A 53,500-nucleotide genomic window follows, 5' to 3' on the forward strand; every position below is an offset into this window, starting at 1 on the left:
ATTGGCCGACCCTGAAGCAGACCGCTCTGTTCGAGAACCGCGACACCGCCCCGACGCTGGACATGCGCGGCCTGTTCAAGGGCGTGCTGGCCGACCACATGGGCGTCGACCGCACGATCCTGGAGAAGCAGGTGTTCCCGGACAGCGCGGGGGCGAAGGCGATGACGGGCTTGGTCTGACCGTCTGCCCCCTCCGGGGGCGGACGACCGCGCATCGCGCGGTCAGGTGGGGCCAGTGAGGAGAGTGATCTCATACTCGCCCCCTCCGGAGGGGAAGAAGTCTCTGGCCTATCGACGGATCTTGGCGCTGCGCCGGCCAAAGGGCTCGGCCTCCGCCTCGTCTTCCGAGAAGCCGAACTTGCGGAAGCCTTCCTTCATCTCGGGGCTCAGCGGGGCCTCGACGTGCAGCATGCCGGCCGAGGGGTGCGGCAGCAGGATCGAGCGGGCGTGCAGCTGCAGCTTAAGGCCTTCCGAGAGCGGCCCTGACTTGTCGTCACCGTACTTGGGATCGCCCAGGATCGGGTGGCCCATGGCCTTCATGTGGGCGCGCAGCTGGTGCGTGCGGCCGGTGTGCGGGCGCAGGGCCATCCAGGTGACGCGCGGACCGGCGCGGCTGATGGTGACGAATTCGGTCTCGGCCGGCTGGGCGTCCGGATCCTTGGGCTGGGCGGGCACGACGATTTCGCGATCGCCGACGCCGCGCTTGGCCAGGTGCAGCTCCATCACGCCCTCGGTCGGGTGCGGGTTGCCGACCACGATGGCCCAATAGGTCTTCTGCGCCTTGCGCTTGGCGAAGGATCCAGACAGGCGCGCGGCGGCGGCCGGGGTCTTGCCCAGCAGCAGCACGCCCGATGTGTCGCGGTCCAGGCGGTGGACCAGGCGCGGACGATTGACGCCCTCGCCCCAGGCGCTGAGCAGCTTGTCGACGTGCTTGGTGGTCTTGGTGCCGCCCTGCACGGCCAGGCCGGCGGGCTTGTTCAGGGCCAGGACTTCCTCGTCCTCGTACAGCACCAGCGACTTGGCGTAGGCGATGTCGCGCGCCGACAGCTTGGCCTTGTCGGTCGGATCGGGCGCGTCGGGCAAAGGCGGGACGCGGATCTGGCTGCCGGCCGCCAGCTTGGTGTCGGCCTTGGCGCGCGAACCGTCGACCCGGACCTGGCCCGAGCGGAACAGCTTGTTGAGCTGGATGTGGTTCAGGTGCGGCCAACGGCGCTTGAACCAGCGGTCCAGGCGCACCCCGTCCTCGCCGGCGTCGACGTACAGGGTGCGAACTTCCTTGGTGCTCATGCGAAAATCCTGCGGGCGACCAGAAGGCCCGCGAACAGGGCCGCCACGGACAGAAGCACGCTGGCGGCGGAATAGGAAAAGGCCTGGAGGTAGTCGCGCTTCTGGATCATCAGCGCGGTTTCCAGGGAGAACGACGAAAAGGTGGTGAAGCCGCCCAGCACGCCGACGCCCAGCAGCACCCGCCACTGGTCGCTGCCGGCCGCGCCGCGATGGGCCAGCCACGAGGCCAGGCAGCCCATCAGGAAGCCGCCCAGCAGGTTGACGGTGAAGGTGCCATAGGGCCAGCCCGGGCCCATGACCCGCATCGCCCCGACGCCGACCAGATAGCGCGCGACAGAGCCCACGGCCCCACCGGCCGCCACGAGGAGCAGCTTGTTCATCAACGCCTTATGCGCCGAGCGGGCGCAAACGCCAAGCACCCACCGGAGTTCCCTTGATTTCCCCGGTTTCTTTCACGGTAAACAACTTTGGAAACCCTATTTGGTGACTACGCGTTAAGCGCGCAGACGGCATTCTCGGCGTACATCAACAGCGCCCGAGCCATGTCCTTCTCAGCCCCCCCTCATGACGCGAATGAACGCGTGGCCCTCCCCGGCCCGGTGCTTCAGCGCCTGGCGGGGTCAGACCTGGTCGCGCGCGGCTCGGTCAATGTCATCAGCGTCAAGGCCATCAAGTCTTGGGCCGGCGAATGGTGGAGCGACAAGCGCAACGACGTCTGGACCTATGTCGAGCGGAAGCTGGCAGAGCACCTGGACCGCCAGGACATGCGCGCCCGCATCTCCGACAGCGAGTTCCTGATCGCCACGCACCACGACCAGGGCCTGGCCGCCCAGGCGACCAGCGTGAAGATCCTGGAAGACGTGCTCACCCACCTGCTGGGCGTCGCCGATCCCTCGGAAATGGGCATCCGCTCGGTCGTCGGGCTGGAAGGCGGCGAAGCCGTCTGCAAGCGCATCGACCCGGCCGTGATCCTGGCCGCCCGCGCCCGTCGCGACAGCGTGCGCTCGCCAGTCCGCTTCACCGTGGACCCGGCCGACGAGTCGCGCCGCACCCCCGTGGCCTTCACCACCGCCGCCGGCGCGGCCCTGCGTGTGGACTTCACGCTGGAGCACGTCGTCAGCCTGCGCCGCAACATCACCACCGCCGTTCGCATCGAGCCGATGGTCACCCATCTGGCCAGCGGCCGGCAGGCCAGCGCCCGCGCCCTGACCAAGCTGTCGGATCGCGATGTCGCCTTCATCGACGAGTCGACCCTGAAGTATGCGGCGGTGTTCGCCCGCTCGGCCCAGGGCCACACGACGCCCGAGCTGATCCTGCCGGCCTCGTTTCGCACCCTGGGCACCCAGCGCGGCCGCGACCTGCTGACCGGTACGGCGGGCCTTTCACTAGCCCTGCTGCGTGGCGGCGTGATGATCGAGCTGGTGGATGTCACCCGCGGCACCCCCGCCGGTCGCCTGCTGGAGGTCGTCGGCCTTCTGCGCGCCCTGACACGCGGCGTCATCGCCCGCGTGCCGCCGGACAAGGAAGCCCTGCGCGTGCTGCGCGACGCCCGCCTGGCTGGCCTGGCCCTGGACGCCAGCGACCTCTCGGGCGAAGCGGCCAAGATCGCCATGGACATGATGGCCTTCGGTCGCGACGCCCGCGGCCTGGCGCCGATGACCATCCTGCAGGGTCTGCCCCAGGACGGCTTCTTCGCCGCCGCCGAACAGGCCGGTCTCAGCCACGCCGCCTTGCGCGCCAATTACCCGCTGGGCAAGCAGGCGGCGGCTTAAACTATGTCCGCTGGCGGCCGTATCCCACGTTCTTGACCACGTCCCGCGCGTCATAGACGTCGCGGTCGCGCGGCGGCGCGCCCTTGCCGAACACGACCTCGATCGAGCGCGAGAACGCCGGACCCGGGCCGAGATTGAAGCTGGTGCCGACGCCCAAGCCAAAGCTCGAGTGACGGCCGAAGCTGGCCGAACCACCGCCGACCGACATGCGCGGCCCGCGATCGTAACCGCTGCCGGTCGTCGAGCGATCGGCGATGCGGAACCAGTCGTAGCCGTCCTGCAGGGCCAACTCGGCCGCGCGCAGCAGGGCGTAGTCGGCGATCTGGGCCTCCGATGCGCCCGGCCCGCCCTGGAAGGTGACGCGATAACGGCCCGCCTCCAGGCGATACTCGGAATAGCCGACGTCGTTGGGCGCGCCCGCTTGCGCGCGATAGACCGTGGGAGCGCTGGCGCACGCGGCCAGCAGCAGGCCCGACACAGCGGCGGCGATTACAGGTTTTGCGATCTTCATGGCGTTTTGCCTCTTCACGCCGGATCAACGGCTTCTGAAGCCCCCTGTTCCGGAACCGGCAGGTCCAGAGCCTTGAGCATGGCGGCGAAATCGTCAGGCAGCGGGGCCAGGATCTTGCGCTCGCCGCCCATCGGATGCGGGAAGGTCAGGCGCGCGGCATGCAGCATCAGGCGCGGCACGGCGACTCCGCCCAGCATCAGCGCCCCGCCATAGCGGCTGTCGCCGGCCAGTGGCCGGCCGATCGAGCCCATGTGAACCCGCAGCTGGTGCATGCGGCCAGTGTCGGGCGACAGCTCGACCAAGGCGGCGACGCCATTGCTGGCCAGGGTGCGATAGCGGCTGCGGGCGGTCTCGGCGTCCGGATGGTCGGGTTCGCAGACCCGCATATAGGCCTCGCGCCCGATCGACTCGCGCCGCAGCGGACTGTCGATCATGCCGCCCTTGGGCTCGGGCGCGCCCGGCGCGACGATGGCCAGGTAGCTCTTGCGGAAGCGCTTGGCCATCATGGCCTCGCCCAGGAACGCCGCGCCTGGCTTGGTCTTGGCCGTCAGGATCACGCCCGAGGTGTCGCGGTCCAGCCGGTGGATCAGCCGCGGCCGCGCCTTGCCCGGCTTGGCGAACGCCCACAGCAGGTCATCCAGCGTATGGGCCTTGATGCGGCCGCCCTGGCTGGACAGACCCGTGGGCTTGTCCAGCACGATGATCGCCTCGTCCTCGTACAGCACCCAAGACTGGGCCGCCGCGATCTCCTCAGGCGTGAGGGTGATCGGGCACTCGATGGCCTTGGGCTTGGCGACGCCGGGCGGACGGCGGAATTTTGGGCTGCTCATTTGCCGTCCTTACGCACCTTGCCCCACGCTTCCAAGCGTTCGCGCGCCTTGGCCTCGGCGCCGATGGGCTTGGGCTCGTAGAAGCGGCGACGCTCCATGCCGTCCGGGAAGTAGTTCTGGCCCGACACGCCGCCCTCGACATCGTGGTCGTAGGCATAGCCGTCGCCATAGCCCAGCGACTTCATCAGCTTGGTCGGGGCGTTGAGGATGTGAGCCGGCGGCATCAGGCTGCCGGTCTCCTTGGCGGCGCGGCGGGCGGCCTTGTAGGCGTTGTAGACGGCGTTGGACTTTGGCGCCGACGCCATGTGAACCACCGCCTGGGCCAGGGCTAGCTCCCCTTCGGGCGAGCCCAGGAAATCGTAGGCGTCCTTGGCCGCCGTGGTCAGCAACAGCGACAATGGATCGGCGGCGCCGATGTCTTCCGACGCCATGCGGACTAGGCGGCGGGCGATGAACAGCGGGTCCTCGCCGCCCTCCAGCATCCGCGCCAGCCAATACAGAGCCGCGTCCGGATCGCTGCCGCGCACCGACTTATGCAGGGCCGAGATGAGGTTGTAGTGCTCCTCGCGGTCCTTGTCGTAGGCCGGGCGGCGCTTCTGCAGGAACTGGCCCAGCTGGGTCGGGTTCAGCGGGCTGTCCGTACCGATCGAGAACAGGGTCTCGGCCAGGGTCAGCAGGTAGCGGCCATCGCCGTCGGCCATGGCCACCAGGGTCGAGCGCGCCTCAGCGTCGATCGGCAGCGAGCGGTTCTCGGCGACTTCGGCGCGCTGCAGCAACTGGTCCAGCGAGTCCTCGCCGAGGCGCTTGAGCACGAACACCTGGCAGCGCGACAGCAAAGCGCCGTTCAGTTCGAACGACGGGTTCTCGGTCGTCGCGCCAACCAGTGTGACGATCCCCTCCTCCACGAACGGCAGGAAACCGTCCTGCTGGGCGCGGTTGAAGCGGTGGATCTCGTCGACGAACAGCAAGGTCGACTGGCCCGCTGCGCGGCGGACCCGGGCCTGCTCGAAGGCCTTCTTCAGGTCGGCGACGCCGGAGAACACCGCCGAGATCTGGTGGAACTCGTAGCCGCCGGCCTTGGCCAGCAGGCGAGCGATGGTGGTCTTGCCGGTGCCGGGCGGCCCCCACAGGATCATCGAGGCCAAGCGATGGGCGGCGGCCATGCGGCCAATGGGCCCTTCCGGCCCCAGAAGATGCTGCTGGCCCACCACCTCGTCGAGGCTCTGGGGCCGCAGACGGTCGGCCAACGGCGAAGGCGCGTGAGGCGTCAGGCCGGCGGCCTGGAAGAGATCGGACATGAGTCCAGTTCTAGCAGGCCGCCGACGCCGACGTCAGGGGTTGAAGCGGGCCGCGATGCGTTGGCCGTTGCGCTCGATCACGACCTGCCAGGTGCGGCCAGCGCCGGCCTGGGCGGCCGAGACCAGGTCGCTGACAGCGTTGATCTGGCGGCCATTGACCTCGCGCACGAAGTCGCCGGGGCGAAGGCCCACGTTCATGGCCGCGCCCTGGCCGATCTTGGTGACCAGCACGCCGCGACCGGCGAACGGATCGACGCTCAGGTCCTGGGCCACGGCCGGCGACAGATTGACCACGGTGGCCCCGTCAAACGGATTGCGGCCGGTGATCACGCGCTCGTCGCGGGCTGGGGTCTCCGGCGCGGCGTCGGCGCGGACGGTCAGGGTCTGGTCGCGCTCGCCGCGGCGCACCACGACCGGCACGCGGTCGCCGACCTTGTGGGTGCCGATGGCGAAGGCGCCGCCGCCCTCGTCGTTCACCGCCTGGCCATCGATGGTCAGGATGACGTCGCCTTCCTTCAGCCCGCCGCGATCGGCCGACGAGCCGGGATAGACCTGGGCCACCAGCACGCCGCGCGGGGCGTTCATGCCCAGGCTGCGGGCGATCTCGCTGGTCACCGGCTGGCCCTTCACGCCCAGCCACGGCCGCACGACGCTGTGGCCGCCGCCCAGGGCGGTGTTGACCACCTGCTTGACTACCGAGGCGGGGATCGCGAAGCCGACGCCCGACGACGAGCCCGAGCGCGAGATGATGAAGGTGTTGATGCCGATCAGGTCGCCGTCCATGTCGACCAGCGGGCCGCCGGAATTGCCCGGATTGATCGAGGCGTCGGTCTGGATGTAGCTGCCGAAGTCGGCCGCACCGACGTCGGTGCGGGCCAGGGCCGAGATGATGCCGTTGGTCACGGTCTGGCCGACGCCGAACGGGTTGCCCATGGCCAGGACGAGGTCGCCGACCTCCAGTTGTTCCTGGTCGTCGATCGCCATCACCGGCAGGCGCTCGCCCTTGGTGTCGATCTTCAGCACGGCGAGGTCAGAGCGCGGATCGTCCAGCAGCACGGTGGCCTGGAATTCGCGACGGTCGGCCAGCTGAACGGTGATGTCGCCGTTACCCGCGACGACGCCCTCGATGTTGTGGTGGTTGGTGATGATCACCCCGTCGGCGCGGACGATCGCGCCCGAGCCCAGCGATCCCTGCACCTGCTCGCGCGGCGCGCCGCCGCCCGTGAAGAAGTCCCAGAACGGATCCGCGCGCTGGCGCACCACCCGGCGGCTGGCGACATTGACCACCGCCGGCGAGGCCTTCTTCACCACCGGCGAGAACGAGGCCTTCATCGAGGCCGGGTCGCTGGGGACCTTGCGGGTGGGCTGGGCCAGGTCGGGGATCTGTTGAGCGTTCGACTGCCCGTTCGGGTTCGAACAGGCGGCCAGCAGGACGACGACGGGCAGCAGGGCGCGGAGGGCGGTGTTCAAGGTCACTCCTAAAGGTTCGTCCGGAACTGAGCCGAGCTTTCGGGCGAGTCTAAGGCGACGTCGCGACGCTACGGTAAAGCTCTAGGCCGATGGCGGTTCCGATATGGGGGCCGGACGGGCCTTGGTCCAGGCCAGGGCGGTGGCGGCCAGCATCAACACGGCGGCGATCAGCACCGGCAGGCCCGGCATGTGCAGGGTCGCATCGTGTCGGACGGCAAAGGCGAACGGCAGCAGGAACAGCGGCGGCCCCAGGATCGAGGCAATGCCCATCATGGCCGAGTTGGCGCCCTGCAGCTGCCCCTGCTCGTTGGGCGCGACCCGGCGGGTCATCAGGCCCTGCAGGCCCGGCTGGATCAGGCCGCTCAGGGCGAACAGCGGCAGGCCGCACAGATACAGCCATCCCGTCGGGGCCAGGCCGTAGACCACGAAGCCCGCGAAACCGCAGAACAGGCCGATCAGCAGCGCGCCGCGCTCGCCCGCGACCTTGACCACCCGGCCGACGACCACGGCCTGAACCAGGATGCTGGAGATCCCGCTGGCCATCAGGGTCAGGCCGATGGTCGCCGGCGCCCAGCCGTAGCGGAAGCCCATGTACAGCACGAAGACGCTGGGCAGGACGTTGCTGGCCAGCTGGAACAGGAAGCCGACCCCGGCCAGCCCCAGCAGACCCGGATGGCGTCGCAGAAGGTTCAGAGCCCCGACCGGATTGGCTTTCCGCCAGTCGAAGCGCGGCTGACGGCGCTCGGGCGGCAAGGACTCGGGCAGGACGAAGAAGCCGTAAAGCCAGTTGCAAAGGGCCAGGGCCGCGCAGACCAGGAACGGCAGGCGATGGTCGAACTGCCACAGCCAGCCGCCCAGCGCCGGACCGAAGGTGAAGCCGACGCCGAACGCCGCGCCCATCAGGCCAAAGCCCTTGGCCCGGTTCTCCGGCGTGGTGACGTCGGCGACGTAGGCGCTGGCGGTCGAGAAGCTGGCCGCCGTCATGCCGTTGAAGATCCGCCCGACGAACAGCCACCACAGGCTGGGCGCGAAGGCCATGAACAGGAAGTCCACGCCCAGGCCGAAGATCGAGGTCAGGATCACCGGCCGCCGGCCGAACCGGTCGGACATCAGGCCCAGGACCGGCGAGCAGATGAACTGCATCACGCCCCAGGTCACCGCGAACAGCAGGTTCCAGTCAGCCGCCGTGGCCGCATCGCCGCCGCCGAACTGCAGCACCAGGCTGGGCAGCACGGGGATCATCACGCCCAGCGACAGCACGTCCAGCACCGCGGTGACGAAGATGAAGCCCAGCGCCGCGTGTCGACGACCGCCCGTAATCGGCTGGTTCATGATTGTTTCTCCCCCTCCCGCCTTTTTCAGCGGCTGTTGGCCTGTTCGGCAAGCCCCGCCAGCAGGCCGCGCCACCATTGCCCGTGCCTTTGCAGGAAGACCGCATCGGGGAAGCCGTGGCGGGCGACGCTGTCGGTGGGTACGCTGTCCCAACCGCAATGCTCGACGGTGACGCGGGTCCCCTCCTCCACCGGCTCGAAGCGGACCTCGACCTCGGTGTCCTGGTCGGCTGCGAAGCTGGCCTGGCGCCAGCCGAACACCAGCCGCGCACCGCGCTCCCAGACCCGCACCTGCCCGACCTCGAACACCTTGCCGGAGGCCAAACGCTCGACCAGGCGGCCATCCTCGAAGGCCATAACGCCGGGACTGCGCGGGGTGAACGAGAACAGCGGATTGGGCCGCCACCACAGGGCGATGTCATCGACGAACGCGTCGAACACCGCCTCCGGCGGCGCGGCGATGCGCAGGGCGACCAGGATCTTCGAGCTCATCGGGCCTTCTCGACATGGGCCTTCAACGCCGTGAGCTGATCGACCCACAGCTCCTCGGCCGCCTCCAGCCAGGCCTTGAGTTCGTCCATCGGCTCGGACCGCAGGCGGTAGACCCGCACCCGCGCGTCGAACTCCGGGTGGCTCTCCTCGACGAGACCCGACTGACGCAGGGCCTTCAGGTGACGGCTCATGGCTGGCGGCGACAGGCCCAAAGCCTCGGCCAGTTCGCCCGCCCGGTGGGGACGCGCGCGCAGCAGGTCCACGGCCCGCCGCCGGGTCGGTTCGGCCAGAGCCGCCAGGGTTCGGTCCAGCGCCTCGCTCAAGACGGCGTGCTGATCTTGTGGCCGCTGCGGGCCTCCATCTCGGCGATCGAGACCTCTTCGACCGGCGCGCCGACCGTCCAGATGTGGCCCTCGAGGTCGCGGCAGCGATAGGTGCGGTCGCCGTAGAACTGGGTCTCCGGTTCGGCGATGATCTGCGCCCCGGCTGCACGGGCGCGCGCACAGTGGGCGTCGACGTCGTCGGTCATGCGGATGTGGATGCTCTGGGTGTTCTTGCCGCCGATAGAGGCCGGGCTGGCGTGGTTTTCGCTCCACTCGCCGCCGACCATGATGGCGCTGGATCCGAAACTCAGCTCGGAATGGCCGACATTGCCGTCGGCGTCTTCGACCAGGAAGGTCAGCTCGAAGCCGAACGCCTTTTCCAGCCAGGCGATGGCGGCGCGGGGGTCACGGTAGCTGAGGGCCGAGACCAGGCTCTTACGCGTATCGGACATGTCGGCGCTCCTTGCGGCTTGCCGAAATATTTAACGCACAACGAAATTAAATGTGCAAGCGCCTCGCCCCCGAAGGGACGAGGCGCCGCATTTAGACAGAGACTAGAAGCGCTTGCGGACCTGGAAGCCCACAGTGCGCGGATTGATGCTGACGACCTGCTTGGGGTTGTTCAGCGCCGTGGTGACGCTCATCAGGCCGACTTCGTTGGTCGCGTTGTTGAGGAACACATAGGCGCCCCAGTCAGGACCTTCGACGCCGCCGCGCAGGTTGGCGTAGCCGTAGTCGCCCTGCTTTTCGTATTGCGAGAAGGTCGGGCGGAACTGCGAGGCGGACTCGCCGACATAGGCGTAGTCGGCGCGCAGGAAGCCGTTCAGATCACCCTGCAGCGGCCAAGTGTACTCGACCGCGGCCGAACCGCTGAAGTCGGCGACGTTCGGGAAGGCGTCGCCGCGCAGGCCGGTCGAGCCGCCGATCAGGACGGTCGAGTTGGCCTGATCCTGGGTCAGCTTGGCGTCGACAAAGGCGGCGGTGGCCGACAGCGTCAGGCCGGTGATCGGACGCGCGGTGGCCTCGATTTCCAGGCCCTGGATGCGCGCCGCGCCGGCGTTGGTCAGGAAGCCGAAGGCCCCGTTGGCGCTGGTCGCCGAGATCTGCATGTTCGACCAATCGATTTGATAGGCCGCCGCATTCAGGGTCAGGCGACGATCGAACCACTGGCTCTTGATGCCGCCTTCGTAGTTCCACAGGCTGTCGGGCGCATAGGCCAGCAGCGCGCTGGCCAGGCCCGGCACGTTGTTCGCGCCGCCGGGACGGAAGCCCTTGGCCGCCAGGCCGTAGACCATGATGTCCGAGGTGACCTGGTAGGAGACGTTGACCTTGCTGACCCAGCCCGAGGCGCTGGCGTCGACCTGAGCGGCCGGACCGACATACGACTGGGTGATGAAGTTGCTGATCAGCACCTGGCCAGAGACGGTCTTGTCGTAGTCGAAGCGGCGAAGGCCGCCCGTGATCGACAGCTTCTCGATCGGCTTGTAGGTCACTTCACCGAAGAAGGCGGTCTGCTTGGTCTCGGTGCCGACGTGGCGCCAGGCGGTCAGATCGGTCGCGTTGATCACGCCGGCGGCGCTGGCCTTGGCGACCTGGCTCTCGATGTAGTCGTCACGCTTTTCGAGGTAGGCGCCGGCGGTCCAGTCCAGCTTGTCTTCGAACAGCGAGCCGCTGGCGCGCAGCTCGTGGTTCCACGACGTCAGGCCCATCGGCTGGTAGAGCGCGCCGGGCGTGCGGCTGTCGGCATAGGCGGTGTACTGCGCCATCTGGGCGGTCGAACAGGCCGGATTGGTGGTCCCGGTCGCGGCCGGGCCGCCCGCAATGTAGTTGCGGCACGACGTGGCGTTGGCGCGGTTGGCCGACAGGGTCGGGGTGTAGTCCGAGTTCCGCAGCAGCGACCACTTGTAGTAGGACGACGTCGCCGTGACCGTGGCGAAGTTCAGATCCCACTTGGCCGTGACGTTGTACATGCGCAGATTGTCGTCGGTCGGCGCGATGACGCGAGCGTTGGTCGAATAGTCCTTCTTGCCCAGCGCCGGATACCAGCTGTTCTGGCCGTCCAGGGTGGTCTTCTGGAACAGGCCCGTGGCGGTGATCGTCAGATCTTCGGTCGGGGTGAAGCCCAGCATCAGGCGGCCGCCGGTCGAATGCTGCTCGTTCACGTCCTTCTTGTTGAGGACGATGTTGTCGATGTAGCCGCCCTGCTCGGCCTGATACAGAACCAGACGCGCGGCCAGCTTGTCCTGGATCAGCGGCACATTGACCATGCCCTTGACCGAGTAGCCGGGGCCGCCGTCCTTCTGGGCCGTGCCCTGGACCTCGACCGCGCCCGAATACTGGGTGCTGTTAGGCTTGTTGAGGATGACGCGCAGCGTGCCGCCCATCGAGCCCGAGCCGTACAGCGTGCCCTGCGGACCGCGCAGAACTTCCACGCGCTCGGCGTCGAACAGGTTGACGTCGGCGCTGGTCGAGCTGGCGTCGGCGGTGGTGCCGGCCGGACCCGTCAGCGGAGTTTCGTCGTAATAGAGGCCGACCGTGGCTTCACCGGCGCTGCGCACGCCGCGCAGGGTCAGGCGGCGGTTGGTCGGCGAGTTGCCTTCGACCTGCAGGTTCGGAACCGTGCGGAAATAGTCTTGAATGCCCGAGGCGCCCAGCGCTTGCAGCGACTTCTCGGTCACGGCGCTGATGCTGATCGGCGTGGTCTGGACGGTGGTCGAGCGCTTCAGCGCGGTGACGACCACTTCCTCGATCTGACCGCCGTCCTGGGCGAAGGCCTGGCCGGCGGCCAGGGTGGTCAGGGCGCTGGCGCCCAGGGCCAGGGCGCGAAGGCCGCGAAACTGCACTCTCATTTTTTGATCCCCTCTGCGGTCCGCGCGTTGGCGGCCTCAAAGGGTCAGACGCAAGCGCTCGAGGCTCCCTCAGCACCGATGCGAGAAAAACGCAGGGTGCGGATCAGAAACGACGCTCCAGGCTCAGGCGGACAGTGCGCGGAGCGGCGCCGAAATAGTCCACGGGGCCGGCGCTGGTGCGCGTGGCCATGGCGCGCCCGGCGCGGTCCAGGACGTTGTCGACCGAAAGGTCGGCCGACCAGGCGCCGCCCTCCAGACCGAAGGTCGCGCCAAAGACGGCGTAGCCGCCCATCTTGATGTTGTCGGCGGCGCTGGCGTTGAACGCCGACCGCGCCCCGCCGGCATAGGCCGCGTCCAGGCGCAGGCTGGCCTGCAGGGTCGGGGTCGCCTTCCAGCGGCGCTCGAGCGAGGCGGCCGAGGCCAGGCGCGGCACCACCGGCAGGCGGTCGCCTTCGCGCCCCAGGCCGATGGCGGTGTTGGTCACCTGGTCGGCGGTCAGGCGGGCGTCGGTCAAGGTGAGGTTGGCGTTCAGGTCCCAGCCGGCCAGCCGCCGCGCCGTGACCTCGGCCTCCAGCCCGCGGATCCGGCTGGCGCCGATATTGGCCAGGAACGAGAACGCCTGGTTCGTCGTCTGGGCGGCGTACTGCATGTCGCGCCAGTCGATCTGGTAGACGGCGAGATTGGCCGTCAGCCGGCGGTCGGCCGACTGCCCCTTCAGGCCCAGCTCATAGTTGTTCAGCCGGTCGGAGCGATAGATCGCCAGACTCTCCGACAGCCCCGGCACCACGTTCACGCCGCCCGGCCGGAAACCCTGCGAAGCCTGGGCGTAGCCGAACAGTCCGGGCGCAAACTGGTGGCTGGCCAGGGCTTTCAGGCTCCAGCCGCCCTCCTTGCTCATCGCATCGATCGAATAGCCGTCCCAGGTGCCCGACACCGCATTGGCGATCTGCACGCGTCCTCGGTCGCGCTTGACGTAGTCGAAACGACGCGCGCCGAAGGTCAGCTGGGTCTTCGGCGTGACCAGGTAGGAGACCTCGCCGAACACCGCGCTCTGGCGCAGCCGGTTGCCGATGTCGCGCTGGCCGATAAACACCGGTGGGTCGGTCAGGGCCCCGCTCAACGGGTCCACGTGACGAACCTGGCTGTCGATGTGGTCGCGACGCGCCTCGTGATAGAGGCCCAGCGTCCAGCTCAGAGGCCCCTCGCCTGTCGAAGAGGCCCGGACCTCGTGAATCTCTGCGGTCAGGTCGGCAGGCTGGTTCAGGATCGCGGGATAGACGCTGTCGACATAGTCTCCATAGCGCTGCATCTGGCTCGCGTCGCAGGCCCCCGCCAGCGCAAAATAGCGCGTGCAGGCGGCCGCGTTGCTGCGCTCGTTCACGAGCACGCCGCTGTAGTCGGAACGGCGGGTCAGCCGCCAGCGGTACCAGGACGACGCCGCCGTCAGCTCGATTCCCTCGCCGCGCCAGCGCAGGGTCGCGGTCGCCAGATCGATCTCGCCATCGAACGGCGCCCGCGCGGGGTGGATGGTCCGCCAGGGACCGGCCGCCTCGCTCCAGGCCGGAATGTCGTCGCGGCGCGTGGTCTGGTGAGTCGCCGAGACCTGGCCCGAAAACCGGTCGCCGGCCTCCCAGAGCACCTGCAGCCGAGCCCCGGCGACCCTCGAGGCGTCGACGTCCTTCAGGCCCAGGCGGACATTGTCGATCGCGCCGGGCTGCCGCTGGTCATAGGCGGTCACACGCACGGCTACGGCGTCAGGAACGATCACCGCATTCAGGGCGCCGGCGACATTGCCGTCCCGACCGCCGTGGGCGACGTCGGTCACGCCGGCGCGGATCCAGGCCGAGCTCTCGTCGAGATCGGGCCGCTTGAACAGCACCCGCAAGGCGCCGCCCATCGCGCCCGAGCCATACAGCGTGCCCTGCGGGCCACGCAGCAACTCGATGCGCTCGACATCGACCAGGGCCAGCTCCGGCGTCATCACCCCGGGATCGGCCGTGGTGCCGACCGGCCCGGTCATCGGCGTCTCGTCATAATAGAGGCCGGCCGTCGCCTCCCCCGCTCCATACACCCCGCGCAGCACCAGCCGACGGCCGAAGGCGGTCGAAGACAGCTTCAGGCCCGGCAGCAGGGGCGCGGCCCTCTCCAGGTCGATCATGCCCAGATGCGACAGCTGCTCGCCCGAGACCACGCTCATGCTGATCGGCGTCTGCTGCACCAGGCTGGCGCGCTTCAGCGCCGTCACGATCACGCTGTCGAGGGACACGGGCCGAATCTGGGCGACCTCTGGCGCGGCGGGCGCGGCTGCCGGCGCCTCGGCCACGATCAGGAAACTGCGGCCTTCCAGCCGGACATCCAGACCCGAACCCGCAAGCAGCCGATCCAGCGCCTCCTCGGCCGTGAACACGCCGCTCAGGGCGGGACTGCGACGCCCTTTGGTCAAGATGGGGGAAAAGAGAATCTCGCGGTCGCTGCGCACGGCCAGCTGATTCAGCGCCTGGCCCAGCGGCTGGGCGGGCAGGTCGAAGCGCAGGGCGGCGTCGGGCCGTCGCGGCGCAGCCCGGGCGATTCCCGGGGCCGAAGCGCCGACCATCGTGGCGCAAAACAAGGCCAGGACGGCTTCGCGTCTCAACGACGCCCCCGCCCTGCTGGACCTGGACACAACGACTCACAACCTCCCTCGGCGGCCTTAGCCTCACGCCGCCGAGAGCGTGGACCATGCCTTATTTCACCGGCCGACGACGCTTCGTCCGATGATCCGCGCCCCTAAGATCGCTTGGCGCCTATGTGTTAGGCAACAGTCTACCGGTTGCGTGCTGTCCCCTTCGTCGGGACCACCTCGCTTGACACGGGTGAAAGACCGATTTCACCTGACTGTCATGTTGAGGGGGCGGATACGATGATCTGGGGAGATCGATCGCCCAGGGCGCCGGTGGAAGACCGGACCCTGGCGGATAGCGGCGCACGGTTCACGCCGGCGCTGCGCGCCTTCTTCTCGCGGCGCGCCCATTCGGCCGACGTCGAGGACCTGGTTCAGGAAGTTCTGCTGCGCATCCAGAAGCGCCAGCCCGCCCCCGTGGTGAACAATGTCGAGGGCTATCTCTTCGAGGTCGCCGCCAATGTCCTGATCGATCGCGGCCGCCGCGATAAGACCCGTCGGCGGTCCGATCACTGCGAACTGCAAGAAATTCATCACCCCGTTGATGATATGTCTCCCGAACGCGTCTTACAGGGACGAGAACGAATGGCGCGCGCCATGGCGGCTCTGAACGAGCTGCCGGAACGCACCCGACGGGTTTTCATCCTCGTGCGCTTCGAGGAGATGAGCTACAAGCTCGTCGCCCAGCGCCTGGGGGTCTCCGTCAGCGCTGTCGAGAAACATGTGATGAAGGCGCTCAAGCACCTGCACGAGCGTCTACGGGACCAGGATGACGTCGACCACGTCGGACATCGAGATTCACGGCGACCCGGATAGCCAAGCCGCGACCTGGTTCGCGCGCCTGCAGGGTGACGACGTCTCGCTACAGGATCGCCGCGACTTCCAGCGCTGGCTGAACGCGGACGCGCGCAACGCGGCCGCCTGGAGCAGCGTGTCCGACGCCTGGAACGACATGGCCTCGGTCGAGGAAGATCCCGCCTTCGCCGCCCTGCGCGCTGATGCATTGGGCGTGAACCAAGCGCGAGCCCGCAACTTCGACCGCCGCACATGGGGCCTGGCCGCAGCCAGCCTGCTGGTCAGCGCCGCGGGCCTGTTCGCCACCCAGCGCTGGATGGGCGGCGAGGACGCCAAGAAACCCGCCCCCTCCCCCGCAGCCGATGAGCCGGTGTTCAGCACCGCCGTCGGCGAGCGCTCGACCTTCCGCCTGGCCGACAGCTCGGTGGTGACCCTCAGCACCGATTCCGCCGTGCGCGTGAACCATTGGGGCGGCGAGCGCCGCCTGACCTTGCTGCGCGGCCAGGCCTTCTTCCAGGTCGCCAAGGACGCTTCGCGTCCGTTCGTGGTCACCGCCGGCGACAAGTCGGTCACGGCGCTCGGCACCAGCTTCGACGTGCGCATGGAGCCCGGCAAGTTCTCGGTCACTCTGGTCGAGGGCCGCGTACGCATCGCCGGCGCCACGCCCAGGGGCGAGCGCCGCGTCGAAATGGACGCCGGCTCGCGCTTCGTGGCCGCAACGCCCAGCGATTGGGCGATCTCCACTGTCGACACCGCCAAAGAGTCGGCCTGGCTGCAGGGCCGCCTGGTGTTCGACGGCGAACCGCTGTCGGCCGTGGTCGCCGAGATGAACCGCTTCTCCGAGCGCAAGCTGTCCCTGGCCGATCCGGCCTTGGGCGCGACGCCGGTCAGCGGCGTGTTCCGCACCGGCCAGATCGACGCCTTCGTGGCGGCGCTGAAGACCTACGGCCTGGCGGATGTCGGCCGGACCGACGCTCAGCAGGTCCAGCTGGTGCGCCCCCGCGCCTGACATCCGTCAGATCTGCTGCTCGGCGCTGCGAATAAATCCGAAAATCTGCACGGAACGCGTTGAGGTTCGCGCGTCGCCCTACGTCTATAGGTTAGACGCCGTTCGGGCGCTGTCCTTATCGCTACCCGGGGAAACCGTTCCATGAAGCTCTTGAAGCTCGCGCTCCTGTCCGCCAGCGTGGCCGTTCTCGCCAGCCAGGCCCACGCCGCGCCGCTCACCGACGCCGCCCGCGCCCAGATCCTCAAGTCCGTCGACGCCGGCGCGCCGCAGATCCAGGACGCCGCGCTGAAGATCTGGGGCTTCGCCGAAGTCGGCTATCAGGAAAACAAGAGCACCGAGCTGCTGCAAGGCCAGCTGAAGGCCGCGGGCTTCGACGTGAAGCCCGGCATCGCCGGCGAGCCGACCGCCTTCCAGGCCACGTTCAAGAACGGCGCGGGCCCGGTCATCGCGATCCTGGCCGAGTACGACGCCCTGCCGGGCCTGGCCCAGACCAACGATCCGGTGAAGACCGGCATCCCCGGCCAGATCGCCGGTCACGGCTGCGGCCACAACCTGTTCGGCGCGGCCTCGGTCGGCGCAGCCATCTCCATCAAGGAGTGGATGACCAAGAACAACATCAAGGGCGAGCTGCGCGTCTACGGCACGCCCGCCGAAGAAGGCGGTTCGGGCAAGGTCTATCTGGTCCGCGACGGCTACTTCAAGGACGTCGACGCCACCCTGCACTGGCACCCGGCCAATTCGAACTCGGCCGTCCAGGGCGTGTCGATGGCCAATATCAGCGGCAAGTTCCGCTTCCACGGCATCTCGGCCCACGCCGCCGGCGCCCCGGAAAAAGGCCGCTCGGCCCTGGACGGCGTCGAGGTCATGGACGTCGCCACCAACTTCCTGCGTGAGCACATCCCGGACAAGACCCGCATCCACTACGTGATCACCGACGGCGGCACCGCCCCGAACGTCGTGCCGAACTTCGCCGAGGTCTACTACTACGTCCGTCACCCCGATCCGCAGGTGGTCAAGGACGTCTGGGCCCGCGTCGAGAAGGCCGCCGAAGGCGCCGCCATGGCCACCGGCACCACCGTCGAGCGCGAGATCACCGGCGGCGTCTACGCCCTGCTGCCCAACGACACCCTGGGCCGCGTGATGGACGCCAACCTGCGCAAGGTCGGCGGCATCACCTGGACGCCTGAGGAAATCGCCTACGCCAAGAAGATGCAGACCTCGTTCGTGAACCCGCCGTCGATCGACACGGTGAAGACCATCGAACCCTACAAGGTCGAGCTGGAAGGCGGCGGCGGTTCGACCGACGTGTCGGACATCAGCTGGGTCACCCCGACCGTGGGCCTGGGCACGGCGACCTTCGTCCCCGGTTCGGCCGGCCACAGCTGGCAGAACGTCTCGGCCGCCGGCTCGTCGATCGGCGTCAAGGGCGCGGTCAACGCCGCCAAGACCCTGGCCCTGACGGGCGCGGACCTGTTCTCGAACCCGGACGCGATCAAGAAGGCCAAGGCCGAGCTCGACCAGCGTCGCGGTCCGGACTTCAAGTACAAGGCCATGCTGGGCGATCGCGCCCCGGCCCTCGACTACCGCAAGCCCGCCGCCGCAGGCCGCGAGTAAGCGTTCGCCCTTCCCCGGCGATCGCCGGAGCGTGGCGCGCGTCTCCCCTGCGTCACGCTCCGGGCATTGTTTGGAGCCTTCTCCCCGCGCGGGTGAGGAGGCTCCCCGCGGCCGGCGCCGTCTCCCCCTTAGGCGTCGGCCGCATTCTTTCTGCATTCACACGGAGGTCGGCGTGGTCCAGACCGTCACCATCAGCCGCGAACGCTTCGAGACCTTGAAGGGCGCCCTGCCGGCCGTGACCCGCGAGCACCTGTTCAGCCTGTATGGCATCAGCGAGACCACCTGGACCAAGCTGCGCCGGGGCGAGCCGATCAAGCTCAACACCTGGGAGCGCATCCTGGCCCGGATGGAGCGGACCCGCGCCGCGGCCTAGTAGGGACGGATCAGCGACGGCGGAATTTCCGCCCGCTCGGATCGACGCTGGTCCTCATCGGTGATCGCAACGTCGTCCTCCTTCGAGAAGGCGCGTCGCTCGCGACGGATTTCCTCGCTGTCATAGGGCGTGGCCGCCGGGTCGAAGCCCAGCCAGCCGGCCTGACGATAGGCGTCGCCGCGCACCGCCGCCTCGACGCCGCGCCGCTGGTCGAGAATGGCGCTCACCTTTGAAACCTCGTCGTCCTGCGCCTGGACGCTGACCAGCGTGCCGCCGCGACGCACGCCCTCGGCATAGACATGGGCTTCATCGTCGCTGTGACCGGCTTCCTGCAGAACGCCGAGCAGCCCGCCCGCCGCGCCGCCTGCCGCCGCGCCGACGACAGCGCCGACGCCCGTTGCGACCAGCCAGCCGGCGGCCACGACCGGTCCCAGACCCGGGATCGCCAGCACGCCAAGCCCGGTGAGAAGACCCGCCCCCGCCCCGGCGACGCCGCCCGCCACCGCGCCCTTGTTGGCGCCGTGGGCGACCTCGTTCTCACCGTCGCCATTGCGGTCGCCCAACGCGTCGCCCGGGCCGTGGCTGGGGTGCTTGTGGCCGTTGTGCCAGTTATCGGTGTTGTTCGAGACCAGGCTGATCTGATCCGGATGGATCGCCGCGGCCTCGAGATCGGCGACAGCGTCCAGCGCCTGGACATGGCTGTCAAACAGCCGAGTGATGGTCTTGGTCATGGCGATCCTCCACGGTTCTGGGCTTTGGTGGAAAAGACCCCGGTCCGGCGACAGGTTCCTGCCGCCAGACTTTGTCGGAACGCCGTTACGCAAGCGCAATGGAAGGACGGCCTGCCCTACCCGTCGTTGGCCATCTTTTCGGACGGGGGCGGCAGCAGCACCGGCGCGGGCCGAGGATCACTCCTCAGCGCCGCCACGAAGCGGTCGCGCCAGGCCGAGACGTCGTCGGCCAGCACCCCGTCCATCAGCCGCCGCCAGCGCGCGATCCGCTCCTTCAGCGGCATGGCCAGGGCCCGGCCCAGCGCCTCGGAGGTCTCCTCCCGACTGAACGGGTTGATGATCAGGGCGTCCTGCATCTGCTCGGCCGCGCCGGCATACTTCGAAAGCACCAGCACGCCGGGATCCTCCGGGTCCTGGGCGGCGACATATTCCTTGGCCACCAGGTTCATGCCGTCGCGCAGCGGCGTCACCAGCCCGACCTGAGCGGCGCGGTAGATGCCCGCCAACTCGTCCCGCCGGTGGCCGCGGTTGACGTAGCGGATCGGCACCCAGTCGACGGTGGCGTAGGCGCCGTTGATGCGTCCCGACACCCCGTCCAGCCGGGCGCGGATCTCCTGATAGGCCTGAACCGCGTCCCGGCTGGGCGTGGCGATCTGCAGCAGGAACACGTGCTCGGCCCAGTCGGGATGGTCGACCAGCAGCTGCTCATAGGCCAGGAAGCGCTCTTCCAGGCCCTTGGAATAGTCCAGGCGATCGACGCCCAGGATCATCTTGCGGCCGGCCTGGCTGTAGCGCACCCGCTCGAAGGCCTCGCGCGCCACGTCCTGCGTCGCCAGGTCCGCGAAGTCCTGGGCCTCGATGCCGATCGGGAAGGCGCCGATGCGCGTCTTGCGACCGTTAGCGGTGATCACCCCGTCGTCGATGGCCAGCTCCAGCTCGCGCTCGATATAGTCGCCGAACGCTTCCAGCGCGTCGTTCGTCTGGAAACCCACGACGTCGTAGGCCAGCATCGTCTCCACCAGCTCGCGATGCTGCGGCAGGGTCGTCATCTGATGGCGGCCCGGCCAGGGGATGTGCAGGAAGAAGCCGATCCGGTTCTTAACGCCCAGCCGCCGCAGCTCGGCCGCCAGCGGGATCAGGTGGTAGTCGTGGATCCAGACCAGGTCATTGGGCCCGATCAGCGGCGCCAGGGTCTCGGCGAACCGGCGATTGACCCGTTCATAACCTTCGCCGAACGACCGCTCGAAGGCGGCCAGGTCGGTGCGCGAGTGAAACAGCGGCCACAGGGTCTTGTTGGCGTAGCCGTCGTAGTACTCCTCGCGGTCCTGCTCCTCCAGGTCGACCAGGGCGACGGTGACGCCGCCGACCTTCTGCATCGAGATCTGCCCTGAGAACGTCTCGACGGTCTCCCCGCTCCAGCCGAACCAGACGCCGGAATATTCCCGGAGGGCCGCGGCCAGCGCCATGGCCAGGCCGCCGGCGGTGCCGACGCCGGCGTCGGCGGGCGGATTGACCCGGTTCGAAACGACGATCAGACGACTCACGAGGCACGCTCGACGGCGGCGGCTTCCAGCCAGTCGAAGACGGCGTCCACGCCGGACAGCCGATAGCGCGCCACGGTGCTTCGTCGGGCGGGTCCCACGAGAACCCCATAACCGCCAAGCGCCGCGGCGGCCGCGAAACCATCCTCGTCGGTCAGGTCATCGCCGACGAAGATCGGCGTTGCGCCCTTGAACGGGGCTTCGGCCATGAAGGCCCGCACGGCCTCGCCCTTGTCCGCGCCGCGCGTGCGCAGCTCGGCGACCATGTCGCCTTCCTGGAGGACGAGGTCGCTGGACGCCTCAAGCCGGCGCGCGGCCTCGCGCACCGCCTCGCAGGCGGCCGGGGCCATGCGGTAGTGCAAGGTGACGCTGACGCCCTTGTCCTCGACGATCAGCCCCGGCTGGGCCTCGGCCAGAGCGTTGAACACCGCCAGCGCTTCGTCTAGGGCCGGGTCAGGCAAGGCCACCACGGTGTCGCCCACCACATTGCGGCGCTGGAGGCCATGGACGCCGGCGACGGCCGCCACGGCGTTCTCGGTGATCGCCGAGACGTCATCGACTGTGCGGCCGCTGACGATCGCCAGGCGGCGATCCAGCTGTTCGGCCAGGCGGCGCAGCATGTAGGTGCGCCGCGGATCCGGCTGGACGCCGTCAGGCCGGTCGACGATCGGCGCCAGCACGCCGTCGAGGTCGAGGAACAGCGCCAGGCCGGCCGGATCGATCGGCGGCGGCGGGGCGAAATCGGGAAAGACGATAATCTCGGCTGACATGGTCACTCCATGGCCGGCGCCTGGAAGACCAGGCGCGTGAGTTCGTAACGCCGGCCTGTCGAGGTCGGCGGCGTGAGCGATGTTCTTTTTGAGAGAGAACTAGAGCTGTGGGGGTTGGGAGTCGCGGCGGCCGGATGTGCTGCGGCGGGCGCGAGGACGGCGGAGTTCGCCGGAACGGATCGTGGATCGCATGGAACAGCCCCTTGCTGAAAATTCGGCGCGGTGCGCGGCGCGGAGGGTCTCCGAAATATTGGATCGGCCGTCAGAGGGACGGCGAACCCTGTCGCACGATGCGACACGAGCGCCAGGACACGAAAGATCTTGGGCTCGGACCAAGCGTCAGCGCTTGGAGAGACTCCAGCTTAGCAGGTCGGCGCCGCGCAGGTCCCCCGCCTCACGGGATAGTGAGGCCGGCTTTACCCCGCGATCCTCGTTACGCAACGTAAGGGACCGGTTCAGGCGCGCGCCGAGGCCGGAACGTCAGGGCGATGACGACGGCGATCAGGCCCAGCACGAACGAGCCCAGAAACAGGCCCGCATAGCTGCCGAAGCGGTCGTAGATCAATCCGCCGGTCAGCGGTCCGGTGGACATGCCCAACCCGCCGGCCATGGCCGTGCCGCCGATCACGGTCCCCATCATCGACAGCGGAAAGGCCTCGCGCGCCAGCACCGCATATAGCGGCATGACCCCGCCATAGATGAAGCCGAACAGGGCGGCGGCGGCATAGAAGTCGCCTAGCGACCGAGCCTGGAGATAGCCCAGCGCCGCCACGGCCTGGAACAGCAGGCCCGCGACCAGAACCCGCTTGGCGCCGAACCTGTCGCCCGCCACGCCGAACGCGATACGCCCGCCCATGCCGGCCAGGCCTTCCAGGCTGTAGATCGACACCGCCGCCATCAGCGGAATGCCGCACGTCACCGCGTAGCTGACGGTGTGGAAGATCGGACCCGAATGGGTGGCGCAGCAGAAGAAGTTGGCGGTCACCAGCACCACGAACGGCCGTGAGCGCAGAGCCTCGCCCAGCGAGATCGGCGGCGGTTCCGCCTCCCCTCCCGGCGCCGGGCTTGTCAGCGCCGGCGGACGACGCATCAGCAGCGCCGCCGGGATCATCAGCATCGCCACGACGCCGGCCAGGATCAGCAGCGAGGGCCGCCACGACTGGTGCGAGATCAGCCAGCCGGCCAAGGGCGACATGGTCATCGGGGCCACGCCCATGCCGGCCGAGACCAGCGAGACCGCGAGACTGCGCTGGGTCTCGAACCAGCCGGTCACCGTCGCCATGATCGGCGCGAACACCGCCGCCGTCGCTCCGCCCACGGCCAGGCCGAAAATCAGCTGGAACTGCAGCAAGGTGGCCGCGCGGCTGGCCAACGCCAGGCTGGCGGCCAGGATCACCGCCCCTGTCAGCACCACGGCGCGTGGGCCGATGCGGTCCGACAGCCCGCCCCACACCAGGCTGGCCACGGCCATCGCCAGAAAGGCGATCGTCATCGCCCCCGAGACCCGGTCGTCGACCAGCCGGTGTCCTGAGCGATCGATCGCAGGAACACCGGCAGGCTGAACATCGCCCCCATGGCTACGCAGCCCAGCAGGCCGCCCGCAGCGACGATGACCCAGCGGTAGCGCGGTTCGTGACCCATGACGCGGCTCCATATCGGCGTTATCCGATCAAGGACGCGTCACCCTTCATCGATCCGACAGGGGGCGCTACGGATATTTCAGCGCAGCGCCTGGCCGACCACCTTCAGCGAGCCATCGACCTTTTCGGGCTTCACGCCGGTCAGCTTGGCCAGCAGCGGATAGACATCGACATTGTCGAACGACGGCAGCACCGCGCCCGACTTGATCGACGGGCCGTGCGCGACGAACAGCGCCTGCATGGTCGGGTCGTAGGGATCGAAGCCATGGGCGCCGCCGTCGGTGTCGGGCTTGCGGCCAGGCCTGGTCTGGGCGGCGATGGTCGTGGTGTACCAGCCGGTCTCCGACAGGCAGACGATCGCTGGCACCCGCGGATTGCGGCCGTAGTGGTAGCGCGCCGGAATGCGGTTCTTCTTCCAGCAGGTCATGTGCGGCAGCGCGCGGTTCAATAGCGACTTCTCCACCGCCTTCTTCTGACCAGGCTTGGGGGCGATCGAGGTGACCGCGCCCGTGGTGACGAGGTCGATCCTGTCGACGTCGACCAGTTGGTCCAGCACGATGCGGTTGACCGCAGGCAGCGGCGCCATGCCGTGGTCGGCGACGATGACGATGTCGGTGCGCTCGAAGCGGCCGCGAGCCTTCAGCCCCTCGACGAGGCGACCCAGGGCGGCGTCGACCGAGGCGGCGGCGGCCCGCACTTCGGGAGACTCAGGCCCGTGGTGATGGCCCTGCGTGTCGACGACGTCGAAATAGAGGGTGGCGAACGCGAGCGGCGGCCCGTCGGAGGTGTCCAGCCAGCTCAGGATCTGGTCGACACGGGCTTCGCCCGGCATGGCCTGATCGAACTTCACCCACTTGGAAGGCCGTACGCCGTCGATCTCGACCTCGGAGCCCGGCCAGAACATCGCCGCGGCGCGCTGGCCCTGCTGCTCCACCGAGACCCAGAACGGCTTGGCCTGGCTCCACCAGCGCGGATCCAGGCTCTTCATGGTGAAGGTCTCGCCGGGGATGTTGGGGTCGACCATGGTGTTGCCGACGACGCCGTTGCGATCGGGGCGCTTGCCGGTGATCAGGGTGTAGTGGTTCGGGAAGGTCACCGACGGGAACGACGGACGCATCGCCGCCCGCGCGCCATCGTCCGCCAGGGCCTTCATGACCGGCGTGTCGCCACGGTCCAGATAGTCGGCGCGAAAGCCGTCGATCGAGACGAGGATGGTCAGGTGCGGGGCCTTCTCGCGCGCTTGAGCGCCATCAGCGAAGACGAGGCCCAGGGCCAGGATGAGGGACAGCAGGCGAACCATCGGGCGCTCTCTACAAACCAGGACGCCCTCTTCGCGGATGAAGATTGCGCGCTTGTGACAAGGCCCAGGTGACGGGCTCTTAACTTGGCGCGGCGGCGGCGGGTGGCCATAGTCGCCTCCACCAGCCGACTCGCTCGGCGCCGGGATCCTAGAGCATGTCGATCGCGCTCGAAGCCGACCGCCTCACCAAGACCTACGGGGCGGTGCGCGCCCTCGACGACTTCTCCCTGAGCATTCCCGCCGGCGGCGTGTTCGGCGTGCTGGGCCCCAACGGCGCGGGCAAGAGCACCCTCTTCCGCATCGCGCTTGGCCTGGTTCGGCCCACCGAGGGCTCGGCCCGGCTGTTCGGCGCCCCCGCCGGCGACATCGCCGCCCTGCGCAAGGTCGGGGCGATGATCGAGACGCCGCGCTATCCGCCGTCCCTGACCGCCCGCGATGTTCTGAAGATGCTGGCCCTGGAGAGCGGGGCCAAGAATGCGGACATCGACGGCTGGCTGGAGCGGGTCGGCATCGCCCAGGCCGCCGACCGTTCGACCAGCGGCTATTCGGTGGGCATGAAACAGCGACTGGGCCTGGCCGCAGCCTTCTTCACCAAGCCTGAACTCGTGATCCTGGACGAACCGACCAGCGGCATGGATCCGGCCGGCATCCAGGAGATCCGCGCGCTGATCGTCGACCTGGCCCGACGCGAAGGCGTCACGGTCATCCTGGCCAGCCACCAGCTGGATGAGGTCCGCCGGGTCTGCGACCGCGTCGCCATCCTTTCCAAGGGCAAGGTCGTGGCCGAAGGCGGTGTGGCCGAGCTCACTGCCGGCGAGGCCCGCCTGCGCATCACCGTCGCCTCCCCCATCGCGCCGGTGCTGACCGTGTTGGGCGAGCGCGGCGTCGCCGACGGCGCCGACGCGGTCCTGGCCGACATCCGCCGCGGCGACGCCCCCGAGCTGATCCGCGCCCTGGTTACGGCCGGCGTCGAGATCGTCGAGGCCCGTTGGCGCGAGGCCGACCTGGAAGGCGTCTATCTCAAGACCCTCGAAGCGGCCGCCCCTCTTTCGGAAGGAGCCGCCTGATGCTCGCCGACGCCATCGCCGCCGAACGCTTCCGCCTGCTGCGCGACCGTTCGGCCCTGTTCTGGGGTTTCTGCTTCGCGCCCCTGGTCGGCTTCATGCTCAGCGTGGGCGGCGACCTGTTCTTACGGGCGATCGTCAAGAAGCCCATGCCCGGCGTCACGGTCGGCCTGGTCGATCAGATGATCAAGGCCGTGGCCGACGGGGCCTCGACCTTCAGCGTGCTGTTCCTGATGATCGGGGCGGCGGCCGTGCTGGCCGGCGACTACCGCTGGGAGACCTGGCGTCTCCTGACCCCGCGCAACACCCGTCAGAACCTGCTGCTGGCCAAGCTGGTGGTAGTCGGCGAGGCGATCTTCTGGAGCCTGGTCCTGACCGCGGGGCTGTCGGCTGCAGCGGCCGTGATCGGGTCGGCGATCGGCGAGCGCGCCCTGGCGTTCTCGGCCTTCGACCGAAATCTGTTCGACGTTGTCGGCGTCCTGGCCGTCACTTGGCTGGAGGCCATGACCCTGGCCGCCCTGGCCGCCTGTGTCGGCGTGCTGACCCGCTCGACCATGGGCGTCGTCATCGTCTGCCTAGGCGTCCGGTTCGTGCAGACCGTAATCGCCAGCTCGCTGCGCCTGCTCGAGCAGGGCCAGCCCAGCTGGAAGCTGATGGCCATCCCCGTCTATGACGCCGACCTGCTGCGGGCGACCTTGCTGGACGCCACGCAACTCGGCGCGCCCGCCGCCCATGCCGGCCCGGCGTTGGCCGTGCTGGTCGCCTGGGCCGCGCTCCTTACCGCCGGCGCGGTCTTCCTGTTCCGTCGCCAGGACCTGACCAAGGAATAGCGTCGTGGCGACCGAGAAGGAAAAGATGCTGGCCGGTGAGCTCTACATGGCCACCGATCCCGAGCTGCAGGCCGATCAGCGCGCCGCCCAGGCCTGGATGGATCGCTACAACGCCGCCCAGCCGGACGAGCGCCCCACCCTGCTCGCCGAAGGTCTCGGCGCCGTTGGTCAGCACGTCAACATCCGCGCCCCCTTCTACGTCGACTACGGCTACAACATCAGCCTGGGCGATGGCGTGTTCATGAACTTCGGCTGCGTGATCCTGGACGTCGCTCCGGTGACCATCGGCGCGGCCACCGCCATCGGTCCCGGCGTGCAGATCCTGACCGCCGACCACCCGCGCGATCCGATCGAGCGCCGCACGGGGCTGGAGTCCGGACACTCTATCCGCATCGGCGCCAATGTCTGGATCGGCGGCGGCGCGATCATCCTGCCTGGCGTGACCATCGGCGACGACGCCGTGATCGGCGCGGGCGCTGTGGTGACACGGGACGTACCGACGGGCGCGACGGTGGTGGGCAATCCGGCACGGCCGGTCGCGCCGAAAGGCTGACAGCGGCTTAGGTGACCTGCACGAGCTCGCGCAAGCCCGCCTCCATCTCCTCGATTACGCGTCCGACATGCGGGTCTCGCCGGCAAAGCTCACCATAGGCCTCGGTGATCGAACCGGGCTCGATCAGGTCCATGCCGAGGCGTCCAGCCGTCACCCGGATGGCGAAGAGCGCGGGCGCCAGGGCGCAGTCGGCGATCGTAAGGCGATCGCACAGAGCGTATTGCGAGCCCTTCAGCAGACCATCCAGCATCGTAACGCCGTTCAAAAGCTCCTCGACCGCTTGGCGCGAGCTGACGGCGTCGCCGCGCGGTCTGGCCAGAACGACCATGGGCGGCATCAGGTACAGGTCGACGTGCCGCACCAGCAGTCTGGCCTGAGCGCGCTCGAAGACATCCACAGGCATCAAGGACGGCGCTTGTGGAAACCGCTCCTCCAGATAGTCGAGCAACACCGCCGACTCCCAAATCGGTCCGCATTCGTCGAGCAACACCGGAATGCGGCCGGTCGGACACAGGTCTCGGAAGTGTCGGCTATCCCGCCACTCCGCCGGCGGCGGGACCACGTCGATCGGCAGCCCCTTGGCATAGATCGCGATGCGGACGCGCGCCGCAAAGGGCGACACAGGAAGGCTGATCAACTCCATCGTCGGGCTCCGCTTCCAAGGGAAGCCTTGCTCTAACGCACCGCCTGGCGAGCGGAAAGTCGAGCGCCTCGCGCAACAAAAAAGGCCCCGGATCGCTCCAGGGCCTTCTCGTTCAGGCGAACCTGAAAATCTTAGTCTTCGGCTTCGTTCGTGTAGACCGGACCCGAGTCCTTGCCCTTTTCCGAGACGTCGCGGTCGACGAACTCGATGACGGCCAGCGGGGCGTTGTCGCCGTAGCGGAAGCCGGCCTTCAGGACGCGGATGTAGCCGCCCTGACGGTCCTTGTAGCGCGGGCCGAGGACCGCGAAGAGCTTGCCGACTTGTTCGACGTCGCGAACCGAGCTGATGGCCTGACGGCGAGCGTGCAGGTCGCCGCGCTTGGCCAGGGTGACCAGCTTTTCGACGATCGGACGCAGTTCCTTGGCCTTCGGCAGGGTGGTGACGATCTGCTCGTGCTTGATCAGCGAGGCCGACATGTTGGCGAACATGGCGATGCGGTGAGCCGTCGTGCGGCCGAGTTTACGGTGAGCTTTACCGTGACGCATTGTGTATCTCCTGGGCAAACAGCCCGAGCGGCGCAAAAGGTGTTGAGCGCCTGATTGTCACCAATCCTGGTCCGTCCCGACCGGGTCAGAGCGAAGCGCCGGGGCCCTCCACCGCGGGTGCGGCTTCAAAAGGCCCAGGCCGCCTCCCCTTCCGAGGAAGGAAAGGCGGCCCGGATTTAGCGCAGAGGCTTCGAGGTTCTTAGATTTGGTCTTCGAACTTCTTGGCCAGGTCTTCGATGTTCTCCGGCGGCCAGTTCGGCACATCCATGCCGAGGTGCAGACCCATGCCGGCGAGAACTTCCTTGATCTCGTTCAGCGACTTGCGGCCGAAGTTCGGGGTGCGGAGCATCTCGGCTTCGGTCTTCTGGATCAGGTCGCCGATGTAGACGATGTTGTCGTTCTTCAGGCAGTTGGCCGAACGGACCGACAGTTCCAGCTCGTCGACCTTCTTCAGCAGGGCCGGGTTGAACGGCAGTTCCGGCTTGGACTCGTCGGCCGACTTGGCCTTCGGTTCCTCGAAGGTGATGAAGATCTGCAGTTGGTCCTGCAGGATCCGGGCGGCGTAGGCCACGGCGTCCACCGGAGTGACGGCGCCGTTGGTTTCGACTTCCAGGATCAGCTTGTCGTAGTCCAGCGACTGGCCTTGACGGGTGGGCTCGACGCGATAGGCGACGCGCTTGACCGGCGAGTACAGGGCGTCGACGGCGATCAGGCCGATCGGCGCGTCTTCCGGACGGTTACGGTCGGCGGGGACGTAGCCCTTGCCGGTGTTGACCGTGAACTCCATGCGCACCGAAGCGCCGTCGTCCAGCGTGCAGAGCACGTGGTCGGGGTTCAGGATTTCGATGTCCGAAGGCGTTTCGATCTGACCAGCGGTCACAGGGCCGGGGCCCGTGGCGCGCAGGGTCATACGCTTGGGGCCTTCGGCGTGCATGCGCACGGCCAGTTGCTTGATGTTCAGAACGATGTCGACGACGTCTTCGCGGACGCCTTCGAGCGAAGAGAATTCGTGCACCACGCCATCGATCTGGATGGCGGTGACGGCGGCGCCTTGCAGCGACGAGAGAAGAACGCGGCGCAGAGCGTTGCCGAGCGTCACACCGAAACCGCGCTCGAGCGGCTCAGCGACGATGCGAGCCTTGCGGGTCGCGTCGGCGCCGGTTTCGATCTGCGGCTTCTCAGGACGGATCAACTCGTTCCAGTTTCTTTCGATCACGTGGTCGGGTCCCTTGAGAACGCGGCTCGCCGGCCGCGTTTTGCGCAGCCGGCGACGGAGAATTGGGGTCTAAAAAGTACTAGACGCGACGACGCTTGGGCGGACGGCAGCCGTTGTGCGGGATCGGCGTGACGTCGCGGATGGTCGTGATGGTCATGCCCGCGGCCTGAAGGGCGCGCAGAGCCGACTCACGGCCCGAACCCGGACCCGAGACGTTGACTTCCAGGGTCTTCACGCCGTGTTCCGCAGCCTTCTTGCCCGCGTCTTCGGCGGCCATCTGAGCGGCGTACGGGGTCGACTTGCGCGAGCCCTTGAAGCCCATCATGCCGGCGCTCGACCAGGAGATGGTGTTCCCCTGCGCGTCGGTGATGGTGATCATCGTGTTGTTGAACGAGGCGTTCACGTGCGCCACGCCCGAGGTGATGTTCTTGCGTTCGCGCTTTTTAACGCGACCCGGTTCCTTGGCCATCGGTCAGGCTACCTTATTTCTTCTTGCCGGCGATCGGCTTGGCCGGACCCTTGCGGGTACGAGCGTTCGTGTGGGTGCGCTGACCGCGGACCGGCAGGCCCTTACGGTGACGCAGGCCGCGGTAGCAGGCCAGGTCCATCAGACGCTTGATGTTCATCGAGTTCTCGCGACGCAGATCGCCCTCGACGGTGTAGTCGCGGTCGATCGTTTCGCGGATCTGCAGGACTTCGGCGTCGGTCAGTTGATTGACGCGACGGGTGTCCTCGATGCCCACCTTCGTGATGATTTCACGAGCGGACCGTTGGCCGATGCCGTGAATGTACTGAAGCGCGATCAAAACGCGCTTGTTCGTCGGGATGTTGACGCCTGCAATACGGGCCACGTCTAATGTTCTCCTAGTCACGCACTAAAGACGCGAACGGCGCGCCCGGCCGGATCAGGGATCCTAACCGGCGCGCACGGATCGCGCCCTTTCGCGGAAGCGCCCCGTTATAGGGATCGTTTCGCTTCCGTCAACAACTGAATCCACCGGAGTTCCGGTGAATTCGGGCTTTGTTAAACCGCCTCGGCGAGCGAGGCGTCGATGGAACTGGCGACGGCTTCGACCGACCCCATTCCATCCAGCTCCGTAAGCTTTCCCTGCTCCTGGTAATAGGGCAGCAAAGGCGCGGTCTGGGCATTGTACTGGGCCAGGCGAGTCACGAAGACTTCCGGATTGTCGTCAGGCCGTCCCTGATCTTCGAACCGCTTCTTGATCCGCTCGATCAGAGCCGGTTCGTCTACCTTGAGTCGGAGAACAGAGTCGATCTTCTGTCCGCGAGCGGACAACATCTTGTCCAGAGCCTGGGCCTGAGCGACCGTCCGCGGAAAGCCGTCGAAGATCGCGCCACCGGCCGCTTCGGCCTCGGGCAGACGGTCTTCGATCAAGGCGATGACGATCTCGTCGGTGACCAGCTCGCCGCGGTCCAGGACGCCCTTGACGCGCTGGCCCAGCTCCGAGCCCGAGGCGATGGCCGCGCGCAGCATGTCGCCGGTCGAGAGCTGCACCATGCCACGCTCGTCGACCAGGCGCTTGGCCTGGGTCCCCTTCCCCGCCGCCGGCGGTCCGAACAGGATCAGATTCATGTAAGCCCCTTCGCGCGCTAACGGGTCTTCAGCCCGCTTCTCCCTCCGCAGACCTAGATCGCGCCGAGGGAAAACGGAAGCCGGATTTGTGACAATCCGGCTTCCGACGCTTCCAATAAAATGACTGTCGCTATTAGCGGGCGTTACGGCCGCCGCGCAGCTTCGACTTCTTGATCAGGCCTTCGTACTGGTGCGCCAGCAGATGCGACTGGATCTGCGCAACCGTGTCCATGGTCACCGTCACGACGATCAGGATCGAGGTGCCGCCCATGGCGAACTGGTTGGACTTCATCGCGGCCATCATCAGTTCCGGCGCCACGCAGACCGCGGTGATGTAGGCCGCGCCGATCACCGTCAGGCGGGTCAGCACATAGTCCAGGTACTCGGCGGTGCGCTTGCCCGGACGGATGCCCGGCAGGAAGCCGCCGTACTTGCGCAGATTCTCGGCCGTCTCCTCGGGGTTGAACACCACCGACGTGTAGAAGAACGAGAAGAAGATGATCAGGGCCGCATACAGCACCATGAACGACGGCTGACCGTGCTGCAGCGCGCCGACGACGGCCGGCAGCCACGACAGGTAGTTGGGCAGCTCGGTCGACGAGACGAACTGCATGGCCGTGGTCGGCAGCAGCAGCAGGCTGGAGGCGAAGATCGGCGGGATGACGCCGGCCGTGTTGATCTTCAGCGGCATGAAAGAGCTTTCGCCGCCGATCATGCGGTTGCCCTGCTGACGCTTGGGATAGTGCACCAGCAGACGGCGCTGCGAGCGCTCGATGAAGACGATCGCCAGGATCGCGGCGATGGCCCCGATCACGATCAGGAACAACGGCGTGTAGTTGCCCGAGGTCTGCGACTGGACCAGCAGCTGGCCGATGCTCATCGGCAGGTGAGCCACGATGCCGGCGAAGATGATCAGCGAAACGCCGTTACCAACGCCGCGGCTGGTGATCTGCTCGCCCAGCCACATCAGGAACAGGGTGCCGCCGGTCAGGGCCACGACGGTCGAGATGATGAAGAAGGCCGAACCGACGCTGCTCGAGACGACGCCTTGCTGAGCCGTCAGGCCCACGGCGATCGAGAACGACTGGATCACGGCCAGCACGACGGCCAGGTAGCGGGTGTACTGGTTGAGGGTCTTGCGGCCCGCCTCCCCGCCTTCCTTCTTCAGCTTCTCCCACGGCGGATACACCGAGCCCATCAGCTGCACGATGATCGAGGCGCTGATGTACGGCATGATGTTCAGCGAGAAGATCGACATACGTTCCACGGCGCCGCCGGAGAACGTGTTGAACATGCCGAGGATGCCTTCGGAATTGCCGTTGAACAGACGCGCGAACGCGACCGTGTCGACACCAGGAATCTGGACGTACGTGCCAAGGCGGTAGACGACGAGCGCGATCAGGGTGAACCAGATACGCTTGTGAAGTTCGGTCGCCTTTTGGAACGACGCGAAATTCATATTGGCTGCGAGTTGTTCGGCGGCCGAGGCCATACAGATCCCCACGACTCAGGAGCGCGACTGCCGAAGCCAATACCGCTTCGGGGGCGATCACGCTCTGAAATTTGGTTTCTCGGATCAGGCTGATCCGAGGAGAGCGCCACAAATAGGTGAGGCCCGCCGTGTTGTCACGGCGAGCCCCCTATTTCTGTCATCCCGGTCGAAAACGAGGTCCCGAAAGAGCGCTGGGCGCCCGCCGGGATGACATATGGTCTTAGGCTTCGGCTTGCGCCTTGGCCTTCTTGGTCACGGTGACCGAACCGCCGGCGGCCTCGACGGCCTTGATGGCGGCTTCGGTGGCCGAATAGACGGTCAGCTTCAGGGCCGACTTGATTTCGCCCTTGCCCAGCAGCTTCACGCCGTCCAGCTCGCGACGGATGACGCCGGCGGCGACCAGGTCGGCGACCGAGACGTCAGCGCCAGCCTTCAGCTTGCCGGCTTCGACGGCTTGTTCCAGGCGCCACAGGTTCACTTCGGCGAAGTCGAGGCGGAAGGGGTTGTTGAAGCCGCGCTTAGGCATACGCATGTGCAGCGGCATCTGACCGCCTTCGAAGCCGTTGATGGCGACGCCCGAGCGCGCCTTCTGGCCCTTCACACCGCGACCGGCGGTCTTGCCCTTGCCCGAACCCGGACCGCGGCCGACGCGCATGCGGTTCTTGGTCGAGCCTTCCTGCGGGGCCAGTTCGTTCAGCTTGGTCATATGTGCCTCTCCTTGGAGATCTGCGCCCAGCCAGCGGCTGGACTCGGCTTTTGAAAATCAGAGCGCGCTTAAGACCCCAAAACGACTCAAAAATCAAATGGGATTTCAAACGAAAACCACCCCGGATTGCTCCGGGGTGGCGTATTCGGTCGTCGTGTAGCGAACTACTCGACGATTTCCAGCAGGTGCGCGACCTTACGGATCATGCCGCGGACCGACGGGGTGTCTTCCAGCGTGGACGTGCGGCCCAGCTTGTTGAGACCCAGACCGGCGAGCGTGGCGCGCTGGTCCTTTTCGCGACGGATCGGGCTGCCGGTTTGGCGGACCGTGACTTGCTTAGCTTCAGCCATGACTTAGCCCTCGATGGCTTCCGGCGACGAAGCGCCGTCGGCGCGACGGCCGAGGATGTCGCCAACCTTCTTGCCGCGCTTGGCGGCGATCTGGCGGGGCGACGATTGAACCTTCAGGGCCTCGAACGTGGCGCGAACCATGTTGTACGGGTTCGAGGAACCCGTCGACTTGGCCACGACGTCCTGGACGCCCAGGGTTTCGAGAACCGCACGCATCGGACCGCCGGCGATGACGCCGGTGCCGGGAGGCGCCGCGCGCATCATCACCTTGCCAGCGCCCCAACGGCCAGCGCCGTCGTGGTGCAGGGTGCGGGATTCACGCAGCGGGACGCGGATCATCGTCTTCTTGGCTTCTTCGGTCGCCTTGCGGATGGCTTCCGGCACTTCACGCGCCTTGCCATGACCGAAGCCGACGCGGCCCTTTTGGTCGCCAACGACCATCAGAGCAGCGAAGCTGAAGCGACGGCCACCTTTCACGGTGGCGGCGACGCGGTTGATGTGGACGAGCTTTTCGACGATGTCGCTGTCGACCCGCTCTTCGGGGGCGTTGCGGTCGCGACGGTCACGGCGTTGACCGCCCTCACCGCGCTGTTGTTCACCACGAGCCATTTTCGTTCCCTTAGAAGTTCAGGCCGGCTTCGCGCGCGGCGTCAGCCAGGGCCTTGACCCGGCCGTGGAAGATGTAGCCACCACGATCGAAGACGACGTCCTTGACGCCCTTTTCGATGGCGCGCTCGGCGACGAGCTTGCCAACAGCAGCAGCGGCATCCTTGTCCGCGCCCTTGCCTTCGGCTTCCAGAGTGGAAGCCGACGCCAGGGTCACGCCGCGTTCATCATCGATGACCTGGGCGTAGATGTTCTTGGACGAGCGGAAGACCGACAGGCGCGGACGCCCGTTAGCGAGGCTCTTGAGGCGGGTGCGGGTGCGTTGCGCACGCTTGGCCGCCGATTCACGAGGAGAAAGGGCCATGGCTTACTTCTTCTTGCCTTCCTTGCGGCGAACCTTCTCGCCAGCATAACGCACGCCCTTGCCCTTGTACGGCTCAGGCGGACGAATGCGGCGGATCTTCGCGGCAATCTCGCCGACCGCCTGCTTATCGATGCCGGCGATCTTGATTTCGGTCTGCTTCGGCACGGCGAACGTGATGCCGGCCGGAGCCGCAACGTCCACATCGTGGCTGAAGCCGAGCTGGAGGCTCAGGGCGGTGCCTTTCAGGGCCGCGCGGTAACCAACGCCGACCAGTTCGAGGCTTTCCTCGAACCCGGCGGTGACACCATGCACCATGTTGGCGACCAGCGTGCGGGACAGACCCCACATGCCCCGGGCGCGCTTGGAGTCGACGCGCGGAGCCAGCAGGAGCTCAGCGCCCTCTTGCTTGACTTCGACTTCGTCGGCGATCGTCCACGACAGCTGACCCTTGGGGCCCTTCACCGTGACCGTCTGACCCGCGAGCGTGACTTGCACGCCCGAGGGGATTGCGACGGCTTTCTTACCGATACGTGACATGCTCTTTCCCTCCCGCGCCTAGTAGACGCGGCAGAGGACTTCGCCGCCGACATTAGCGTCGCGAGCAGCGGTGTCCGACATGACGCCCTTCGGCGTCGAAAGGATCGAGATGCCAAGGCCGTTCTTGATCGGCTTCAGGTCCTTGATCGACGAGTAGACGCGGCGGCCAGGCTTGGACACGCGGCTGATCTCGGCGATCACGGGCTGACCGTCAAAATACTTCAGCTCAATCTCGAATTCGGGGAACGCACCGGGCTTCTCGACCAGCGAGTAGCCGCGGATGTAGCCTTCGTCGGCCAGCACGTCCAGGACGCGAGCGCGCAGCTTGGAAGCCGGCGTCGACACCTTGTTGCGCTTGCGCGTGGCGGCGTTCTTGATGCGAGCGATCAGGTCGCTCAGGGGATCGTTCATCGACATCTGATCGTCCTCACCAGCTCGACTTGACGAGGCCGGGGATCTGACCCTGCGAACCCAGTTCGCGGAGCGCAATCCGGCTCATCTTCAGCTTGCGGTAATAGGCGCGCGGACGGCCCGTGACTTCGCAACGGTTGCGGATGCGAACCGGCGAGCTGCTGCGGGGCAGCTTGGCGAGCTTGAGGCGAGCCTCGAAGCGTTCCTCGAGCGGCAGGCTCTCGTCGTTGGCGGTCGCCTTGAGGGCGGCGCGCTTACCGGCGAGTTGCTTCACGAGGGCCTTGACGGCTTCGTTGCGGTTGACGGCGCTTTTCTTGGCCATGGTTTCTTTCCCTTCCCGCTCTCTTAGTTCACGAACGGGAACTGGAATTCCTTCAGGAGAGCCTTGGCTTCCTGGTCGGAGTTCGCAGTGGTGCAGACGATGATGTCCATGCCCCAGATCTGTTCGATCTGGTCATAGTTGATTTCCGGGAACACCAGGTGCTCCTTCAGGCCCATGGCGTAGTTGCCACGGCCGTCGAAGCTCTTGCCGTTCAGACCACGGAAGTCCTTCACGCGCGGCAGCGCGATCGTGACCAGGCGGTCGAGGAATTCAAACATCCGGTCCTTGCGAAGGGTGACCTTCGCGCCGACCACCATGCCTTCGCGCAGCTTGAAGCCGGCGATCGACTTGCGGGCCTTGGTGGCGACGGGCTTTTGGCCGGCGATCGCCTGCAGGTCCTTCAGAGCGGTCTGAGCCTTCTTCGAGTCGGCCACAGCCTCGCCGATACCCATGTTCAGGACGATCTTGTCCAGCTTGGGGATCTGCATCTCGTTGGTGTAGCCGAACTGCTCCTTCATCGCAGCGCGGATGCGCTCGCGATAAACGGTCTTCAGCCGGGGCTCGTAAGCTTGATCAGCCATTGATCACCTCGCCAGTCGTCTTGGCGACGCGCACCTTCTTGTCGCCTTCGATCTTGAAGCCGACGCGGGTGGCCTTGCCGTTGGAGTCCACGACGGCGACGTTCGAGACGTGCAGCGCGGCTTCCTTTTGCTTGATGCCGCCTTGCGGGTCGGCTTGGGTCGCCTTGGTGTGACGCGAAACCAGGTTCACGCCTTCCACGACAACGCGGTTGTCCTTCGGCAGGACTTGCAGGACAGCGCCTTGCTTGCCCTTGTCCTTGCCGGCCAGAACGACGACGCGGTCGCCCTTCTTGATCTTAGCAGCCATTACAGCACCTCCGGAGCGAGGGAGATGATCTTCATGTGGTTCTTGGCGCGCAGTTCACGGGGAACCGGGCCGAAGATCCGCGTGCCGACCGGCTCGCTCGCCTTGTTCACGATGACCGCGGCGTTCTTATCGAAGCGGATGACCGAGCCATCCTTGCGCTTCAGATTTTGATTAACGCGAACGACGACGGCGCGAAGCACGTCACCCTTCTTCACGCGGCCACGCGGGATGGCTTCCTTCACGGAGACGACGATGACGTCGCCAACGCTGGCGTAGCGACGGCCTGCGCCGCCCAACACCTTGATGCACATGACCCGGCGAGCGCCAGAGTTGTCGGCGACTTCCAGGTTAGTTTGCATCTGGATCATGGTCTAAACCTTCCAGATTAAGCCGAAGCCTTGGGAAGCACTTCCCAGGTCTTCAGCTTGGACTTCGGAGCGCACTCGACGATGCGAATTGCTTCGCCGGCCTTGTACGCGTTGGATTCGTCGTGCGCGTGGTACTTTTTGGACTGACGCACGATCTTCTTCAGGATCGGGTGAACGATAGTCCGTTCCACCTTCACCACGACGGTCTTGTCACCTTTGTCGGAGACGACGACCCCTTCGAGGATACGCTTGGGCATATCGTTCTCCTTAAGCCGCGGCCTTGGCGCGCAGCACGGTCTTGATCCGCGCGATATCCTTGCGGATCTCGTTGACGCGGTGGGTCTTCTCGACCTGGCCCGTCGCAGCCTGGAAGCGCAGGTTGAACTGCTCTTTCTTCAGGCTGATCAGGGTGTCGGCCAGCTGGTCGGGGGTCAGGCCCCGGATGTCAGCAATCTTCATGATCATGCTTCCTGAGCCACGCCCGCGTCGATGCGGGTGACAACACGGGTGCGGATCGGCAGCTTGGCGGCGCCCAGGCGGAGAGCTTCACGCGCGACATCGTCCGGCACGCCGTCGATTTCGAACATGATGCGGCCCGGAGCCACGCGAGCGGCCCAGTAATCCACGGCGCCCTTACCCTTACCCATCCGGACTTCGGCCGGCTTGCCGGTGACCGGCACGTCGGGGAAGATACGGATCCAGACGCGGCCTTGACGCTTCATCTGGCGGGTGATGGCGCGACGGGCGGCTTCGATCTGGCGAGCCGTGATGCGCTCGGGCTCGACAGCCTTGAGGCCGTACGAACCGAAGTTCAGCAGCGTGCCGCCCTTCGAAGTGCCGTGGATGCGGCCCTTGAACTGCTTGCGGAATTTAGTCTTTTTCGGAGACAGCATGGCGATCTAATCCTTAACCGCGATCGCGACGACCGCGGTCGCCCCGGTCGGGACGATCGCCGCGCTCACGCCCACCACCTTCGCCGGCCGGGCCGGACTCAGTGGCGAGACGCTTGTCGAGCGCCATCGGATCGTGCTCCAGCACTTCGCCTTTGAAGATCCAGGTCTTCACGCCGATGATGCCGTAGGTGGTCTTGGCTTCGGCGAAACCGAAGTCAATGTCAGCGCGCAGGGTGTGCAGCGGCACGCGACCTTCGCGATACCACTCCATGCGAGCGATTTCAGCGCCGCCGAGGCGACCCGAGACGTTGATCCGGATGCCCTTGGCGCCGAGACGCACGGCCGACTGGATCGAACGCTTCATGGCGCGACGGAAGGCGATACGACGCTCGAGTTGTTGAGCGATCGATTCAGCCACCAGCTGGGCGTCGGTTTCCGGCTTGCGGATCTCGACGATGTTCAGGTGGACTTCGCCTTCGGTCTGGATCGACAGGTCCTTGCGGAGCTTGTCGATGTCAGCGCCCTTCTTGCCGATGATGACGCCCGGACGAGCGGCATAGATCGTGATGCGGCACTTCTTGTGCGGACGCTCGATGATGATGCGCGAGACACCAGCTTGGTACAGGCGCTTCTTCAGGGCGGCGCGGATCGCGAGATCCTGGTGCAGCATCTTGCCGTACTGGGCGCCGTCGGCGAACCAACGGCTGTCCCAGGTGCGGTTCACGCCGAGCCGCAGCCCGACCGGATTGACTTTCTGACCCATTAGGCGGCCTCACCCAGTTCGCGGACCACGATCGTGATCTCGGAGAACGGCTTCTCGACGCGCGTCGCGCGACCGCGGGCGCGGGGCGAGAAACGCTTCATGATCAGGTTCTTGCCCACATAGGCCTCGGCGACGACCAGCGAGTCGATGTCGAGGTTGTGGTTGTTCTCGGCGTTCGAAATCGCCGAGTACAGCGCCTTGCGGACGTCCTGGGCGATACGCTTGTGGCTGAACTCGAGCTCGTTGAGAGCGCGTTGGACGTTCAGGCCACGGATGGACTGAGCGACCAGGTTCAGCTTCCGCGGGCTGGTGCGCAGGGTGCGCACCTTGCACATCGCTTCGGCGGCCGGCAGGCGGCGTTCTTGCTTCTGCTTGGCCATGATTACTTCCTCTTGGCCTTCTTGTCGGCAGCGTGGCCGGGGAAGTTACGCGTGGGCGCAAACTCACCGAACTTCATGCCGACCATGTCTTCCGACACGGAGACCGGGACGTGCTTGTGGCCGTTGTGGACGCCGAAGGTCAGGCCGACAAATTGCGGCATGATCGTCGAACGACGCGACCAGGTCTTGATGACATCCTTGCGGCCCGACGACAGTGCGGCGTCGGCCTTCTTCAGGAGGTACCCGTCGACAAACGGGCCTTTCCAGACGGAGCGTGTCATGGCTTAACGGCCCTTCTTCGCTTTGTGGCGCGAACGGATGATGAATTTATCCGTGGCCTTGTTAACGCGGGTCTTGGCGCCCTTGGTCGGCTTACCAGCCGGGGTCACCGGGTGACGGCCGCCCGAGGTCCGGCCTTCACCACCACCGTGGGGGTGGTCGACCGGGTTCATGGCGACGCCGCGGACGTGCGGGCGACGGCCCATATGACGCGAACGACCGGCCTTGCCGAGGTTCTGGTTCATATGGTCGGGGTTCGAAACGGCGCCGACGGTGGCCAGGCACGAGTCGAGCACCATGCGCAGTTCGCCCGAGTTCAGGCGGATCTGGGCGTAGCCGGCGTCACGACCGACCAGCTGGGCGTAAGCGCCAGCCGAACGGGCGATCTGACCACCCTTGGCGGGCTTCAGCTCGATGTTGTGGATGATCGTACCGATCGGCAGCGTGCGCAGCGGCGAGGTGTTGCCCGGCTTCACGTCGACCTTTTCAGCGGTGACGACTTCGTCACCGGCCTTGAGGCGCTGCGGGGCCAGGATGTACGCCAGTTCGCCGTCGGCCTGATACTTGATCAGGGCGATGAACGCGGTGCGGTTGGGGTCGTACTCGAGACGAACGACCGTGGCCACGCCTTGCTTGCGACGCTTGAAGTCGACCAGACGGTACAGGCGCTTGGCGCCGCCGCCGCGGAAACGGACCGCGATACGGCCATTGCCGCCGCGACCGCCCGACTTGGTCAGACCTTCAACGAGCTTCTTCTCGGGCTTGCCCTTGTGAAGTTCGCTGCGATCGATCAGCACCAGGCCGCGCTGGCCGGGGCTGGTCGGGTTAAATTGCTTCAAGGCCATCTGATTAGAGCCCCGTCGTGATGTCGATCGACTGGCCTTCGGCCAGCGTCACGATCGCTTTCTTGACGTCGTTACGACGCCCGACGATGCCACGGAAGCGCTTGGTCTTGCCCTTGGTGACGATGGTGTTGACCTTCGTAACCTTGACCTTGAACAGCTCTTCGACGGCGGCGGCGATCTCGTCCTTCGACGCATCGTTGGCCACCTTGAAGACAACCTTGTTCTGCTCCGAGAGCAGAGTCGTCTTTTCGGTGATCACCGGCGACAGGATCGTATCGTAGTGGCGAGCGGTGGCGGCCATTAGGCGGCTTCCTTCTCAGCGAAACGGGCCGAGATCGCTTCGACCGCGTCCTTGGTCAGGACGAGGGTTTGGCGACGCAGCACGTCGTAGACGTTCAGGCCGGCGTTCGGCAGGACATCCACGTTCGGGATGTTGCGGGCCGCGAGCTTGAAGTTCGCGTCCACTTCCGGACCGGCGATGACCAGGGCGTTCTTCAGACCGATCTTGTCGAAGGTGGCGCGCAGGGCGGCCGTCTTCGCTTCGGTCAGAACGACACTGTCCAGGACCACCAGCGAACCGGCCTTGGCCTTCGAAGACAGGGCGTGGCGCAGAGCCATGGCCCGGATCTTCTTCGGCAGGTCGAACGCGTGGCTACGGACGACAGGGCCGTGGGCCTTGGCGCCGCCGACGAACTGAGCCGCACGGCGCGAACCGTGACGAGCGCCGCCGGTGCCCTTTTGCTTGTACATCTTCTTGCTCGTACGAGAGACCTCGTTACGAACTTGAATCTTGTGGTTGCCCGAGCGGCGCTTGGCCAGCTGCCAGGTCACGACGCGCTGCAGGATGTCGCCGCGGATGTCGTCGATGCCGAAGATGGCGTCGTCGAGATCCACAGAACCGGCCTTCGCGCCGTCAAGCTTGATGACGTCGAGTTTCATTAGCCTTCGCCCTCTTCGGTCGTCGCCGCGGGGGCCTCTTCAGCGGGGGTTTCAGCAGCGGCAGCGGCCGGAGCCTCACCAGCCTTGCGGAAGGCGCCCGGACGCGGCAGGTCGGCCGGAGCGGCCTTCTTCACAGCGTCGCGGATCTTCACGTAGCTGCCTTCGTGGCCCGGGACAGCGCCCTTGACCAGGATCAGGCCGCGTTCGACGTCGACCTTCCAGACAGTCACGTTCAGCGTGGTGACGGTTTCTTGACCGAGGTGACCAGCCATCTTCTTGCCCGGGAACGTACGACCCGGATCCTGGCGGTTACCGGTCGAGCCGTGCGAACGGTGCGAGAGCGAAACGCCGTGCGTTGCGCGCAGACCACCGAAGTTCCAGCGCTTCATGGCGCCGGCAAAGCCCTTACCGACGGTCACGCCCTGGATGTCGACCTTCTGGCCGGCGACGAAGTGGTCGGCCGTAAACTCGGCGCCAACTTCGATCAGAGCGTTCTCTTCGACGCGGAACTCGGCGACGATGCGCTTCGGCTCAACGGCCGCCTTCGCAAAGTGACCGCGCATGGCGTTCGGGGTGTTCTTGGCCTTCTTGGCGCCGGCGCCCAGTTGCAGGGCGGTGTAACCGTCCTTCTCAACAGTGCGCTGAGCGGTGACCTGGCAACCGTCCAGCGACAGGACGGTGACCGGCACGTGCTGGCCAGCTTCGTCGAAGAAGCGGGTCATGCCCAGCTTCTTGGCGATCAGACCGGTGCGTTGGGTGGGGAGAGTCATAAGAGCGGCCCTCCTTACAGCTTGATTTCGACGTCAACGCCGGCCGACAGGTCGAGCTTCATCAGCGCGTCCACGGTCTGCGGAGTCGGGTCAACGATGTCGAGAACGCGCTTATGCGTACGGATCTCGAACTGTTCGCGCGACTTCTTGTCGACGTGCGGCGAACGGTTGACGGTGAATTTTTCGATAAGCGTGGGCAGGGGGATCGGGCCCCGTACCGTCGCACCCGTGCGCTTGGCCGTATTCACGATCTCGCGCGTGGAATGATCCAACACGCGGTGATCGAAGGCCTTGAGCCGGATGCGGATGTTCTGACGATCCATATCGCTCGGTTTCCTAGTGGGCTGCGCCCGCGTCTCGAACCATTTCAAAGACCAACCCGAACCCAAAAGAGGGTTCGTACGCAGCGTCCGCAAAACAAAGGTCCTCAGCAGTCGCCTGCCAAGGGTGATGACCAGATATTGCGCCCCTCTCGAGAGAGGTTGGCGGCGCTATGTCCGGGCGTCTCGCGAACCGCGTTTGAGCCCGAGAGCTCACAGCCGGTCCAACAGAGGCGCGCTTGTACGTTCCAGAATCGGTTTCGTCAAGCGCCCTGTCCGGTTCCTCACGCCTTTGCGGGGCGCGACTCGTCGGGCTCGACTTGGATAGGCGCCCTGCCCCGTCGGCGCAAGACCCGCGAGAACATAACACCGGTCTGCTTTTAAGGATTTAGGACATAATGTGGCAATGAACATGCAAGCACGGGCGCGATAGTGGAAATTTCCGCCTCCGCAAGTGGCACAAAAATGCATTATTCGACCTGCAAGCGCCGCCGGTGGCCTTGAGGCGCAGGTCGAACCCTCATAGATGCCGCTCCTCCCCGACGGACTGGGCGGCCCCTCCCCCCATAACGACCGTCCAGCCAGTCGGAGGAGCCACTGTAAGTAAGGGGATAGACCCACATGAATACGAAGCTTTTCGCCACCGCCGCCCTGATCGCCGCCGCCGTCTCGGCCCCGGCCTTCGCCCAGAACATCGGCTCGGTCGGCGCCGCCGTGAACTACACCGACATCAACACCCGCTTCGGCGGTAACGACGGCACCTCGGCCGTTCTCGACGGCTCGGTCGCCATTCCGCTGCAAGGCGCCTGGACCGTGACCGCCAACGGCGACGTCGCCATCTCGGACAACGACCTGTCGGACGAAACCGTCGCTTCGGGCGCCGTGCACCTGACCACCACGGTCGGCAACGGCTACCGCGTCGGCGCCTTCACCGCCCTGTCGCGTCCGTCGAACGACACCCTCTGGGCCGTCGGCGCCGAAGCCCAGAAGTACCTGGAAAACGTCACCCTGACGGGCCTGGTCGCCTACGGCCAGTCGAACGAATTGGACGCCGACCTGTACGCCGTCCGCGGTGAAGCCCGCTACTTCGTGTCGGACAACTTCCGTCTGAACGCCGGCGCCGGCTGGTCGCGCATCGACACCAACGTCAACGCCGACCTGTGGGACGTGAACGCCGGTGGCGAATACAAGTTTGCCAACAGCGGCTGGTCGACCTTCGCCAAGTACACCCACGCCGAGTCGAAGGACCTGGCCAAGCTGAACTCGGACGCCGTGAAGGTCGGCTTCCGCTACACGTTCGGCGGCAGCCTGAAGGACCGCGACCGCGCCGGCGCCGACCTGGCCACGGCCAGCGACCTGTTCGCCTTCGGCACGCGCTAAGACCTGCTCAGGCGTCCTGTCGAACCTTTAGGACGTCCAAGCAAGAAGGCCCCGGGAGCGATCCCGGGGCCTTCACTTATATATAGAGTGTGCGTGTAGCGCTTACTGGCCGATGATGACGTCGCCCGAGCCGGCTACGTGCTTCTTGATCGGGCCATTGACCTTGGCGATGCGCACATCGCCCGAGCCGGCCACCGAGACGTCGGCGCTATCGGCCTCGCCATTGAAGCTGACGTCGCCCGAACCCATCACATTGACCTCGACCGAACGCGCCCGACCGCCGGCGACGGTGATGTTGCCCGAACCGGCGATGTTGCCTTCCAGCGAACCCGACAGTCGGGCGACAGTGACATCGCCCGAACCGGCGATCGAGACCTCGACGTCACCGGCGATGGCCTGGGTCTTCACATTGCCTGAACCGGCCAGGCTGATCTCAAGGCTGCCGGCCGTACCGGTCCGGGTGTCGCCCGAGCCAGCCTGGCTGACCTCGAGCTTGCCCTTGGTGTTGGCGACGGTCCAGCTGCCGCAGCCGGCATTGGCCACGTTGACGCTGTCCGAGCGGCCGATGTCGCCGAACACCGCGCCGCCGCCCGCCACGCGGACGTTCAGCGGCGTGCGCACGGCGATCTGCGGGATGTCGTCATAGGCCACCTCGCCCACGCCGCGCACCTTCACGAAGATCTTGCCGTTGCGCACGTTGCAGCCGTTGATCTTGCTCATGCGGAGGTCGCCGTCGACGATGACCTCGTCGCCATTGACGCGTACGGTCAGCGGCAGGCTGGCGTTGGAGGTCAAGGTCTCGACCTTGATGTCGGTCCGGTTCTCCGGAATGATCACGACACGCGCCACCGCGTCCTTGATCTTCAGGTTCGGCGAGGCCTGAGCCACGCCGGCTGCGGACAGGGCGGCGGCCAGAACGGCCAGGGTGGTCATAGCGCGCATCATTTTGCTCCCCATCGATGCGTGTCGATATTCGATGCGGAAACGGTAGACCCCATGATGGGGTTCAGCGACTTAATTCGAGGTCATGACCCGAAAGTCATGATCTAGCCCTGCGCGCGTTCGGCCTTCGCTTCAGGGCCCAGTTCGAAGCTGCGCTCGAAGCTCTTGATCCGATCCTCGACGATCGGCATGCGCTTGAGGCCCAGCGAAGCGCCCCACAGCGCCGCCCGTGCGGCCGCCGGCGTCTTGCTCATCGGCGCAATTGGAGCGCCCCAGCGGCGCAGGACGCCATTGGCATAGTGCGCGCCATTGATCATGCGCGTGTTCCAGGTCTGGTAGTCGACCGACAGCGAAACGTTGAAGACGCCCTGGTTCTCGATGCGATGCGGCGCATGCAGCGGCCAGGTCACCGCCTGCCCCGGCTCCAGGTCGAAGACCTTCGCGACGGCGTCCATGTCCCGGCGATACGGCAGGTCCTCGGTCTGCTGGCGAAGCATGATGTTCTCCATGCCCTGCTGGGGCATGTGCGCCTCGTCCGACGGGTAGATCCAGATCCGCTTGCGGCCGCGCAGGTGGAACAGCACGACGCCAGGGGCGTCGGCATGGAACGGCACCTTGGCGCCGGGCGCAGACATGATCAGCTGACCGGTCAGCTGGACCGGCCTGAAGCCCGCGACCTGTTCGGAAATGCCCGCAAAAGCCTGGTGAATGGCCGTGCGAAGTTCAGGGTACCAGGACTCCGCGCCGCGCAGCTGCACCCAGATCCGGCCTTCCTTGACGCCGGCCAGCACGTCCTTGCCCGGCAGGCGACCTCGCGCGCCGGTGCGCATCGAGGCCTGCCCCTCCGCGTCGAAGTCGAACAGGTTGATGTCGAACAGTTCCGCCGGATAGACGTCCAGCAGTTGCTCCAGCGCCGCGTCCTCGAACAGACCGGTCCCTAGCAGACCGTGCTCGAACACCATCGGCGTCTTGCCGAAGTCGGCCTTCTGCGCGGGCGACCAGTTTTGGATCAGAGCGGACATGGCGATCTCCTCAATCGGCCAGAAGTGCAAGGCTCAGGCCAAGGCCCAGACCAACGCCTATTCCCGCCCCCAGGCGCGGATAGCGACGAGCCACGCCGGCCAGAAAGCCGGCTCCGCCTCTCAGCTGGCCGACCAGGCCAGGCTCGCAGGCGACGATGCGATCGAAACGGCGAGCCAGGCGCATACCGCCGAACAGGCGCATGTCACGGCCGCGTGAGGACATACGGCGCTCGACCAGTCCTTCGAACACCACCTCGGCCGGATCGGCGAAGTCGTGCTTGTAGGCGTCGGCGTCGACGCCGAAATCCACCCGGGTGACGCCGCGCGCCGCCAGGTGTTCCAGCGTGTCCAGGGTCATCAGGCTGCCCGGCGAGTACTTCGCATAGGCGCGCTCATAGACCGGGAACCACAAGTGATAGCGGCCGCCCGACAGCAGGCCCAGCTCGGCGGCCACCAACGTTCCGCCCGCCTTCAGGCAGGCCAGACGCAGGCCGAAATCCTCGTCCGGCGCCTGGGCCAGTCTCTGGATCAGTTCGCTGGTCCAGCCACAGGCGAACACGTCGTACTGATGGGTGCGACGGCTCTGCTGGCGCTTGCGCTCCAGCACCCAGCTCACTTCCTCGGGTTTCGGGCGCTCGAACGTCAGGACGACGTGACCGTGATCGCGCTCCAACGCGCGACGACGGCGACGCTTGTCCTTGGCGAAGGCCGTGTCCCGACTGGCCATGTAGGCCTCGAAGCCCAGGGACAGGTCGGCGACCATGGCGCGTCGCGGCGACATACCGGCCAGATCTTCCTCGCCGGCGCGCACCAGACCGCTGAACCGGGCCCGGCGCACACCATCAATCCGCGGCAGCATGGTCGCCACCGCCCAGCCGGGCTCGGCGATCAAGCCATGGAAATCACTGAGCGGCGCGGCCAGGGGCTGTAGCAGCATGCCCCGCGTCTGGAACGGCAGAAAGCCGCGGATCGCCTCGCCCTCTCGGACGATGGCCAGGCCGGCGCCTGGCGTGACCTGGGCGGCGATCTCGATGAAACGGAGGTCGAAGTAAGGGCTGGCGAAGACAGGATCGGCCGCACGAAAGCGACGCCACAGCTCACGCTCGGCGGCTCCCAGCTGCGAGACCTGGACGGTCTCGATGACGACGCCTTCCCGTTGCACCCTCGTACCCTCTCCCTCAGGGGTCGCGGGCCATTAAGCTTGCAGGCTCCTAACAATGCATTTCAGCGGCGCCACAAAGTCTGGTGCTTGCGCAATCTGACCGGAGCCGACTTGTAGGCCGGCGTGCCAGAGCGCAGGTCGTGGTCGTCCAGCGAGATCACCACATTGGTCTCGGGATAATAGGCCGCCAGGCAGCCCGGCGGGATGTCGCGCGCAACGACGGTGAAGCCCCGCGCCACCCGCTCTCCACTGTCGTCGAAGGCCGCGCCCAGGTCGACCAGGTCGCCTTCGGAGAGGCCGGCCCGCGCCATGTCGTCGGGATTGGCGAACACGACGTCGCGGCGACCGAACACGCCGCGATAGCGGTCGTTCATCCCGTAGATGGTCGTGTTGTACTGGTCGTGGCTGCGCAAGGTGGTCAGCAGCATGACGTCCGGATCGCCCTGGCGGGGGTCGCCGCCCTTGGGATCGAACACCAGGAAGTTGGCCCTGCCGCTGGCGGTCTTCCAGACCCGATCGGTCGGCCCCACCGGCAGGCGGAAGCCGCCCGGCACGCGGACCTTGTCGTTGTAATCCTCGAAGCCTTCCGGGAAGACCCGGGCGATCAGGTCGCGCACGGCGTCGTAGTCGTCGGCCAGGGCCGGCCAGTCGACCAGCGGATCCTGGCCAAACACCGCCGAGGCGACGCCGCAGACGATGGCCGGCTCGGACATCAGGTGCTCGGACGCTGGTGGGTTGAGGCCGCGCGAGGCGTGGACCATGGACATTGAGTCCTCGACCGTCACCGACTGGCGCACCCCGGCCCGCACATCCATCTCGGTGCGGCCCAAGCACGGCAGCAAGAGCGCGTCCTTACCGATCAAGAGGTGGGTGCGATTGGGCTTGGTGGCGACGTGGACGGCCAAGTCCAGCTTGCGCATGGCCGCGAAAGTCCGCACCGGGTCGGGCGCCGCGACGGCGAAGTTGCCGCCCAGGCCCATGAACCACTTGGCATCACCGCGCTCCATGGCCGCGATCGCCTCGACCACCGTGTGGCCATGCTCGCGCGGCGGCTCGAAGCCGAACACGTCGCGGATCGAGTCCAGCATGGCCGCCGACGGCTTCTCCGCGATGCCGACCGTGCGATTGCCCTGAACGTTGGAATGACCGCGCAGCGGACAGATCCCCGCCCCCGGCCGGCCGATATTGCCCTTCAGCAGCAGCAGATTGACCAGCTGCTGCACCGTGCCGGAGCTGTCGCGATGCTGGGTCAGCCCCATGCCGTAACAGAGGATGGTCGCCTTGGCCTTGGCGTAGATCGCCGCCGCCTCCTCGATCCGCGCTCGTGGCAGGCCGCAGCCGGCCTCGATGTCCGCCCAGTCCAGCGCGTCGATATGGGCGACAATCTCGTCGAAGCCTGTGGTGTGCTCGGCGATGAAATCGCGATCCAGCACGCCGCCGTCACGGGCGTCCAGCGCCAGCACCGCCTTCATCATGCCCTGCACGAAGGCCGCGTCGCCGCCGATGCTGACCTGGAAATAGGCCGAGGCGATCGGCGTCGAGGACAGGGTCGCCATCTCGACCGGATCCTGCGGCGAGGCGAACTTCTCCAGCGACCGCTCCTTCAACGGGTTGAAGGCCAGGATCGTCGCGCCGCGCCGGCTGGCCTCGCGCAAGGTGGCCATCATCCGCGGATGGTTGGTGCCGGGATTGTGCCCGAAGCACAGGATCAGGTCGGCGTGGTCGAAGTCCTCCAACGTCACCGAACCCTTGCCGATGCCGATCGAGTCCGGCAGGCCGACGCTGGTCGGCTCGTGGCACATGTTCGAGCAGTCGGGAAAATTGTTGGTCCCGAACCGCCGGGCCATCAGCTGATACAGGAACGCCGCCTCGTTGCTGGCCCGGCCCGAGGCGTAGAACTCCGCTTCGTTGGGATCGCCCAGCGCCTTCAGTCCGGCGGCGGTCCGCGCAAAGGCGTCTTCCCAGCTGATCACTTTATAATGGTCGTCGGCCGGGTCGTAGGCCATCGGCTCGGTCAGCCGCCCCAGATCTTCGATCTGGTGGTCGCTCCAGGTCAGCAACTCGGTGACCGTATGCTGCAGGAAGATATCGGGCGTCGCGCGCTTGGTCGTCGCCTCCCAGGCCACCGCCTTGGCTCCATTCTCGCAGAACTCGAACGACGAGGTGTGCTTGGGGTCGGGCCAGGCGCAGCCGGGGCAGTCGAAGCCCTCGGGCTGGTTGGCCCGCATCAGGGTCTTGCCGCCCTCGATCACTGTCGCCTGGTCGACCAGGGCGCCCGCCACGGCCTTCAGCGCGTCCCAGCCACCGGCGGGATGGGTGTAGTCGCGAACCCCGGGAACTTTTGTGTCGGACATCAGGCCGGCTCCATCTCGAACAGACGCTCGCCGCCGGCGAACACCGCATGGCCGTCGGCGCGGGCCAGGGCGACCAGGGTCAGATTGGCTTCGTTGGCCTTGGTGATGGCCAGCTCGGTCGGGGCCGAGACAGCGACCAGGATCGGGCAGCCGATTCGTACGGCCTTCTCGACCATCTCGAATGAGCAGCGGCTGGTGACGACGACGAAGCCCCGCGCCGCATCGTGGCCAACGGCCATCATCGCCCCAGCCAGCTTGTCCAGGGCGTTGTGGCGGCCGACGTCCTCGCGGACCAGAACGAGCATCCCCTCAGCATCGAAGAAGGCCGCCGCATGGGTGGCGCGGGTCAGGCGGCCCAGGGCTTGCTCGGCCTCAAGCGCCGCCAACGCCCTGGGGATCGCCGCATGAGCGATGCGCGCCCCCTGCCCCAGCATCGGCAGCGGCCGCACCGCGTCGACCAGACGCTGCACGCCGCAGAGGCCGCAGCTGGAGCGTCCCTCCAGGTTGCGCGGCCGGGCCTTGCGGGCCAGGGCGCCGGGGGCGAAGCGGACGTCGACCAGCAGGCCGCGCTCTTCTTCCTTGATGGTGACGCCAGCGATATCGGCGGGCGCGGCGATCGCCTCGGTGACCACGAAGCCCCGCGCCAGATCCTCGACATTCTCGGGCGTGGCCATCAGCACGGTGTGCGGGCGGCCGTCCAGCGACAGGCCGACAGCCGTCTCGCGCGGCAACGGGCGTGTGAAGGGCTCCAAGGCGCGGCCAGCGCGCCACTGCTCTGCGGGGCGAGAAGCGGAAGCGGATTGCATCGCCGGACTCTAGAACCTGCCGCCGATCGCGTCACGGCGGGAATGTTCAAAACCATCGTTCCGTGAGACGTGACCACGACACAAACCTGGAGCAGTGTGGGACCATGCCCGAGAGCACTTTCGACACCCGCCGCGCCCAGATGTTCCCTCGCCTGCAAACGGTCGAGATCGACCGGCTGCGGCGCTTCGGTCAGATCGTTCAGGCCAGCGCCGGCGAGGCCCTGGCCACATCGGGCGCGCCCTCGCCCGGCCTGCTTGTGATCCTGGGCGGCCGAGTGGCGATCAGCCGCCGTGACGCCCACAACGAAAGCCAGCCGATCGTCGAGCACGCCGCCGGCCAGTTCGTCGGCGAGATCGCCCAGCTGTCGGGCCGCCCCTCGCTGGTCGACGTCACCGCCATCTCCCATGTCGAGGCCCTGCTGATCGCGCCCGATCGCCTGCGAGCAGTGCTGATCGCCGAGGCGGAGCTGGGCGAGCGGATCATGCGCGCCCTGATCCTGCGCCGGGTCAGCCTGATCGAGACCGGCGCCGGCGGCCCGATCATCGTCGGCCGCGCCGCCGACGGCGAGGTCATCCGCCTGTCCGGCTTCCTCGCCCGCAATGGCCATCCCTACCAGCATCTGGACCCGGACACCGTCGACTGCGCCAAGGTGCTGCTGCAGCGCTTCGACGTCGACGACAGCGAGCTGCCGATGGTGCTGTGCCCCAACGGGACCATCCTGCGGAAGCCGACCAACCACCAGTTGGGCCGCTGCATCGGCCTGGTCGGCCCGATCGACGCCGAGCGGATCTACGACGTCGCCGTTGTCGGCGCGGGTCCCGCGGGTCTGGCCACCGCCGTCTACGCCGCCTCGGAAGGCCTGTCGGTTCTGGTGCTGGACACCCGCGCCTTCGGCGGCCAGGCCGGGGCCTCGGCGCGGATCGAGAACTATCTGGGCTTCCCCACCGGGATTTCCGGCATGGCCCTGATGGGGCGCGCCTACGGCCAGGCCCAGAAGTTCGGGGCCGAACTGGCCATTCCCGACGAGGTCGCCTCGCTGGACTGCCACGAGAGCGGCCCCCACCGTTACCGCCTGGCCCTGGCCAGCGGCGAGAGCGCCCAGGCCCGCACCGTGGTGATCGCCAGCGGCGCCCGCTATCGCCGGCTGGAGGTCGAGAACCTGGACTGCTTCGAGGGCGCAGCCGTGCACTACTGGGCTTCGCCGCTGGAGGCCAAGCTGTGCGCGGGCCACGAGGTCGCCCTGGTCGGGGCCGGCAATTCGGCCGGCCAGGCGGCGGTGTTCCTGGCCAGCCAGGTCAAGAAGGTCTGGATGATCGTTCGCGGCCCCAGCCTGGCGGCGACCATGTCGCGCTACCTGATCGAGCGCATCGAGAGCACCCCCAACATCGAAGTCGTCGTCCGCAGTCAGGTCGTCGACCTGGATGGCGAGGACGGCAAGCTGGAAGCCGTCCGCTGGCGCGGGCCCGACGGCGTCGAGACCGTCAAGCCGATCAGCCACCTCTTCCTGTTCATCGGCGCCGCGCCCAACACCGCTTGGCTGGCCCAGTGCCATGTCGAGCTGGACAACCACGGCTTCGTGCGCACGGGCGCGGACCTGTCGCCCGACTGTCCGGCGCTGCAGACCAGCCGCAAGGGCGTGTTCGCGATCGGCGACGTCCGGGCCGGCTCGGTCAAGCGCGTCGCCGCCGCGGTGGGCGAAGGCGCCCAGGCCGTGGCCGCCATCCACGCCTATCTGGCGGAGGCCTGACCATGACCTGTACCCACGGCGACGCCATCCACACCGTCGAGCCTGGCTCGAAGGGCTGCGAGGAATGCCTGGCCGCTGGCGGCTGGTGGGTGCACCTGCGCCTGTGCCGGACCTGTGGCCACGTCGGCTGCTGCGACGACAGCCCCAGCAAGCACGCCACCGCCCACTTCTACGCGACCCGCCACCCGGTCATCGAGGGCTATGACCCGCCCGAAGGCTGGGGCTGGTGCTATGTCGACGAGGAATTCGTCGAGCTGCCGGACCAGACCGCGCAGGTCGGTCCCATCCCGCGGTTCGTGAGGGGCTGAGCCTGCGCGCGGCCTTGAAGGAATAGGATCAGCGTGTCGCCGCCTTCTCCTCCCCGACCATGCTGGTTGCGGTGAAGGTCGGGGCCAGAAGGGCGATATCGTAGCCGAGCGCCAGTTCACGCCATTCCGGCGGTGCGGACGTCAGGTCCTTGGTCCTGAGCGTCCGGAGGTCCACCAGCATCCACGACCCCGGCGGCGTACCGGCCGGCTGTGCGAGGACGACATCCTTACGCCAGTCCGGACCCTTGTCGTCCTTCATGTCGAAGGAACGCACAGCGGCGGGCCGCCCGACGCCGGCATAGCCAGCCTGGGTCCCCTTGGCGCCCTCCACAATGATGTGCAGCGCCGTGACGCCTTCGCCGTCAGCGCGCTCGGCCACATAGGCGCCGAGGTCGCGCTGATTCAGCGGGTTGATCGACTTGTAGCCGTGGTAGGCGCCGAACTTCATCAGCACCCGGGCGCCGGGCTTCTCGGCCAGCTTGGCGGCGAACGTGCGCTTCATCAGCCGTGCGCGGCGTCCGTTGGGGTCGCCCTGGCGCGCCTGCGAGGCCTGATAGATGGCGCGGCTTTCCGTCAGCAGGCCAAACAGATAGCGGACGCGCGCGCCGCCATCCTTCGCGACCGCGCCGGCGGCCTGGTCGAGATCACCCTGCTTGGCCGAGAGCAGGAAGAGTTCGCCGGGCGAGCCCGACGCGAGCGCGGCGGCGGTCGCCTTCTCCTCTTGCGCGGCCAAGCCGGTCAAGGCGGCCCGAGCGATGGGTCCAGGTCTGGAGGCCAGCATCTCCTGAAGGAGATGGCCGCTGGCCCCCAGGAACTCCTGATCCAATCCCCAGAGCTGGAAATTCGGTCCGGCGGCGGCGGCGCAATCGCCTGCCATCTGGACTTCGTCGCGTCCGCGGAAGAAGGCGATGCCGTCCGGATGCCTGCGCGAGAAATCGGCGATCCGGGTTTCGCGGTCTTTCGATCGCATGGCGGCGTCAACAACGCGGGCCGCTTCCGGGCCGGTCTCGATGGCCATGGCGGTCAGGCCGGAGGGCGCCATCAGGCGGCAGACCTGGGTCGTGAAGGCCGGGATCTCACGGGTCATGTGGCTCTCGCCGATCATGACATAGCGACTGGCGGCCAGGGCCTCCGACAGGACGAGCGCACCCGCGCCGGACAGACCGTCCGGCTTGACCTCAAGAGGAGCGATCGCCTGGGCGAGCCTTGAAGAGAAAGATGAGGGCGAAGCCTCCTCGGCGAGCGAGCCCGTCGCAAAGGCGCCAAGGCTGGCCAGAAGGATCGCCGACAGGCCCCGATGAATTCTACGCACGCGCTTCCCCGAAAACGACTCAACCCGTTGTTGTTTACCGAGGCCAGGACAGGGCGGCCAATAGAAAACGCGCTCAGGCCTGCGCCCCCAAGGCGTCGGCGAACAACGCCTCCAGCACCTGCAGGTCCAGATCATTCACGGACCTGAAGCGGACGCAGTATCCGGTGATCTTGGCCTTGCCGAGCCGCGCGCCG

The 53,500-nt window shown here is 67.0% G+C and carries 66 protein-coding genes (2 of these 66 only partly in view); 12 read left to right on the plus strand and 54 right to left on the minus strand.

What is annotated here, in order from left to right; all coding sequences use genetic code 11:
- On the plus strand, window positions 1-179 hold the 3' end of the coding sequence (locus E1H18_RS07405) for a DUF1501 domain-containing protein (protein WP_172265470.1). Its footprint begins 1,027 nt before the window's first position; 179 of the gene's 1,206 nt are visible here — the last part of the coding sequence; the start codon falls outside the window, past its left edge; the stop codon is at window positions 177-179.
- 108 nt (window positions 180-287) lie between these two features.
- Here the strand turns inward: E1H18_RS07405 and E1H18_RS07410 are convergent, their stop codons facing one another.
- Both E1H18_RS07410 and crcB read right to left on the minus strand, forming a co-directional pair.
- A complete protein-coding gene (locus E1H18_RS07410) occupies window positions 288-1,286 on the minus strand; it encodes an RluA family pseudouridine synthase (protein WP_172265473.1) in 999 nt (332 codons plus the stop codon).
- Complete coding sequence (gene crcB / locus E1H18_RS07415; RefSeq protein WP_172265476.1) at window positions 1,283-1,666, minus strand: fluoride efflux transporter CrcB; 384 nt, start codon at window positions 1,664-1,666, stop codon at window positions 1,283-1,285. Before crcB ends, E1H18_RS07410 begins: the two co-directional genes overlap by 4 nt.
- Before the next feature lie 162 nt (window positions 1,667-1,828).
- Between crcB and E1H18_RS07420 the strand changes: the two genes are divergently transcribed.
- Entirely contained in the window at window positions 1,829-3,058 is a 1,230-nt protein-coding gene (locus E1H18_RS07420; protein WP_172265479.1) for a hypothetical protein, read from the plus strand.
- A 1-nt stretch (window position 3,059) separates the two neighbouring features.
- Here the strand turns inward: E1H18_RS07420 and E1H18_RS07425 are convergent, their stop codons facing one another.
- The 10 genes from E1H18_RS07425 to E1H18_RS07470 all read right to left on the minus strand — a co-directional run bounded on the left by E1H18_RS07425 (window position 3,060) and on the right by E1H18_RS07470 (window position 14,794).
- On the minus strand, window positions 3,060-3,569 hold the full coding sequence (locus tag E1H18_RS07425) for a hypothetical protein (RefSeq protein ID WP_172265482.1): 510 nt from the start codon (window positions 3,567-3,569) through the stop codon (window positions 3,060-3,062).
- A 14-nt stretch (window positions 3,570-3,583) separates the two neighbouring features.
- The gene (locus tag E1H18_RS07430) at window positions 3,584-4,399 is read right to left on the minus strand and encodes an RluA family pseudouridine synthase (protein ID WP_172265485.1); all 816 of its coding nucleotides are present in this window, start codon (window positions 4,397-4,399) and stop codon (window positions 3,584-3,586) included.
- Entirely contained in the window at window positions 4,396-5,697 is a 1,302-nt protein-coding gene (locus E1H18_RS07435) for a replication-associated recombination protein A (protein ID WP_172265488.1), read from the minus strand. The genes E1H18_RS07430 and E1H18_RS07435 overlap by 4 nt, the downstream gene beginning before the upstream one ends.
- A gap of 33 nt (window positions 5,698-5,730) precedes the next feature.
- Window positions 5,731-7,173, minus strand: a complete 1,443-nt coding sequence (locus E1H18_RS07440; RefSeq protein WP_172265491.1) for a Do family serine endopeptidase — start codon at window positions 7,171-7,173, stop codon at window positions 5,731-5,733.
- A gap of 75 nt (window positions 7,174-7,248) precedes the next feature.
- A complete protein-coding gene (locus tag E1H18_RS07445) occupies window positions 7,249-8,499 on the minus strand; it encodes a TCR/Tet family MFS transporter (RefSeq protein ID WP_172265493.1) in 1,251 nt (416 codons plus the stop codon).
- Window positions 8,500-8,525: 26 nt separating this feature from the next.
- Window positions 8,526-8,990 (minus strand): SRPBCC domain-containing protein, encoded by a 465-nt coding sequence (locus tag E1H18_RS07450; RefSeq protein WP_172265495.1) that lies wholly within the window; start codon window positions 8,988-8,990, stop codon window positions 8,526-8,528.
- Window positions 8,987-9,313 carry a helix-turn-helix transcriptional regulator gene (locus tag E1H18_RS07455; protein ID WP_172265499.1) on the minus strand — a complete coding sequence of 109 codons (327 nt, stop codon included), beginning with the start codon at window positions 9,311-9,313 and terminating at the stop codon, window positions 8,987-8,989. The genes E1H18_RS07450 and E1H18_RS07455 overlap by 4 nt, the downstream gene beginning before the upstream one ends.
- Entirely contained in the window at window positions 9,310-9,765 is a 456-nt protein-coding gene (locus tag E1H18_RS07460) for a VOC family protein (protein WP_172265502.1), read from the minus strand. Before E1H18_RS07460 ends, E1H18_RS07455 begins: the two co-directional genes overlap by 4 nt.
- Window positions 9,766-9,867: 102 nt before the next feature.
- Window positions 9,868-12,162, minus strand: coding sequence for a TonB-dependent receptor (locus tag E1H18_RS07465; RefSeq protein ID WP_172265505.1), 2,295 nt, complete (start codon window positions 12,160-12,162; stop codon window positions 9,868-9,870).
- A 103-nt stretch (window positions 12,163-12,265) separates the two neighbouring features.
- A complete protein-coding gene (locus tag E1H18_RS07470) occupies window positions 12,266-14,794 on the minus strand; it encodes a TonB-dependent receptor domain-containing protein (protein WP_172265508.1) in 2,529 nt (842 codons plus the stop codon).
- A gap of 300 nt (window positions 14,795-15,094) precedes the next feature.
- On the opposite strand from E1H18_RS07470, the gene E1H18_RS07475 reads away from it, so the two are divergent.
- From E1H18_RS07475 to E1H18_RS07490, 4 genes are all read left to right on the plus strand, one after another.
- Window positions 15,095-15,637, plus strand: a complete 543-nt coding sequence (locus E1H18_RS07475; protein ID WP_370526449.1) for an RNA polymerase sigma factor — start codon at window positions 15,095-15,097, stop codon at window positions 15,635-15,637.
- On the plus strand, window positions 15,591-16,625 hold the full coding sequence (locus E1H18_RS07480; protein WP_172265512.1) for a FecR domain-containing protein: 1,035 nt from the start codon (window positions 15,591-15,593) through the stop codon (window positions 16,623-16,625). Before E1H18_RS07475 ends, E1H18_RS07480 begins: the two co-directional genes overlap by 47 nt.
- 141 nt (window positions 16,626-16,766) lie before the next feature.
- Window positions 16,767-18,239: an amidohydrolase gene (locus tag E1H18_RS07485; protein ID WP_172265515.1), complete on the plus strand. Its 1,473-nt coding sequence runs from the start codon at window positions 16,767-16,769 to the stop codon at window positions 18,237-18,239.
- Between the two features lie 172 nt (window positions 18,240-18,411).
- Window positions 18,412-18,612, plus strand: a complete 201-nt coding sequence (locus E1H18_RS07490; RefSeq protein ID WP_172265518.1) for a hypothetical protein — start codon at window positions 18,412-18,414, stop codon at window positions 18,610-18,612.
- On the opposite strand, the gene E1H18_RS07495 is transcribed toward E1H18_RS07490, so the two are convergent.
- From E1H18_RS07495 to E1H18_RS07515, 6 genes are all read right to left on the minus strand, one after another.
- A complete protein-coding gene (locus E1H18_RS07495; RefSeq protein ID WP_172265521.1) occupies window positions 18,609-19,343 on the minus strand; it encodes a hypothetical protein in 735 nt (244 codons plus the stop codon). The two genes, E1H18_RS07490 and E1H18_RS07495, sit on opposite strands and share 4 nt — an antisense overlap.
- A gap of 116 nt (window positions 19,344-19,459) precedes the next feature.
- Complete coding sequence (gene otsA, locus E1H18_RS07500) at window positions 19,460-20,887, minus strand: alpha,alpha-trehalose-phosphate synthase (UDP-forming) (protein ID WP_172265524.1); 1,428 nt, start codon at window positions 20,885-20,887, stop codon at window positions 19,460-19,462.
- Window positions 20,884-21,654 (minus strand): trehalose-phosphatase, encoded by a 771-nt coding sequence (gene otsB, locus E1H18_RS07505; RefSeq protein ID WP_172265527.1) that lies wholly within the window; start codon window positions 21,652-21,654, stop codon window positions 20,884-20,886. Before otsB ends, otsA begins: the two co-directional genes overlap by 4 nt.
- Before the next feature lie 433 nt (window positions 21,655-22,087).
- Complete coding sequence (locus E1H18_RS07510) at window positions 22,088-23,146, minus strand: MFS transporter (protein WP_206679040.1); 1,059 nt, start codon at window positions 23,144-23,146, stop codon at window positions 22,088-22,090.
- Window positions 23,143-23,295, minus strand: coding sequence for a hypothetical protein (locus E1H18_RS26480; protein WP_206679041.1), 153 nt, complete (start codon window positions 23,293-23,295; stop codon window positions 23,143-23,145). Before E1H18_RS26480 ends, E1H18_RS07510 begins: the two co-directional genes overlap by 4 nt.
- 78 nt (window positions 23,296-23,373) lie before the next feature.
- Window positions 23,374-24,594 carry an ectonucleotide pyrophosphatase/phosphodiesterase gene (locus tag E1H18_RS07515; protein WP_172265530.1) on the minus strand — a complete coding sequence of 407 codons (1,221 nt, stop codon included), beginning with the start codon at window positions 24,592-24,594 and terminating at the stop codon, window positions 23,374-23,376.
- 155 nt (window positions 24,595-24,749) lie between these two features.
- Between E1H18_RS07515 and E1H18_RS07520 the strand changes: the two genes are divergently transcribed.
- The 3 genes from E1H18_RS07520 to E1H18_RS07530 are packed head-to-tail and all read left to right on the plus strand — an operon-like array spanning window position 24,750 to window position 27,041.
- Window positions 24,750-25,661 carry an ABC transporter ATP-binding protein gene (locus E1H18_RS07520; RefSeq protein ID WP_172265533.1) on the plus strand — a complete coding sequence of 304 codons (912 nt, stop codon included), beginning with the start codon at window positions 24,750-24,752 and terminating at the stop codon, window positions 25,659-25,661.
- Window positions 25,661-26,488, plus strand: coding sequence for an ABC transporter permease (locus E1H18_RS07525; RefSeq protein ID WP_172265536.1), 828 nt, complete (start codon window positions 25,661-25,663; stop codon window positions 26,486-26,488). The genes E1H18_RS07520 and E1H18_RS07525 overlap by 1 nt, the downstream gene beginning before the upstream one ends.
- 4 nt (window positions 26,489-26,492) lie before the next feature.
- Window positions 26,493-27,041, plus strand: a complete 549-nt coding sequence (locus E1H18_RS07530; protein ID WP_370526450.1) for a sugar O-acetyltransferase — start codon at window positions 26,493-26,495, stop codon at window positions 27,039-27,041.
- 7 nt (window positions 27,042-27,048) lie between these two features.
- On the opposite strand, the gene E1H18_RS07535 is transcribed toward E1H18_RS07530, so the two are convergent.
- From E1H18_RS07535 to E1H18_RS07675, 29 genes are all read right to left on the minus strand, one after another.
- Window positions 27,049-27,684: a glutathione S-transferase family protein gene (locus E1H18_RS07535; RefSeq protein ID WP_172265539.1), complete on the minus strand. Its 636-nt coding sequence runs from the start codon at window positions 27,682-27,684 to the stop codon at window positions 27,049-27,051.
- A 131-nt stretch (window positions 27,685-27,815) separates the two neighbouring features.
- Window positions 27,816-28,229, minus strand: a complete 414-nt coding sequence (gene rplQ / locus E1H18_RS07540; protein ID WP_172265542.1) for a 50S ribosomal protein L17 — start codon at window positions 28,227-28,229, stop codon at window positions 27,816-27,818.
- 199 nt (window positions 28,230-28,428) lie between these two features.
- Window positions 28,429-29,445, minus strand: a complete 1,017-nt coding sequence (locus E1H18_RS07545; protein ID WP_172265545.1) for a DNA-directed RNA polymerase subunit alpha — start codon at window positions 29,443-29,445, stop codon at window positions 28,429-28,431.
- Between the two features lie 79 nt (window positions 29,446-29,524).
- On the minus strand, window positions 29,525-29,914 hold the full coding sequence (gene rpsK / locus E1H18_RS07550; RefSeq protein ID WP_004616890.1) for a 30S ribosomal protein S11: 390 nt from the start codon (window positions 29,912-29,914) through the stop codon (window positions 29,525-29,527).
- 13 nt (window positions 29,915-29,927) lie between these two features.
- Complete coding sequence (gene rpsM / locus E1H18_RS07555) at window positions 29,928-30,296, minus strand: 30S ribosomal protein S13 (RefSeq protein WP_172265547.1); 369 nt, start codon at window positions 30,294-30,296, stop codon at window positions 29,928-29,930.
- A 173-nt stretch (window positions 30,297-30,469) separates the two neighbouring features.
- The gene (locus tag E1H18_RS07560) at window positions 30,470-31,039 is read right to left on the minus strand and encodes an adenylate kinase (RefSeq protein WP_172265550.1); all 570 of its coding nucleotides are present in this window, start codon (window positions 31,037-31,039) and stop codon (window positions 30,470-30,472) included.
- Between the two features lie 133 nt (window positions 31,040-31,172).
- A complete protein-coding gene (gene secY / locus E1H18_RS07565; protein ID WP_172265553.1) occupies window positions 31,173-32,531 on the minus strand; it encodes a preprotein translocase subunit SecY in 1,359 nt (452 codons plus the stop codon).
- Between the two features lie 220 nt (window positions 32,532-32,751).
- Window positions 32,752-33,237: a 50S ribosomal protein L15 gene (gene rplO, locus E1H18_RS07570; protein WP_172265555.1), complete on the minus strand. Its 486-nt coding sequence runs from the start codon at window positions 33,235-33,237 to the stop codon at window positions 32,752-32,754.
- A 164-nt stretch (window positions 33,238-33,401) separates the two neighbouring features.
- Window positions 33,402-33,587, minus strand: coding sequence for a 50S ribosomal protein L30 (gene rpmD, locus E1H18_RS07575; RefSeq protein ID WP_099579521.1), 186 nt, complete (start codon window positions 33,585-33,587; stop codon window positions 33,402-33,404).
- A gap of 3 nt (window positions 33,588-33,590) precedes the next feature.
- Window positions 33,591-34,196, minus strand: coding sequence for a 30S ribosomal protein S5 (gene rpsE / locus E1H18_RS07580; protein ID WP_096051657.1), 606 nt, complete (start codon window positions 34,194-34,196; stop codon window positions 33,591-33,593).
- Between the two features lie 10 nt (window positions 34,197-34,206).
- The gene (gene rplR, locus E1H18_RS07585; RefSeq protein WP_172265558.1) at window positions 34,207-34,557 is read right to left on the minus strand and encodes a 50S ribosomal protein L18; all 351 of its coding nucleotides are present in this window, start codon (window positions 34,555-34,557) and stop codon (window positions 34,207-34,209) included.
- Between the two features lie 3 nt (window positions 34,558-34,560).
- Entirely contained in the window at window positions 34,561-35,094 is a 534-nt protein-coding gene (gene rplF, locus E1H18_RS07590) for a 50S ribosomal protein L6 (RefSeq protein WP_172265561.1), read from the minus strand.
- A gap of 18 nt (window positions 35,095-35,112) precedes the next feature.
- The gene (rpsH, locus tag E1H18_RS07595) at window positions 35,113-35,511 is read right to left on the minus strand and encodes a 30S ribosomal protein S8 (RefSeq protein ID WP_172265564.1); all 399 of its coding nucleotides are present in this window, start codon (window positions 35,509-35,511) and stop codon (window positions 35,113-35,115) included.
- Between the two features lie 10 nt (window positions 35,512-35,521).
- A complete protein-coding gene (gene rpsN / locus E1H18_RS07600; RefSeq protein WP_172265567.1) occupies window positions 35,522-35,827 on the minus strand; it encodes a 30S ribosomal protein S14 in 306 nt (101 codons plus the stop codon).
- Between the two features lie 23 nt (window positions 35,828-35,850).
- Complete coding sequence (gene rplE, locus E1H18_RS07605; RefSeq protein ID WP_172265570.1) at window positions 35,851-36,408, minus strand: 50S ribosomal protein L5; 558 nt, start codon at window positions 36,406-36,408, stop codon at window positions 35,851-35,853.
- Window positions 36,401-36,715, minus strand: coding sequence for a 50S ribosomal protein L24 (gene rplX, locus E1H18_RS07610; protein ID WP_172265573.1), 315 nt, complete (start codon window positions 36,713-36,715; stop codon window positions 36,401-36,403). Before rplX ends, rplE begins: the two co-directional genes overlap by 8 nt.
- Entirely contained in the window at window positions 36,715-37,083 is a 369-nt protein-coding gene (gene rplN, locus E1H18_RS07615) for a 50S ribosomal protein L14 (RefSeq protein WP_125159663.1), read from the minus strand. Before rplN ends, rplX begins: the two co-directional genes overlap by 1 nt.
- A gap of 17 nt (window positions 37,084-37,100) precedes the next feature.
- Window positions 37,101-37,340, minus strand: coding sequence for a 30S ribosomal protein S17 (gene rpsQ / locus E1H18_RS07620; protein ID WP_172265576.1), 240 nt, complete (start codon window positions 37,338-37,340; stop codon window positions 37,101-37,103).
- A gap of 10 nt (window positions 37,341-37,350) precedes the next feature.
- Window positions 37,351-37,542 carry a 50S ribosomal protein L29 gene (gene rpmC, locus E1H18_RS07625; protein ID WP_047413099.1) on the minus strand — a complete coding sequence of 64 codons (192 nt, stop codon included), beginning with the start codon at window positions 37,540-37,542 and terminating at the stop codon, window positions 37,351-37,353.
- Window positions 37,543-37,544: 2 nt separating this feature from the next.
- Window positions 37,545-37,976: a 50S ribosomal protein L16 gene (gene rplP / locus E1H18_RS07630; RefSeq protein ID WP_172265579.1), complete on the minus strand. Its 432-nt coding sequence runs from the start codon at window positions 37,974-37,976 to the stop codon at window positions 37,545-37,547.
- 13 nt (window positions 37,977-37,989) lie between these two features.
- Window positions 37,990-38,739, minus strand: coding sequence for a 30S ribosomal protein S3 (gene rpsC, locus E1H18_RS07635; RefSeq protein WP_172265582.1), 750 nt, complete (start codon window positions 38,737-38,739; stop codon window positions 37,990-37,992).
- Window positions 38,739-39,119, minus strand: coding sequence for a 50S ribosomal protein L22 (gene rplV / locus E1H18_RS07640; RefSeq protein WP_010919132.1), 381 nt, complete (start codon window positions 39,117-39,119; stop codon window positions 38,739-38,741). The genes rpsC and rplV overlap by 1 nt, the downstream gene beginning before the upstream one ends.
- A gap of 2 nt (window positions 39,120-39,121) precedes the next feature.
- Window positions 39,122-39,400, minus strand: coding sequence for a 30S ribosomal protein S19 (gene rpsS / locus E1H18_RS07645; protein ID WP_099442405.1), 279 nt, complete (start codon window positions 39,398-39,400; stop codon window positions 39,122-39,124).
- Between the two features lie 3 nt (window positions 39,401-39,403).
- Window positions 39,404-40,243, minus strand: coding sequence for a 50S ribosomal protein L2 (gene rplB, locus E1H18_RS07650; protein ID WP_172265584.1), 840 nt, complete (start codon window positions 40,241-40,243; stop codon window positions 39,404-39,406).
- 4 nt (window positions 40,244-40,247) lie between these two features.
- Window positions 40,248-40,544, minus strand: coding sequence for a 50S ribosomal protein L23 (locus E1H18_RS07655; protein ID WP_172265586.1), 297 nt, complete (start codon window positions 40,542-40,544; stop codon window positions 40,248-40,250).
- A complete protein-coding gene (gene rplD, locus E1H18_RS07660; RefSeq protein WP_172265588.1) occupies window positions 40,544-41,182 on the minus strand; it encodes a 50S ribosomal protein L4 in 639 nt (212 codons plus the stop codon). The genes E1H18_RS07655 and rplD overlap by 1 nt, the downstream gene beginning before the upstream one ends.
- On the minus strand, window positions 41,182-41,952 hold the full coding sequence (rplC, locus tag E1H18_RS07665; RefSeq protein ID WP_172265589.1) for a 50S ribosomal protein L3: 771 nt from the start codon (window positions 41,950-41,952) through the stop codon (window positions 41,182-41,184). Before rplC ends, rplD begins: the two co-directional genes overlap by 1 nt.
- Window positions 41,953-41,966: 14 nt before the next feature.
- The gene (gene rpsJ, locus E1H18_RS07670) at window positions 41,967-42,275 is read right to left on the minus strand and encodes a 30S ribosomal protein S10 (protein ID WP_004616952.1); all 309 of its coding nucleotides are present in this window, start codon (window positions 42,273-42,275) and stop codon (window positions 41,967-41,969) included.
- A 13-nt stretch (window positions 42,276-42,288) separates the two neighbouring features.
- Window positions 42,289-42,489 (minus strand): hypothetical protein, encoded by a 201-nt coding sequence (locus E1H18_RS07675; RefSeq protein WP_172265591.1) that lies wholly within the window; start codon window positions 42,487-42,489, stop codon window positions 42,289-42,291.
- 404 nt (window positions 42,490-42,893) lie between these two features.
- Here E1H18_RS07675 and E1H18_RS07680 point away from each other — a divergent pair, with 404 nt between their 5' ends.
- Window positions 42,894-43,652: an outer membrane beta-barrel protein gene (locus E1H18_RS07680; protein ID WP_172265593.1), complete on the plus strand. Its 759-nt coding sequence runs from the start codon at window positions 42,894-42,896 to the stop codon at window positions 43,650-43,652.
- Window positions 43,653-43,754: 102 nt separating this feature from the next.
- On the opposite strand, the gene E1H18_RS07685 is transcribed toward E1H18_RS07680, so the two are convergent.
- The 5 genes from E1H18_RS07685 to fdhD form a co-directional block, all read right to left on the minus strand.
- Window positions 43,755-44,594 carry a GIN domain-containing protein gene (locus tag E1H18_RS07685; protein WP_172265763.1) on the minus strand — a complete coding sequence of 280 codons (840 nt, stop codon included), beginning with the start codon at window positions 44,592-44,594 and terminating at the stop codon, window positions 43,755-43,757.
- Window positions 44,595-44,698: 104 nt separating this feature from the next.
- Complete coding sequence (locus tag E1H18_RS07690) at window positions 44,699-45,616, minus strand: transcriptional regulator (RefSeq protein WP_172265595.1); 918 nt, start codon at window positions 45,614-45,616, stop codon at window positions 44,699-44,701.
- A 10-nt stretch (window positions 45,617-45,626) separates the two neighbouring features.
- A complete protein-coding gene (locus tag E1H18_RS07695) occupies window positions 45,627-46,778 on the minus strand; it encodes a GNAT family N-acetyltransferase (RefSeq protein ID WP_172265597.1) in 1,152 nt (383 codons plus the stop codon).
- 62 nt (window positions 46,779-46,840) lie between these two features.
- Window positions 46,841-49,132, minus strand: a complete 2,292-nt coding sequence (locus E1H18_RS07700; protein ID WP_172265599.1) for an FdhF/YdeP family oxidoreductase — start codon at window positions 49,130-49,132, stop codon at window positions 46,841-46,843.
- On the minus strand, window positions 49,132-49,938 hold the full coding sequence (fdhD, locus tag E1H18_RS07705) for a formate dehydrogenase accessory sulfurtransferase FdhD (RefSeq protein ID WP_172265602.1): 807 nt from the start codon (window positions 49,936-49,938) through the stop codon (window positions 49,132-49,134). Before fdhD ends, E1H18_RS07700 begins: the two co-directional genes overlap by 1 nt.
- 104 nt (window positions 49,939-50,042) lie before the next feature.
- On the opposite strand from fdhD, the gene E1H18_RS07710 reads away from it, so the two are divergent.
- Window positions 50,043-51,686 (plus strand): FAD-dependent oxidoreductase, encoded by a 1,644-nt coding sequence (locus E1H18_RS07710; RefSeq protein ID WP_172265605.1) that lies wholly within the window; start codon window positions 50,043-50,045, stop codon window positions 51,684-51,686.
- Window positions 51,687-51,688: 2 nt separating this feature from the next.
- The gene (locus E1H18_RS07715) at window positions 51,689-51,994 is read left to right on the plus strand and encodes a UBP-type zinc finger domain-containing protein (RefSeq protein ID WP_206679042.1); all 306 of its coding nucleotides are present in this window, start codon (window positions 51,689-51,691) and stop codon (window positions 51,992-51,994) included.
- A 28-nt stretch (window positions 51,995-52,022) separates the two neighbouring features.
- On the opposite strand, the gene E1H18_RS07720 is transcribed toward E1H18_RS07715, so the two are convergent.
- Together E1H18_RS07720 and E1H18_RS07725 are read right to left on the minus strand one after the other, a co-directional pair.
- A complete protein-coding gene (locus E1H18_RS07720; RefSeq protein WP_172265607.1) occupies window positions 52,023-53,306 on the minus strand; it encodes a hypothetical protein in 1,284 nt (427 codons plus the stop codon).
- A 73-nt stretch (window positions 53,307-53,379) separates the two neighbouring features.
- On the minus strand, window positions 53,380-53,500 hold the end of the coding sequence (locus tag E1H18_RS07725; RefSeq protein WP_172265610.1) for a DUF1801 domain-containing protein. Its footprint extends 305 nt past the window's final position; the window shows 121 of its 426 coding nt (coding positions 306-426); its start codon lies off the right edge, out of view; its stop codon occupies window positions 53,380-53,382.

This window comes from Caulobacter sp. RHG1 (genome assembly GCF_013181195.1).
Lineage (GTDB): Bacteria > Pseudomonadota > Alphaproteobacteria > Caulobacterales > Caulobacteraceae > Caulobacter.

What these genes read in the sequence shown, in the direction of transcription:
- rplE (WP_172265570.1), bottom strand. Translation starts at nt 36,408, where the DNA reads ATGGCTGATCAAGCTTACGAGCCCCGGCTGAAGACCGTTTATCGCGAG.
- E1H18_RS07560 (WP_172265550.1), bottom strand. Translation starts at nt 31,039, where the DNA reads ATGAATCTGATCCTGTTCGGACCGCCGGCGGCGGGGAAGGGGACCCAG.
- rplN (WP_125159663.1), bottom strand. Translation starts at nt 37,083, where the DNA reads ATGATCCAGATGCAAACTAACCTGGAAGTCGCCGACAACTCTGGCGCT.
- E1H18_RS07525 (WP_172265536.1), top strand. Translation starts at nt 25,661, where the DNA reads ATGCTCGCCGACGCCATCGCCGCCGAACGCTTCCGCCTGCTGCGCGAC.
- rplO (WP_172265555.1), bottom strand. Translation starts at nt 33,237, where the DNA reads ATGACCAAGCTGAACGAACTGGCCCCGCAGGAAGGCTCGACCAAGAAC.
- E1H18_RS07535 (WP_172265539.1), bottom strand. Translation starts at nt 27,684, where the DNA reads ATGGAGTTGATCAGCCTTCCTGTGTCGCCCTTTGCGGCGCGCGTCCGC.
- E1H18_RS07655 (WP_172265586.1), bottom strand. Translation starts at nt 40,544, where the DNA reads ATGGCCGCCACCGCTCGCCACTACGATACGATCCTGTCGCCGGTGATC.
- E1H18_RS07510 (WP_206679040.1), bottom strand. Translation starts at nt 23,146, where the DNA reads ATGACGATCGCCTTTCTGGCGATGGCCGTGGCCAGCCTGGTGTGGGGC.
- E1H18_RS07495 (WP_172265521.1), bottom strand. Translation starts at nt 19,343, where the DNA reads ATGACCAAGACCATCACTCGGCTGTTTGACAGCCATGTCCAGGCGCTG.
- rplQ (WP_172265542.1), bottom strand. Translation starts at nt 28,229, where the DNA reads ATGCGTCACGGTAAAGCTCACCGTAAACTCGGCCGCACGACGGCTCAC.
- rplB (WP_172265584.1), bottom strand. Translation starts at nt 40,243, where the DNA reads ATGGCCTTGAAGCAATTTAACCCGACCAGCCCCGGCCAGCGCGGCCTG.
- rpsE (WP_096051657.1), bottom strand. Translation starts at nt 34,196, where the DNA reads ATGGCTCGTGGTGAACAACAGCGCGGTGAGGGCGGTCAACGCCGTGAC.
- rpsK (WP_004616890.1), bottom strand. Translation starts at nt 29,914, where the DNA reads ATGGCCAAGGAACCGGGTCGCGTTAAAAAGCGCGAACGCAAGAACATC.
- E1H18_RS07710 (WP_172265605.1), top strand. Translation starts at nt 50,043, where the DNA reads ATGCCCGAGAGCACTTTCGACACCCGCCGCGCCCAGATGTTCCCTCGC.
- secY (WP_172265553.1), bottom strand. Translation starts at nt 32,531, where the DNA reads ATGGCCTCGGCCGCCGAACAACTCGCAGCCAATATGAATTTCGCGTCG.
- E1H18_RS07485 (WP_172265515.1), top strand. Translation starts at nt 16,767, where the DNA reads ATGAAGCTCTTGAAGCTCGCGCTCCTGTCCGCCAGCGTGGCCGTTCTC.
- E1H18_RS07715 (WP_206679042.1), top strand. Translation starts at nt 51,689, where the DNA reads ATGACCTGTACCCACGGCGACGCCATCCACACCGTCGAGCCTGGCTCG.
- E1H18_RS26480 (WP_206679041.1), bottom strand. Translation starts at nt 23,295, where the DNA reads ATGGGTCACGAACCGCGCTACCGCTGGGTCATCGTCGCTGCGGGCGGC.
- rpsN (WP_172265567.1), bottom strand. Translation starts at nt 35,827, where the DNA reads ATGGCCAAGAAAAGCGCCGTCAACCGCAACGAAGCCGTCAAGGCCCTC.
- E1H18_RS07420 (WP_172265479.1), top strand. Translation starts at nt 1,829, where the DNA reads ATGTCCTTCTCAGCCCCCCCTCATGACGCGAATGAACGCGTGGCCCTC.
- E1H18_RS07690 (WP_172265595.1), bottom strand. Translation starts at nt 45,616, where the DNA reads ATGTCCGCTCTGATCCAAAACTGGTCGCCCGCGCAGAAGGCCGACTTC.
- E1H18_RS07435 (WP_172265488.1), bottom strand. Translation starts at nt 5,697, where the DNA reads ATGTCCGATCTCTTCCAGGCCGCCGGCCTGACGCCTCACGCGCCTTCG.
- rplX (WP_172265573.1), bottom strand. Translation starts at nt 36,715, where the DNA reads ATGGCTGCTAAGATCAAGAAGGGCGACCGCGTCGTCGTTCTGGCCGGC.
- rplC (WP_172265589.1), bottom strand. Translation starts at nt 41,952, where the DNA reads ATGACTCTCCCCACCCAACGCACCGGTCTGATCGCCAAGAAGCTGGGC.
- rpsC (WP_172265582.1), bottom strand. Translation starts at nt 38,739, where the DNA reads ATGGGTCAGAAAGTCAATCCGGTCGGGCTGCGGCTCGGCGTGAACCGC.
- rplD (WP_172265588.1), bottom strand. Translation starts at nt 41,182, where the DNA reads ATGAAACTCGACGTCATCAAGCTTGACGGCGCGAAGGCCGGTTCTGTG.
- E1H18_RS07450 (WP_172265495.1), bottom strand. Translation starts at nt 8,990, where the DNA reads ATGAGCTCGAAGATCCTGGTCGCCCTGCGCATCGCCGCGCCGCCGGAG.
- rpsJ (WP_004616952.1), bottom strand. Translation starts at nt 42,275, where the DNA reads ATGGATCGTCAGAACATCCGCATCCGGCTCAAGGCCTTCGATCACCGC.
- rpmC (WP_047413099.1), bottom strand. Translation starts at nt 37,542, where the DNA reads ATGAAGATTGCTGACATCCGGGGCCTGACCCCCGACCAGCTGGCCGAC.
- E1H18_RS07700 (WP_172265599.1), bottom strand. Translation starts at nt 49,132, where the DNA reads ATGTCCGACACAAAAGTTCCCGGGGTTCGCGACTACACCCATCCCGCC.
- rplR (WP_172265558.1), bottom strand. Translation starts at nt 34,557, where the DNA reads ATGGCCCTTTCTCCTCGTGAATCGGCGGCCAAGCGTGCGCAACGCACC.
- E1H18_RS07460 (WP_172265502.1), bottom strand. Translation starts at nt 9,765, where the DNA reads ATGTCCGATACGCGTAAGAGCCTGGTCTCGGCCCTCAGCTACCGTGAC.
- crcB (WP_172265476.1), bottom strand. Translation starts at nt 1,666, where the DNA reads ATGAACAAGCTGCTCCTCGTGGCGGCCGGTGGGGCCGTGGGCTCTGTC.
- rpsH (WP_172265564.1), bottom strand. Translation starts at nt 35,511, where the DNA reads ATGTCGATGAACGATCCCCTGAGCGACCTGATCGCTCGCATCAAGAAC.
- E1H18_RS07680 (WP_172265593.1), top strand. Translation starts at nt 42,894, where the DNA reads ATGAATACGAAGCTTTTCGCCACCGCCGCCCTGATCGCCGCCGCCGTC.
- E1H18_RS07430 (WP_172265485.1), bottom strand. Translation starts at nt 4,399, where the DNA reads ATGAGCAGCCCAAAATTCCGCCGTCCGCCCGGCGTCGCCAAGCCCAAG.
- otsB (WP_172265527.1), bottom strand. Translation starts at nt 21,654, where the DNA reads ATGTCAGCCGAGATTATCGTCTTTCCCGATTTCGCCCCGCCGCCGCCG.
- fdhD (WP_172265602.1), bottom strand. Translation starts at nt 49,938, where the DNA reads ATGCAATCCGCTTCCGCTTCTCGCCCCGCAGAGCAGTGGCGCGCTGGC.
- E1H18_RS07425 (WP_172265482.1), bottom strand. Translation starts at nt 3,569, where the DNA reads ATGAAGATCGCAAAACCTGTAATCGCCGCCGCTGTGTCGGGCCTGCTG.
- E1H18_RS07465 (WP_172265505.1), bottom strand. Translation starts at nt 12,162, where the DNA reads ATGAGAGTGCAGTTTCGCGGCCTTCGCGCCCTGGCCCTGGGCGCCAGC.
- rpmD (WP_099579521.1), bottom strand. Translation starts at nt 33,587, where the DNA reads ATGGCTGAAGCTAAGCAAGTCACGGTCCGCCAAACCGGCAGCCCGATC.
- E1H18_RS07515 (WP_172265530.1), bottom strand. Translation starts at nt 24,594, where the DNA reads ATGGTTCGCCTGCTGTCCCTCATCCTGGCCCTGGGCCTCGTCTTCGCT.
- rplV (WP_010919132.1), bottom strand. Translation starts at nt 39,119, where the DNA reads ATGGCCAAGCAGAAGCAAGAACGCCGCCTGCCGGCCGCCGAAGCGATG.
- rplF (WP_172265561.1), bottom strand. Translation starts at nt 35,094, where the DNA reads ATGTCACGTATCGGTAAGAAAGCCGTCGCAATCCCCTCGGGCGTGCAA.
- E1H18_RS07520 (WP_172265533.1), top strand. Translation starts at nt 24,750, where the DNA reads ATGTCGATCGCGCTCGAAGCCGACCGCCTCACCAAGACCTACGGGGCG.
- rplP (WP_172265579.1), bottom strand. Translation starts at nt 37,976, where the DNA reads ATGCTGTCTCCGAAAAAGACTAAATTCCGCAAGCAGTTCAAGGGCCGC.
- E1H18_RS07685 (WP_172265763.1), bottom strand. Translation starts at nt 44,594, where the DNA reads ATGCGCGCTATGACCACCCTGGCCGTTCTGGCCGCCGCCCTGTCCGCA.
- E1H18_RS07480 (WP_172265512.1), top strand. Translation starts at nt 15,591, where the DNA reads ATGACGTCGACCACGTCGGACATCGAGATTCACGGCGACCCGGATAGC.
- E1H18_RS07445 (WP_172265493.1), bottom strand. Translation starts at nt 8,499, where the DNA reads ATGAACCAGCCGATTACGGGCGGTCGTCGACACGCGGCGCTGGGCTTC.
- E1H18_RS07410 (WP_172265473.1), bottom strand. Translation starts at nt 1,286, where the DNA reads ATGAGCACCAAGGAAGTTCGCACCCTGTACGTCGACGCCGGCGAGGAC.
- rpsS (WP_099442405.1), bottom strand. Translation starts at nt 39,400, where the DNA reads ATGACACGCTCCGTCTGGAAAGGCCCGTTTGTCGACGGGTACCTCCTG.
- rpsQ (WP_172265576.1), bottom strand. Translation starts at nt 37,340, where the DNA reads ATGCCCAAGCGTATCCTCGAAGGGGTCGTCGTCTCCGACAAAGGTGAC.